Annotated in this window: 45 protein-coding genes and 1 pseudogene; 20 read left to right on the top strand and 26 right to left on the bottom strand. The window is 39.0% G+C overall.

Translation table 11 applies throughout. The features are described 5' to 3' along the window. The first annotated feature begins 65 nt into the window (after positions 1 to 65). The 3 genes from H5090_RS05785 to H5090_RS05775 all read left to right on the top strand — a co-directional run bounded on the left by H5090_RS05785 (position 66) and on the right by H5090_RS05775 (position 2,135). Complete coding sequence (locus H5090_RS05785) at positions 66 to 602, top strand: hypothetical protein (RefSeq protein ID WP_182695253.1); 537 nt, start codon at positions 66 to 68, stop codon at positions 600 to 602. 51 nt (positions 603 to 653) lie between these two features. Next, entirely contained in the window at positions 654 to 1,214 is a 561-nt protein-coding gene (locus H5090_RS05780; protein WP_182695252.1) for a hypothetical protein, read from the top strand. A 435-nt stretch (positions 1,215 to 1,649) separates the two neighbouring features. Next, the gene (locus H5090_RS05775; protein ID WP_182695251.1) at positions 1,650 to 2,135 is read left to right on the top strand and encodes a hypothetical protein; all 486 of its coding nucleotides are present in this window, start codon (positions 1,650 to 1,652) and stop codon (positions 2,133 to 2,135) included. A 117-nt stretch (positions 2,136 to 2,252) separates the two neighbouring features. Here H5090_RS05775 and H5090_RS05770 read toward each other — a convergent pair whose 3' ends face one another. The 6 genes from H5090_RS05770 to H5090_RS05745 all read right to left on the bottom strand — a co-directional run bounded on the left by H5090_RS05770 (position 2,253) and on the right by H5090_RS05745 (position 9,622). After that, on the bottom strand, positions 2,253 to 3,347 hold the full coding sequence (locus H5090_RS05770) for an OprO/OprP family phosphate-selective porin (RefSeq protein ID WP_182695250.1): 1,095 nt from the start codon (positions 3,345 to 3,347) through the stop codon (positions 2,253 to 2,255). Position 3,348: 1 nt separating this feature from the next. Next, a complete protein-coding gene (locus H5090_RS05765; protein ID WP_182695249.1) occupies positions 3,349 to 3,936 on the bottom strand; it encodes a DUF4956 domain-containing protein in 588 nt (195 codons plus the stop codon). 1 nt (position 3,937) lies between these two features. Next, positions 3,938 to 4,852 (bottom strand): polyphosphate polymerase domain-containing protein, encoded by a 915-nt coding sequence (locus H5090_RS05760; protein ID WP_182695248.1) that lies wholly within the window; start codon positions 4,850 to 4,852, stop codon positions 3,938 to 3,940. Positions 4,853 to 4,929: 77 nt separating this feature from the next. Continuing rightward, on the bottom strand, positions 4,930 to 7,488 hold the full coding sequence (locus H5090_RS05755) for a CotH kinase family protein (RefSeq protein ID WP_182695247.1): 2,559 nt from the start codon (positions 7,486 to 7,488) through the stop codon (positions 4,930 to 4,932). 223 nt (positions 7,489 to 7,711) lie between these two features. Further along, complete coding sequence (locus tag H5090_RS05750; RefSeq protein WP_007583457.1) at positions 7,712 to 8,839, bottom strand: zinc-binding dehydrogenase; 1,128 nt, start codon at positions 8,837 to 8,839, stop codon at positions 7,712 to 7,714. A 105-nt stretch (positions 8,840 to 8,944) separates the two neighbouring features. Then, complete coding sequence (locus H5090_RS05745; RefSeq protein ID WP_182695246.1) at positions 8,945 to 9,622, bottom strand: glutathione S-transferase family protein; 678 nt, start codon at positions 9,620 to 9,622, stop codon at positions 8,945 to 8,947. Between the two features lie 174 nt (positions 9,623 to 9,796). Between H5090_RS05745 and H5090_RS05740 the strand changes: the two genes are divergently transcribed. The 7 genes from H5090_RS05740 to H5090_RS05710 all read left to right on the top strand — a co-directional run bounded on the left by H5090_RS05740 (position 9,797) and on the right by H5090_RS05710 (position 16,730). Next, positions 9,797 to 10,696 carry a LysR family transcriptional regulator gene (locus H5090_RS05740; RefSeq protein WP_182695245.1) on the top strand — a complete coding sequence of 300 codons (900 nt, stop codon included), beginning with the start codon at positions 9,797 to 9,799 and terminating at the stop codon, positions 10,694 to 10,696. A gap of 166 nt (positions 10,697 to 10,862) precedes the next feature. Then, positions 10,863 to 11,249 (top strand): hypothetical protein, encoded by a 387-nt coding sequence (locus H5090_RS05735; RefSeq protein ID WP_033036383.1) that lies wholly within the window; start codon positions 10,863 to 10,865, stop codon positions 11,247 to 11,249. 69 nt (positions 11,250 to 11,318) lie between these two features. Next, a complete protein-coding gene (locus H5090_RS05730; RefSeq protein ID WP_024597799.1) occupies positions 11,319 to 11,792 on the top strand; it encodes a hypothetical protein in 474 nt (157 codons plus the stop codon). Between the two features lie 64 nt (positions 11,793 to 11,856). After that, the gene (locus H5090_RS05725; RefSeq protein WP_182695244.1) at positions 11,857 to 13,491 is read left to right on the top strand and encodes a DUF6892 domain-containing protein; all 1,635 of its coding nucleotides are present in this window, start codon (positions 11,857 to 11,859) and stop codon (positions 13,489 to 13,491) included. Between the two features lie 144 nt (positions 13,492 to 13,635). Further along, positions 13,636 to 15,600 (top strand): hypothetical protein, encoded by a 1,965-nt coding sequence (locus H5090_RS05720; protein WP_182695243.1) that lies wholly within the window; start codon positions 13,636 to 13,638, stop codon positions 15,598 to 15,600. Positions 15,601 to 15,671: 71 nt separating this feature from the next. Further along, positions 15,672 to 16,130: a thioredoxin family protein gene (locus H5090_RS05715; RefSeq protein ID WP_182695242.1), complete on the top strand. Its 459-nt coding sequence runs from the start codon at positions 15,672 to 15,674 to the stop codon at positions 16,128 to 16,130. A gap of 213 nt (positions 16,131 to 16,343) precedes the next feature. Continuing rightward, complete coding sequence (locus H5090_RS05710; protein ID WP_182695241.1) at positions 16,344 to 16,730, top strand: hypothetical protein; 387 nt, start codon at positions 16,344 to 16,346, stop codon at positions 16,728 to 16,730. A gap of 65 nt (positions 16,731 to 16,795) precedes the next feature. Here the strand turns inward: H5090_RS05710 and H5090_RS05705 are convergent, their stop codons facing one another. Then, positions 16,796 to 17,674 carry a LysR family transcriptional regulator gene (locus H5090_RS05705; RefSeq protein WP_182695240.1) on the bottom strand — a complete coding sequence of 293 codons (879 nt, stop codon included), beginning with the start codon at positions 17,672 to 17,674 and terminating at the stop codon, positions 16,796 to 16,798. Positions 17,675 to 17,795: 121 nt separating this feature from the next. Here H5090_RS05705 and H5090_RS05700 point away from each other — a divergent pair, with 121 nt between their 5' ends. Continuing rightward, positions 17,796 to 18,878 (top strand): YeiH family protein, encoded by a 1,083-nt coding sequence (locus H5090_RS05700; RefSeq protein ID WP_182695239.1) that lies wholly within the window; start codon positions 17,796 to 17,798, stop codon positions 18,876 to 18,878. A 29-nt stretch (positions 18,879 to 18,907) separates the two neighbouring features. On the opposite strand, the gene H5090_RS05695 is transcribed toward H5090_RS05700, so the two are convergent. Beyond that, positions 18,908 to 20,215, bottom strand: coding sequence for a DASH family cryptochrome (locus H5090_RS05695; protein WP_182695238.1), 1,308 nt, complete (start codon positions 20,213 to 20,215; stop codon positions 18,908 to 18,910). Between the two features lie 119 nt (positions 20,216 to 20,334). Continuing rightward, complete coding sequence (locus H5090_RS05690; RefSeq protein ID WP_182695237.1) at positions 20,335 to 22,062, bottom strand: DUF885 family protein; 1,728 nt, start codon at positions 22,060 to 22,062, stop codon at positions 20,335 to 20,337. A 226-nt stretch (positions 22,063 to 22,288) separates the two neighbouring features. On the opposite strand from H5090_RS05690, the gene H5090_RS05685 reads away from it, so the two are divergent. The 3 genes and pseudogenes from H5090_RS05685 to H5090_RS05675 form a co-directional block, all read left to right on the top strand. Continuing rightward, a complete protein-coding gene (locus H5090_RS05685; protein ID WP_182695236.1) occupies positions 22,289 to 22,876 on the top strand; it encodes a DUF4202 domain-containing protein in 588 nt (195 codons plus the stop codon). Positions 22,877 to 22,903: 27 nt separating this feature from the next. Continuing rightward, the gene (locus H5090_RS05680) at positions 22,904 to 23,194 is read left to right on the top strand and encodes a hypothetical protein (protein ID WP_404936424.1); all 291 of its coding nucleotides are present in this window, start codon (positions 22,904 to 22,906) and stop codon (positions 23,192 to 23,194) included. A gap of 197 nt (positions 23,195 to 23,391) precedes the next feature. Continuing rightward, positions 23,392 to 23,673: pseudogene (locus H5090_RS05675) on the top strand (zf-TFIIB domain-containing protein); the annotation flags it as partial. 60 nt (positions 23,674 to 23,733) lie between these two features. On the opposite strand, the gene der reads toward H5090_RS05675, so the two are convergent. The 10 genes from der to H5090_RS05625 form a co-directional block, all read right to left on the bottom strand. Continuing rightward, on the bottom strand, positions 23,734 to 25,200 hold the full coding sequence (der, locus tag H5090_RS05670; RefSeq protein WP_024597862.1) for a ribosome biogenesis GTPase Der: 1,467 nt from the start codon (positions 25,198 to 25,200) through the stop codon (positions 23,734 to 23,736). Between the two features lie 93 nt (positions 25,201 to 25,293). Next, complete coding sequence (gene bamB, locus H5090_RS05665; protein ID WP_002961301.1) at positions 25,294 to 26,472, bottom strand: outer membrane protein assembly factor BamB; 1,179 nt, start codon at positions 26,470 to 26,472, stop codon at positions 25,294 to 25,296. Between the two features lie 10 nt (positions 26,473 to 26,482). Then, the gene (locus H5090_RS05660; RefSeq protein ID WP_002961300.1) at positions 26,483 to 27,103 is read right to left on the bottom strand and encodes a tetratricopeptide repeat protein; all 621 of its coding nucleotides are present in this window, start codon (positions 27,101 to 27,103) and stop codon (positions 26,483 to 26,485) included. A 19-nt stretch (positions 27,104 to 27,122) separates the two neighbouring features. Beyond that, complete coding sequence (hisS, locus tag H5090_RS05655) at positions 27,123 to 28,403, bottom strand: histidine--tRNA ligase (RefSeq protein ID WP_008168943.1); 1,281 nt, start codon at positions 28,401 to 28,403, stop codon at positions 27,123 to 27,125. A gap of 136 nt (positions 28,404 to 28,539) precedes the next feature. Next, complete coding sequence (gene ispG / locus H5090_RS05650) at positions 28,540 to 29,658, bottom strand: flavodoxin-dependent (E)-4-hydroxy-3-methylbut-2-enyl-diphosphate synthase (protein ID WP_002961295.1); 1,119 nt, start codon at positions 29,656 to 29,658, stop codon at positions 28,540 to 28,542. A 5-nt stretch (positions 29,659 to 29,663) separates the two neighbouring features. Then, positions 29,664 to 30,530 carry a RodZ domain-containing protein gene (locus tag H5090_RS05645; RefSeq protein ID WP_182695235.1) on the bottom strand — a complete coding sequence of 289 codons (867 nt, stop codon included), beginning with the start codon at positions 30,528 to 30,530 and terminating at the stop codon, positions 29,664 to 29,666. Then, positions 30,527 to 32,365 (bottom strand): type IV pilus biogenesis/stability protein PilW, encoded by a 1,839-nt coding sequence (pilW, locus tag H5090_RS05640; RefSeq protein WP_182695234.1) that lies wholly within the window; start codon positions 32,363 to 32,365, stop codon positions 30,527 to 30,529. Before pilW ends, H5090_RS05645 begins: the two co-directional genes overlap by 4 nt. Before the next feature lie 126 nt (positions 32,366 to 32,491). Continuing rightward, a complete protein-coding gene (locus H5090_RS05635; protein WP_002961289.1) occupies positions 32,492 to 33,622 on the bottom strand; it encodes a bifunctional tRNA (adenosine(37)-C2)-methyltransferase TrmG/ribosomal RNA large subunit methyltransferase RlmN in 1,131 nt (376 codons plus the stop codon). 170 nt (positions 33,623 to 33,792) lie between these two features. Then, entirely contained in the window at positions 33,793 to 34,224 is a 432-nt protein-coding gene (gene ndk, locus H5090_RS05630) for a nucleoside-diphosphate kinase (protein ID WP_007377442.1), read from the bottom strand. A gap of 189 nt (positions 34,225 to 34,413) precedes the next feature. Next, a complete protein-coding gene (locus tag H5090_RS05625; RefSeq protein ID WP_101216260.1) occupies positions 34,414 to 35,088 on the bottom strand; it encodes a DUF4760 domain-containing protein in 675 nt (224 codons plus the stop codon). A gap of 400 nt (positions 35,089 to 35,488) precedes the next feature. Here H5090_RS05625 and yegQ point away from each other — a divergent pair, with 400 nt between their 5' ends. Both yegQ and H5090_RS05615 read left to right on the top strand, forming a co-directional pair. Next, on the top strand, positions 35,489 to 36,874 hold the full coding sequence (yegQ, locus tag H5090_RS05620) for a tRNA 5-hydroxyuridine modification protein YegQ (RefSeq protein ID WP_182695233.1): 1,386 nt from the start codon (positions 35,489 to 35,491) through the stop codon (positions 36,872 to 36,874). Between the two features lie 224 nt (positions 36,875 to 37,098). Further along, positions 37,099 to 37,971: a DMT family transporter gene (locus H5090_RS05615; RefSeq protein WP_182695232.1), complete on the top strand. Its 873-nt coding sequence runs from the start codon at positions 37,099 to 37,101 to the stop codon at positions 37,969 to 37,971. 34 nt (positions 37,972 to 38,005) lie between these two features. On the opposite strand, the gene H5090_RS05610 is transcribed toward H5090_RS05615, so the two are convergent. The 3 genes from H5090_RS05610 to H5090_RS05600 all read right to left on the bottom strand — a co-directional run bounded on the left by H5090_RS05610 (position 38,006) and on the right by H5090_RS05600 (position 43,074). After that, complete coding sequence (locus H5090_RS05610; protein WP_182695231.1) at positions 38,006 to 38,899, bottom strand: LysR family transcriptional regulator; 894 nt, start codon at positions 38,897 to 38,899, stop codon at positions 38,006 to 38,008. Between the two features lie 374 nt (positions 38,900 to 39,273). Next, positions 39,274 to 41,997 carry a TonB-dependent receptor gene (locus H5090_RS05605; protein ID WP_182695230.1) on the bottom strand — a complete coding sequence of 908 codons (2,724 nt, stop codon included), beginning with the start codon at positions 41,995 to 41,997 and terminating at the stop codon, positions 39,274 to 39,276. A gap of 21 nt (positions 41,998 to 42,018) precedes the next feature. Further along, entirely contained in the window at positions 42,019 to 43,074 is a 1,056-nt protein-coding gene (locus tag H5090_RS05600) for a Ca2+-dependent phosphoinositide-specific phospholipase C (protein ID WP_182695229.1), read from the bottom strand. 180 nt (positions 43,075 to 43,254) lie between these two features. Here H5090_RS05600 and H5090_RS05595 point away from each other — a divergent pair, with 180 nt between their 5' ends. Then, a complete protein-coding gene (locus H5090_RS05595; RefSeq protein WP_182695228.1) occupies positions 43,255 to 45,042 on the top strand; it encodes a metallophosphoesterase in 1,788 nt (595 codons plus the stop codon). Here the strand turns inward: H5090_RS05595 and H5090_RS05590 are convergent. The 3 genes from H5090_RS05590 to H5090_RS05580 all read right to left on the bottom strand — a co-directional run bounded on the left by H5090_RS05590 (position 45,039) and on the right by H5090_RS05580 (position 49,487). Beyond that, a complete protein-coding gene (locus H5090_RS05590; RefSeq protein ID WP_182695227.1) occupies positions 45,039 to 47,894 on the bottom strand; it encodes a TonB-dependent receptor in 2,856 nt (951 codons plus the stop codon). The genes H5090_RS05595 and H5090_RS05590 overlap by 4 nt on opposite strands. Before the next feature lie 24 nt (positions 47,895 to 47,918). Next, positions 47,919 to 48,896, bottom strand: coding sequence for a FecR family protein (locus H5090_RS05585; RefSeq protein WP_182692786.1), 978 nt, complete (start codon positions 48,894 to 48,896; stop codon positions 47,919 to 47,921). A gap of 63 nt (positions 48,897 to 48,959) precedes the next feature. Next, positions 48,960 to 49,487, bottom strand: a complete 528-nt coding sequence (locus H5090_RS05580) for an RNA polymerase sigma factor (RefSeq protein WP_182725241.1) — start codon at positions 49,485 to 49,487, stop codon at positions 48,960 to 48,962. Between the two features lie 595 nt (positions 49,488 to 50,082). Between H5090_RS05580 and H5090_RS05575 the strand changes: the two genes are divergently transcribed. Together H5090_RS05575 and H5090_RS05570 are read left to right on the top strand one after the other, a co-directional pair. Then, the gene (locus H5090_RS05575) at positions 50,083 to 50,331 is read left to right on the top strand and encodes a YfhL family 4Fe-4S dicluster ferredoxin (RefSeq protein WP_024595039.1); all 249 of its coding nucleotides are present in this window, start codon (positions 50,083 to 50,085) and stop codon (positions 50,329 to 50,331) included. 214 nt (positions 50,332 to 50,545) lie between these two features. Beyond that, positions 50,546 to 51,247: a metallophosphoesterase gene (locus tag H5090_RS05570; RefSeq protein ID WP_182695226.1), complete on the top strand. Its 702-nt coding sequence runs from the start codon at positions 50,546 to 50,548 to the stop codon at positions 51,245 to 51,247. A 311-nt stretch (positions 51,248 to 51,558) separates the two neighbouring features. Here H5090_RS05570 and H5090_RS05565 read toward each other — a convergent pair whose 3' ends face one another. Next, entirely contained in the window at positions 51,559 to 53,865 is a 2,307-nt protein-coding gene (locus H5090_RS05565) for a hypothetical protein (RefSeq protein ID WP_182695225.1), read from the bottom strand. Between the two features lie 529 nt (positions 53,866 to 54,394). Between H5090_RS05565 and H5090_RS05560 the strand changes: the two genes are divergently transcribed. Further along, a complete protein-coding gene (locus H5090_RS05560; RefSeq protein WP_182695224.1) occupies positions 54,395 to 57,322 on the top strand; it encodes a TonB-dependent receptor in 2,928 nt (975 codons plus the stop codon). Positions 57,323 to 57,671: the final 349 nt, after the last annotated feature.

Genomic DNA, 57,671 nt, shown 5'->3' with positions numbered 1-57,671 from the left:
ACTACTTAACGCGGCGTTATGTTGTTTTGCAAGTTAGTAGGAATTTTTAAAGGGATTTGAATTGAATGAAATTTTTCAAACTTACAGTGATAATATTATTTGCTTTAATTATTGGTGCAGCACTGTCATACCAGAAAATCATCTCAGACATATTGATACCACAGTATGTTGACTGGGCTTATGAAACTGAAAGAAAAGGCTCGGAGTCAGGAATTCCGCTAAATTCACGAGAATTAGCTTTGGCAGCTGATATAGGAATTCAAAAACCAGAGAAAGTCAGGATTGTACATGTTGAAGAAGTACCCTTTCCATTCGAAAACTTCGCTCTAAAAACACTAGGTGAAGCACTAGGTTTTATTGGTGAAGGTATTACCAATAACGCTCAGGCTTTCGGGTATTCTATTTATGTTCGTAATGGATATGAGCTCAATAGGCCAAAATTGGCTCATGAATTGGTTCATGTGCTACAAATCGAAAGATCTAGTCTTGACCAAGTGATAACTCAGCACTTCTCTGACATAGCTGAATTTGGTTATGACAAAGCACCTTTAGAAGTCGAGGCTTTAAAGCAAATAAACAGTATGCAGCTGATTGGTAATTAAACGTTGAAAAATCACATTAAGTCGGTCGCAAGCTCCCTGGGACAGTAATACGTGGACTCAGTCGCTTCGCTCCAAATTTTAGCCCACGTGTTATTGCCCCTAAGCGGGGTGTTAGTTGGCTTCAACCTAGTCAGCAGCACGGAACAAGTTTCGGAGTATTTAAAAGTGGACTTTGTTATAGGCTTAATTCCATTTTTATTGTTCTATGTTTTAGTGAATTATATCCAAAGCACTATTGGGTATTACCCTAAACTAGCTAGAGAATATAAAACGGATTTAAGCATTTCGGATTCATCTATTTTTAAATCACGCAGTATGTACCTGACAAATATTGCAGATATTTCTCGTGAGAAAAACAGTGAATATAGGACTTGGCTAAATATCAAATCATTTGAGCAAGGGGTATTTATAAGCCAAAAACGGATGCTGATTCTACTATTTCCCAAGAGTTTTTTTATACCATGGGAGCAAATTAGCTTAATAAAAGAGAAAACTAATTTTCTTAAAAATCAATATCTTTATAAAGTCGAATATAAAAAAGAACCTATTTATATCATTACGAAATTCGATTTGTTAAAAAGCTCAACTAACAAGAAAATCAATAAGGACTAAAAACAGTGGGCTTTTGCTCCTGCGTCGCCTATTTTAGCCAACAATTTTTGGGTCACAAGAGTCAAATTTTGACTTCATACATCAAGGTTTGCCAGTGCCTGCTGATGTCGCACTAGCGAAGTTTGCCAGAGTACGCCTATCAAATTAACTATATCGTTAAACCTTTAATGTACTTGAGTGGCTAGCAACGTACGGGTGATCCCTTCCAGCGTTAATTGAGAAATAAGCTCAATTCCAGCATTGAATGGGAAATATTCCAACTTCCTATTGGAAATTCACTTATCAAAGCCTCGCCTTATATAAAGCCCTGTTTCAAGCTTGAATGAGAAAGAATATAAGTGAGGTTGTTTTAGCTGTTTAGAGGTTATATTTAGAACCTCTCTTAGTGTTATGGTAATACTAAGCAAATAAATTTTAGAAATAAGGTATTTATAGGTGTTTTTTAATAGGGCAGTGTTTTTAGTTTTTACTTTATTATCGGGCTGTTCTATAGCTAAAAGCGTTGATTCGTTTTCTTTAAGTGAAATGAATGAAACACAATACTTGCTTGAAACAGCAACGCAGCCCACTATTAAAGTTATTGCTGATATGCAAGGAGCTGACGAGCTAGAATTAGTAAGGGTTTATGATTTAACGTGTAATGGTGTTAACTACCAAGTGCCTGCCGTTAAAGGAGATATCGAAAACGCAGAATCTATTGCTGAACACATAGAGTATTTTATATTTAAAAACGTAGGCGATAATTTATCAGCGATTAAAACAATCGGATCTATTGAGGTTAAAAGGCGAAGTGACGGTATTGTAGTGAATGAGCACACCATCGACCCATCACTGACCAGTTTTAATAAAAACCTGTGTAACAGTATTAACCGCAGCGGCGATATGGATTACCCAATACAATTTGCAGGCGCTGGTAATTAGTATTTAAAAACTAACTTAAATATTATTTACTAAGTAACTATAAAGCCCCTGTGTTAAACGTAACGTTTAACACAGGGGCTTTATAGTTTTAGGCTAAACGACTAAACACCAAGCGCATTAAAACGAATATTGCAGCCTTAATGAGATTGCATTGCCCGATGTGATAGTACCGCCCGCTTCAAAGTAGTCGGCTTTAATGTAGTCGGCCATAAATTTTATGTTTTTGTTTACGGTGTAGTTAACGCCAAGGGAGTAGGTTTTTGCGTCTTGGTTTTCTTGCTTGAGCTTAAGTAAGCTATAGCGGCCTGTAATTTCCCAGCCAGGCTCTGAGCTTGCGCCTAGTTTTGCGTTTTTATACTTACGGTATCCGCCCGACAGCTGATAACCAAATTGCAAATAGCCGCCTTCGTAATCATTGGTTGACTCTTCAATACTGGTTACTTGTGCTTGTTGCCACTCGGCCATCATGGTCAATCTGTCTTTAATCCATAACAGCTCTATACCTTGCTGCGAGAGGTTATCGGCATTAATTTTATCGCCTTCTATTAATGAGTCGGCGGTATAAACTTCAAGTGGCTCATTTACTCTAAATTCGTTACCGTCGTACTGCCTCTCACTAAATGCGACGCCTAAGTGTAATAGGTTGGTATCTTGCTGCCATGGCACCCAGGCTACCCGCCCTGTAATAGCTGATGTTGCTTCGTCTTCGTCGGGCTGATAATAACCAAGTTGCCAATTTACTGAGGCTACCTCTCCCGATAGGCTAATACCTAAACTTCGCCCTGGCGAAAACGCTTCGCTCATCATGCTGCGTTCAAGCATTAATAAATTACGAGAGCTGGTTAGTTTTTCTAGGCCAAAACCTTCTTTTTGCTGGCCTATGGTTAAATCAGCATATTTCCAGCCTGAGTATTCTAGGTAGGCGTCTTTTATTTCGGTTTCGCCATCGGCAAAGCCAAGCTGAAATTTACTTTTCCAGTCTTTGCTTATGTCTGATTTAAAACTTAGGCGAGCGCGGCGTATTTCTGAGGTACTTTCTGAGCTGTTGCTGTCGTATTGATCCTCTAATAATGAGGTATCAAACTTGTTGTAGTCGAGCATGATATAGCCGCTTAGGTCTATATCATCGTTAATTTTGGCAAAGCTTGCGTTACTAACAAAACAACAAAGTGTTGAAAGCGCCACGGTAGAAATAGTTAGTTTAGAGGTCATGTTAGGCTACCTTTGTTTTTTTTTCGGCTAAGTAGCTCACTTTTAGTTGGGCTACATCTTTTAAAAAGTCGATGTGCTCTATGTCTACAGCAACTACGTTTAGGCCTGTGCGCAGTTTTAAATCGTTGATGAGTGTGGCTTGGTTTTGCGGGGTTATGTTTTCTATGCGCTCGTAGCAAACGCTTTGTACTTCGTAGCGTTTTACAAATATGCTTGAGTCAATTACAAAGGCAATTAAGCAAATTATGCCGTTAAGAATACTTAGCTCAATTAAGCTCATTTGCCCTACAGAGGTAAGTAAAGCAATAGCAGTAACAAGGAATAAGTAAGTCATTTCTTTAATCGAAATAGACTCAGTGCGGTACCTTAGCATGGTAAATACGGCAAATAGACCAAATGCAAATTCCATTGACATATCAACGCCATGCAGCAAAAAGGTAATAATAAAAACGCCTACGCCAAATAAAATAAACGAGCCTGCCACCACTGCATTTTTACTTATGCGAAAGTAACAGCCATAGCAAAGTACAGCCAGCGATAGGATGTTTACTAAAAAACGGGAAAGAAAAATAAGATCTAATTTTGTCATTTTAATTATTCTCTAAAGGTAAAAGCGGGTTAGTGCGGTTAAGGTGTTTTAAACGGGCTAAAACGGGTTTAAAGCGGTTTACTTTTAAGCGCTCGGGGTAGAGCAAAGCACAGCCAATGCAGTATTTACTAAACGAGGCAGGGAATATGTGGTGTTTGCTCATCAGCTTATAAAATGGCGAGTGTTTTGTTTTTTTGCGTTGCTTAAGTTCGGCAATAAAAAAGCCCGGTAGGGTTATTTTGTTATCGCCTTTTGGGGTGTTGTACCACAGGTTAAAATCAAGCGTTAAGCGTTCGGCTTTTTCTTCGTTGGCTAAGGCTATTCGGTTATAGCCGCTTTGTTGGGTTACGTTTAAATGTGCAAAGCTGTTTTTCATTTGTTCTTTCATAAACGCAGTACAATGAGCTTGCTCGTTGTTTTTTTCGAGCTTGATACGTGTTTTAACCGTACGGCTTTGATTGTTTTTTAGTTTTACTTCTAGGTATTCGGTGGCGGTATCAACGTAGCGTCTTTGGCGCACTTTGTATCGATTAAGCTTACCGTTATGGTGGGCTTTGTATAAATCAAGCTCGGGCGTATCAAAGTACTGATTATAGTAAGAAAATAAACGCTTACCTTGTATATCAAGCACACGGTATTGGCCATGTAAGTGAGTTAGTAGCTCAGGTAAAAAAGACAGTGGCAGCATAAACTTGCTGTCTACACGGTTCATTAAGTTGGCGTTATTAAGATCTTTTAATCCGTAGCCTTCAAACGGGGTGAGTAGCTCGTTAATTAATGTTGATAATGGGCTATCAGCGGTTGGCTTTTCAGGTTGGGCCTGCTTATTTTTAGTGTTTATTGCAGTAATTGCTACAGGTGCAATTGAAGCGTCCTTTTCAAAAAATTCATCCTTTAAACGTGCTTGAATTGTCATAATTTTCTCAGATTATTAAATTGCAAAGTTACAGAGTGCAGTGCCAGCGTGCTGGCACTGCATGAAGGATGGGTTGTTTATCTAGAGCAAAAGCCGCTGCCGTCGCCGGCTGAAGGCAATGTGCCATCAAGCTGCGCGGTCATATTTGCTACGCGGTACTGCATAAACGACGTTAAACCGTAAAACTGCCCCGTAGTAGAGGTTAGGTTTTGCTCAAAGTAATCTGAGCCGTAAAAACTAGTGGGGTCGTTTTGTACGTGCTCACGGATTAAGTCGGCTATTTCATTTACGCGGGCACTAAATGTGTCGCTTGAAAGTGAACCATTAATAAGTTGCGTTAAGTAACTGTGGTACACATCAAGGTTGCTTTGCTCGGCAAATACATTAGCAATTAACGGGCGCTCATTTAATGCGCCGCTTACTGGCTCATCAATGTAGAGCTCTCTTACATCTACGCCATTACAATTCATGTTAAAGGTGCCAAATGACTCGTTAAAATCCCATGGCAAAATGCTAAATACGCCATCGTCATCGTAAATATAATAGTTATGAGCAAGCGTTCCGTGGTAGCTATCTAAATTAGAAAGCGAAGTGCTAACCGACATATAACGTAAAAGTGTATCTACCTCGATGGCGCTGGTTTCGCCGTCATCGAGCGATTCTACAAAGTTAATAAATGCGCCGTTATCGGTGCTCTCTTCGTTAGTTTGTAAGTTTATGTCGGTGTAGCTTTGTATGTCGTCACCTAGCCATAGTAAATCGCTGCCTGTGCCATCAGGCTTGTATAAATCGCCGTTACTGTTGGCAAAGTGTTTTTCTACAAACTCACCATCTATGGCTTCTACCATTAAGTACAAACCAAATAGTTCGCCGTTTACATAAAAGTTAACGTAAGCATGCTCAGGCGTTGGTACGCCCATTTCATCCATTAGGTCGTAGGCAATTACTTCACGCATGTACGACGGGTCGTTAAACGAGTTTTGCAGTGTGAATTTTTTTAGCCCAAAAAACTTTTGGCCCGACACGTATTCGTTAATGTCGACCTTAAAGCTGTATCGGTCACTGCTAGAGTTGGCAACACTGCTTAAGCTTGAGCCGCCTTTAGTGCGAATAGCCACACTATCGAGTGTTACTCCATTAAAGGTAATAGCAGTTTCGTGATATTCCTCATCAAGTGGGTTATCTAGAATGTCTTGCCAGTTTTCGTCGGTAATTGTAATAGAAAGCGTATTAACAGCTGTGGGTGTAAATGCGGTTGCAACGGTATTCTCACTACCTGGAGTAGGGGTTAAAAACGCATGAGTAAAGTCGGTGCTGTTACTTAGGCCGTAACTAAAGCCTGTGGCTACATCGCTTTCGTCCCAATCATTGTAGTCAATTACTTCATCGTTGAGTATTAAGCTTAACTCGTCTTCTTTACCTAGTTTAAAGGGTACGTAGTAAGTGCCTGGATCTTCATCGGTGGCATAAATAGTAATGTATTGGCCTGCGTATAAATCTATGTCGGGCAGGGTTACTGGGTCTATGTCGTCGCTTTCATCAATAACTTGGTAGTTGGCTAAGTTAATAGTATTTTCGCTGTTATTGTATAGCTCAAACCAGTCGTTGCCATCGTCTGCAGCGCTTGCCACCACTTCGTTAATAACGAGTGGTCCGTGAGTTGCTTTGCTGTTTTGGCTAAGCTCTGTTGGAGTTAATACCGCTGTTGCATCGCTGCCATCTGGGTAGCGGCCATAGCTGTAACCACTCAAGGCTTGGCCTTTTTTCCACGATAACTGCTCTATAATTACATTGTTACTGTAAAGGCTTACGGTATCGCTTGAGCCTAATTTAAACGCTACGCTTGGGAGGTCGCCTAAATCATCGGTGCTGGCGTAAATACGATAAAACTCACCGGGCGCTAAAGTAATGTCGGGTAGGGAAAATTGCTCGTTATTGTCATCACTTAGTGTGTAGTCAGCTAAATAAACATCGCTACTGCTTGTTACATAAAGCTCTATCCAGTCCTCGGAGCCGCTGCTGTCTTTTGCTACTACTTCGTTTATACGCAGTGGGGCATCTTCAGCAATTAGCGTGGTAACAAGTGTTGAGGTGTCGGCTGTTTGGTTAGCTGCGCCCTGTGTTGGTGTTAATGTTTGCGCGGTGCCGGTGCCGTCGGTGTATAAGCCGTAGCTAAAACCTTCAGCGGCTTCGCCTTCTTCCCAATCAAGTACAGACACCGCAGTGCTATTTTCATAAAGCGTAACAGCGTCGTCGCTACCTAGTTTAAAGGTAACGTAATAACCATTATCGGGCGGTGTGTCGGTTTCATCAATGGCTTGAATAACAATAAACTCTCCTTGCGAAAGCGCTACTGCGGGTAATGCTTGAGGCTCTCTGTCGGCGTTATCATCAACAAGTGAAAATACCGACAAATCGGCTATATCTTCAGTGGCATATAGCTCAATCCAATCGTAGGAGGTATCACTTGGACTTGCGACAATTTCATTTATAACTAAGCCAGTTGACGTGATTGTTGATGATGAATCAGTACTTTGCTCTGTGCTAGTGTCGGTAGTTTGCTCAGCACCGCCGCAGCCATACAATAATGTAGTAGAGGCAATAACTGAATAAAATATAAAAGGTTTTATATTCATGTAGGCACGCTTATTATTTTATTAAAGTGGATAAACTATAAGAATAAAAGGTGCAAACAATGTGTAAACATTCAGTAAATTACGTTTTTGTGATGGTTTTATGACAGGCTTTTAAGGACGCGTTAACTGCAAACCTAGCAATAGTAGAGTGCGTATATTTAAACGTAAAAAAGCAGATACCTAATTAGCATCTGCTTTTTAATTTTTAACGAAGAATATTTAATTAAGCTTGAGGTTTAATTAAGTACTTTTCGCCGGTGGCTTGTTTAGAATAAGCCGCGATTGACTGTAAATGTAATACCTCAGCTAATGACACTTCGTGCGTGTAGTTACTCGCAAATGTAGTGGTGATTTCATCAGCAACGCGTTTGCGCATTTTCATTACTGTATCTGTGCCTAATTTACCTAAAGCATTAAATAGCAAGAACCCGTTTACAGCCCAAGCAAAGCCAAAGTTACGGTTTAATGTAATAGGGCCGCGGTCTAGTGCGCCATAAATGTACACTTGTTTAAATGTATCAGAGCCATAAATTGTGTGCTCTTTCATATCGCGCGCAGCTGCAACTTCCATACAGTTAAGAATGTCACTTGTTAGTTGGCCGCCACCAATAGGGTCAAACGCTATAGTTGCACCGGTTTCGATTATTGCAGCTGTTAGGTCAGCAAGAAAAGTGTCACTGCTTGAGTTAACAATATATTTTGCACCCATATCGCGCAGTAATTTTTCTTGTTCTGGTTTGCGAACAATATTAATTAAATCAACGCCATCTGCAATGCAAATACGGTTTAGCATTTGGCCAAGGTTAGAGGCCGCTGCGGCGTGAATAATGGCTTTATGGCCTTCGGCGCGCATGGTTTCTACCATTGCTAGTGCGGTAAGTGGGTTAACAAAAGATGATGCACCTTCTTTAGCAGTAGTCCCTTCTTTTAGCTCTAGGCAACTTTGTACATTGGCACATATAAATTGACGATACGTACCGCCGCCAATTACTGCAACGGTTTTACCCATTAATGCTTGTGCAGCTGGTGATGACCCCGCAGCTACTACGGTGCCTGCGCCTTCATTACCTACAGGGGTTGCTTTTCCAACACGAGTTTTAAGTGATGGCATAAATTGAGCTGGAACATCGGCAGTAATTACTGGGTCTTCATCAGTACCCGATTGCTTTGCAGTAGACATATCAGCTGCGCTGAATAAAACGCCTAAGTCTGATGGGTTTAATGGTGCAGCTTCAATACGAATAACCACTTCATCGGCATTTGGCTTTGGCATCTCGATGTTTTTTAAGGCAAGTGTAAGTTTATTGTCTTCGCTGATAGTTGAAGTAAGTTGGATATTTTTATCTGTCATAGGTGTCTCCTGCAAAGAATTAAATTTGTTAAGCCAATAGCATTATTGTATTGGCGATCTGTCTTAGTAATTAAAAATTAGAATAGATACTTTTGTAGCTACGCGTTATTTAGCGTTGGCTGCTTGAATTTGCGCTTTCACTTTTTGCATAAATTCAGCCATATTTGATTGCCGATCGGCCTCTATGCTTTGGGTAATGGCTAATTGGCTCATTGATTCGTTCCACTCTTTCATGCCGGGTACTTGTGCAAGTACATCCCAATCAAGCTGGCTTGAGCCAAAGGCGTTAACAATGGTGTTTACGTAATAAACGTAAATGTCTGCCATTGTAAATTGCTCGCCTGCAATCCAAGGTGAAAACTTACACACGCTACTCAAAGCGGTTACACCACGCGTTAATACTTGGCGTACTTCGCCTTTAGTTGTGTCGGTTACTTCAGCGCCTGAAAATACATAAGGGATGAACCGTCTGCTTGGCAGTTCAAAATAAAGCTCTGCCATTTTCATAATTTGACGTACAACTGCGCGCTCACCTGCATCTTCAGGGTATAGCGGGGTTTGTGGGTACGACTCTTCTATAAAGTCGCAAATAACACTCGACTCAGAAATATTAAGGCCGTTAGCTGTTGTGATTGCAGGCACTTTGCCTGCAGGGCTGATTGCTAATAACTCTTCGCTACCGCCGTAAACAAGGTGTTCTTTAAATGGCAGTTGTTTGTGTAAAAGTACATGTTTAACTAGGTTGTAATAGTTGCTAGCAGCAAAACCGTGCAAAGTAATCATAAGTCAGCTTTCCATCATTAACGTGAAGATACTCATTGCCAAAAAATGCAATTTAAGTCCCTGTCTTTAGGTTGAGTACATTATTACTTGTTTTAATTTGCTTATATATAGGGGAAAATGCGAATCACTTTTGTCTTTAAGACAATAAAGCATTTTATTTAATGGAGAGGCAACTTGGATCAACTAAAAGCCATACGGTATTTTATTAAGGTGGTTGAAACGGGCAGTTTTACCAAAGCCGCCAAAGCTTTTGATGTGCCGCCTTCGTCGTTGTCGAGGCGAGTTGCTGATTTAGAAAAAAGCCTAGGGGCGACGCTTTTAAAGCGTTCGACCCGCATAGTTAAATTGACCGAAGTTGGGCAAATTTACTATAACGATGTTCAGCAAATATTAAATCAGCTAGAGCAAAGCCATGAAACTGTGCGCAGTTATCAAACAACACCAATGGGGCGATTATGTATAAGCTCAATGGTGAGTTTTGGTGACAAAATACTACTGCCTCTGCTTGATGAATTTAGCGCGCTATACCCCGAAATTATATTAGATGTTAGCTTAAGTGATGAGCTGTCGACACTTGGGCGCGACGATGTTGATATTGCGATTCGCGGTGGCTATGCGCCAAATGAGCGCGTGCTAGCAATAAAACTAATGGATAACGGCTTTATTCCTGTTGCGTCACCCTGCTATTTACAAAAATACGGTGTACCTACTAATGTTATGGAATTAAAGGGCCACAGTGGTCTTTATTTTAAAACGCCAGCGGGGCCAACGCCTTGGTTATGTAAAGTGGATGAGCAATGGCACGACGTTTCTGGGCCTGCGGTCGCTATTTCAAATAACGGATCGTGGCTAGCTAAAAAAGCATGTAATGGCGAGGGCATTTTAATGTCAACTCGATGGGCGCTCGACTCATACCTTGAGTCTGGCCAGTTGCAAGAGCTTAAGTTTGAGCATGAGTTAGCAATAACGCAAAACACCAATATGGCCGTTTATCTGTTGTACCAAAAGCAGCGCTATTTAGTGCCTAAGGTAAAAGCGGCGGTCGACTTTTTAGTACAAAGAATAAAAAGCTAGATAAATTTTATCTTTTTGTTCTCCAGTAATTGCTTTTAATATCATAGAAGAGGAGTTAAAAATTCCTAAATAGTATAAATTCAATGCTTAATAAATAAGCTCGTTTTGACTTTAAAGGAATATTTATATTCCCCTAGTTTAATTTCAAATGTATTTAGGGTGGGCTATGAAAATAAATTTTTCTTGGCGAATTCAGTTTGGTCGCATTGTACCAATATGCTCTTGTGAAAATGTAAACAGTAATGGTAAGAGTGTATTGTTAAGTCTTTTATTAGATGATGGTGGGTTACATTACAGTGAAACTATTTTTTGGATTGATGAAGGAATAAAGAGAATAAACTCTGTTTTAGCAAGTGAATGTAGCTTTCTTGACTGGAACCGCGAAAGATGGGGAACTGAATTCACGCTACACAATGCACAAGTATATTCTTTACTAGACGATAGCTATTTTCAAAATATATCTACGCAGCAGCTTAAAGAAGCTCTTGGCGCGTGGAAGTTATTCTTAGAGTCAACCCCTGATCTACAAAAAAACATTGAAATAAAATTATAAAAGACAAGTTTAATCAGTATGTTAAGCGGTATCAGCTGGCTTAATGTTTAGTTATTGGGAGAAGTACGTATGGTGCCATTTGGTTTAAGTTCAGAGCAGTTTAAAGCTAAGTTTTTAGTTTCATTAGAAAAGATATCACCTTGTTTTATTCGCGAGCTCAAGAAGTTGTTTACAGTTTCAATTCCTGAATCTGTTTTAGGTGCTGAGATTCAAATATTTCTAGGTGATGATTGTATGGAGACTCCTTCAGCTTGGATATATTACGAAGGAAAACAAAAAAAGATAAATAGCACTGATGCTTCAATATTTTCTGGTAAATCAGTGGAGTTACTTTCGGGTGATTATGCTATACCTCATTTTGATGAGAAATATTATATCAATGAAGAGTTCAACGCGGGTTACTTAATTGCTAATCTAACAAAACAATGGCTGGCTGAGAGCTGGTGGAAGGCTGGAGGCTGGGATTATCCTATTCCAGTATTAGTTATGGTTCATGATGATTATGGTGATGGTTCGTCGATTAAGTTGTCTGCAGTTTGCTAATAAATAAAAAGAATACCCTATAACCCCACAAAAATATCTTTCGAGTAAGGACTACCGAGTAAATATGTTGACTATACATTCTCAGATACAAAAAAATATAGATTTAATTCGTGACCCTAATTTTGGTGTTGTTCAAAAAGGTGTACCTAATAAAAAAAATAAAGCAACAGTAAGAAACATTCATGCGCAATGGAAAAAATTAATAGAAGAACAGCAAGCAACCATTAAAAGGCAATATGATCGAGGGCTCATTGATTGGCCAGAATGTCGTAGTTTAATGAGGGCTGATTTTAGCATTGAAGATGAAATATACAGCGCAATGATGAATTGGCTTTCAACCATAGATTTATCTGACACACTTGAGGTTGAGTACCTTGCTACGTTTATTGAGACTGTAAGTAGCTCAGATTATTCGCCAAATGCTTTGGTGTTATTAAAATATCACCAAACTATACTAACTAAAATAAAAGAACTTATTGAACACCAACGGGTACATCAGCAAAATACAAAAATTAACTTAGTTGTTTCAGGTTTAATAGAGCTATATTTTTATCTTTCAGTAGGCAGTTACACTCCAGATTTTATCAAGCGGTATGAACTCAATAAAGTTGATATAGCGCTATTGCTTCCTTCTTTTTATCGAGCATTTCCAGATGAAGATAGTAATTTGATAATGGGTATTTTTGAAGAGTTTCACCCAGATGTTATAAACGAGTTTACTCAGCTATTACATTCGAGCATTGTTAGGCATGCTAGAAATAGCAGTTACGGCTGGATGCATTCAGAACTACTAAGTATGCTTGCAAAGCCTGCAGATGTGTTTTATAAAAACGCACCTCTGATTTTTAAAAGCCTGATTAATGACTTTGATTTTTCTGATATTGAGATGGATTATTTAATTGAAAATTTAATACTATGCCCGCTTGGGATTGAAGGTAAAAAAACACAACAAGCACATATTCAAGAACACCTAAATCACATTAAAGCAAAGGGCGCAAAACAAAGTATAATTAACGATTATCAACAAAAATTAGATAATATAGATGCAGTTAGCCAAGAAAAATACAACAAAAATATTAAAACGGCTCTGCGTAGAATTACCGTTTCAGCCCCTACTCGAAAAAGCTTAGACATATTACTTAAAGCCACTACCGATAAAGCTAAAGTGACACACTTAAAATCGTTACTTTTAGAAGCTGATGCTTTAAAAAACACACCTAAATTGTTTAATATTAATAATAAACCAACCATTTTATTTCGTGATTTTAATTTTAAGTTACTCGTTATTGAAGAGCTGATGTATCGACAAGAGATCCTCTTACCAAAGTTTGATTTAGATTTATTTGCCAAAGAGTATATAAAACGCGAAATTGATCGAGAAGAAGATGGATATGAGTGCATTGCTGAAGTTAAAAAGTACTTTAAAAACGTAGAAATACCGATGACTTTACTCGAAAAAGTAACGCAGCTTTATCAAGACAGTGGTTTGGGTGGAGGGGCTGTATTTTTAGAACACATGCATCCATTTTGGGATCCCGGAATGGGAGATGAAGTACCCAAAGTAACGAACAAAGTAATTGATGATTTAGCTTTACTACCTAATCTTACTAAAATAATTGGTTTAGAAAATAGCGAGCCGAGTAAAAAATTATTAAATGCCTTAGCTGAGCGAAATATTGTGTTGGAAGAAGAGGGTTAATTTAGATTGCTCCCTAAAAGCAGACCATTATTATTTGAATTTAAGTATTAATTTTTTCTGCTTTTAGCTTAATTAACTGTAGCTAAAGCTTCTAGCCAAATGACCGATACATTACTTAATAGGGTTAAGCGGTTAAGGATAATCATGGTTAATAATACACTCGCCAGCCAGGCTAATTTGAGCACTTTGCTTTCCCAATCAGTTAATAATACGGATCATACCTCTTTGGCTGCGCTAGAAAATAGCGGCGACCTTCAAGCTATAAATGATTTACAAACTAACGCGCCAAAAATAACCGATGGGTTATTAAGCCAGTTAAATAATGAAACTCTTGATGAAGCACTAGCCAGTAATCAAAAGGTCGAGGACGTTTTAAAGCAGCAACTTACCTCGTTATTTACTATTTCAAGCACGCCCAGCATGCTTAACTATAAACTCTCCGATGAAGAACTCGCCCTGCGCACCGTAATAAGCTCTCAGCATGAGGGGTTATTAAAAAACGAAAACAGCACCCAATTAATTGAGCGATTAAATACGTCAGTTAAAAATATTCAGGGTGCTTATGCTAATACCAGCGATATTTTATCGAGTTTAGGTCAGCTTGGGCATGAGCAAAAAACGTTTTTAGCCTCAAGCCAGCAACGTGTTGAGCGCTCACTTAATCCATACATGGAAAGCCTTAATCGCGCAAAATACGAGGATGACGATAACTACCTGTTTGAGCTCTCGGTAAAAACTAAAGAAGGCGATGTTATAAACATTACCTTTAACTCATCGCAAGGTTATGACGAAGAAACAGGTGAAGCGATAGATGGCTTTGGCATAAGTTACGAAGTTAATGGTAATTTATCTGAGGCTGAACATGGCGCTTTAACGCAGGTTATGGCGGGTGTTGGTGAAATGGCCGATGAATTTTTTAAAGTGAGTGAAAATTCATTCAACCCTCTTATAGTCCCAAATCAAACAGACATGAGCTTAGATTTTTTAGCGGGCTTTAATAGTGAACAGTTAGCCGGTTTTAATGTGTCGTTTTCAACAACGCAAAATGATGCGCTTGATACTGCCCAGAACACGCTTGATTTGAGTTACTCCATTGATGAAGCATCAAACCAGCAAGCACTTGTGTTTACAGCCGCAGGTGGGCAAAACGACATTGATTTTGCACTCGATATGTCAACCATTGGCGCTGAAGACACGCAGCAAATGGATCAGTATTTAGCGTCGCTAGATCAAAGCCTAGAAGATAGCCGAGTAAACAGCACCAAAGACGATAAAGAGTTTGCATTTGGGCGCAAAGGCGATGAGGCAATTCAGCAAGGTTTTGCATTGTTTAAAGGTGCTTTTACGAGTATGTCGGCGGCGGCTGAGCGTTATAGCAATTTGGAGTCGCTTGCAGATCAGCACTTTAATGACGGGCGCGCCATGGTTGCCGATTTGGTTGATAACATGATTACAAACGATGCCCGTTACCAAGGGCTTGGTAATAAGGCGCCGAATACATTAGGAGCGGGGATTTCTAAGCTCGCTGATTTTGATGCCACGTTTTCTTATGTGCTTGATAACGGCGATTATCAGCCTAAAAGTACAATTGAGCTAAGCCAAGCGACTGAACAAAGCCAATTAGGGGAGCTTAGCGGTGTAACGCAAAGTAAAAATGTAAGTAGCCACTTTGATTATCAATACAGTCGCCCTGATTACTACAACAAAGAAGAGAGTTATAACGTAGGTACTGCGGTTAAAAATAAAGAACTTGTGGGGCTTGTTCAGTCTCACGAGGTTGATGTTGATACAAAAATGTTTGAGTTTAATCCGCAAACCAATCAATACGAGCTGCAAATGGCGATGCAAGAACAAACCATTAGCAAAAGCGACATTCGCTTAATTGACGATATTTGGCTTGAAGAAAACGAAAACAGCTACTCAATGCATAAAAAAGAGCGCGATGAGAGTGATGACAAGCAAGATGATTTTATAGAAACAAACCGTCACTCACACACCAAGCTTGTTACCTTAATTGGTGACTTAGATAAGCTAGCTGAGAATAAAAACGTTAGGCGAGAATATTTAACTCACTTATCGCAAGTTAACTTTTTTATGGATAAAAAGTAACGGTTTTGAGTTGTTCACTCCACACTCAATATTGGGTATAGTCGTTTAATACCTAAATTAAGAGCAACCTTATGTTTAAACAATTAATTTTACTGTGCGCTTTAAGTATGCCGCTTGTAAGCTGCGCTGCTACAGCGCCATTTTCGGGCGAGATAAGTACGCAAGCACTGCTAAGCGACTACGACAAGTTTAACGAGCAATACAAGGCGTATACACCAACAGCACAAGACATTTCATTAATGCAAAAGCTAGAAGGCAAGGAGCTAATTGTATTATTTGGAACGTGGTGCCACGACAGTGAGCGCGAAGTGCCAAAACTCATTAAGTTACTTGATGCATCGAAAGTACAACTTGCAAGCATTGACTATGTGGCCGTAGGTTACAACAAGCAAGACGATGCAGGCATTGCACAGGCTCACGACTTACAATACACGCCAACGTTTATTGTTAAACAAAATGGCAAAGAGTTGGTACGCGTAATTGAAAAGCCAACGGGTACGTTAGCGCAAGACTTAACTCAGGGTTTGTAAGGTCAGCTTGCTCGTATTTGGTTTACCGATTTAACTAATAGGTTTATGAGGTAGCTGCTGGACTCATATAACTAGTCTCCTGGTACTTTAATGTGTAAGGCCAAGTTTTACCCCTTTGGCTGAGCCAAAATAGGAATTCAGCTATGGTTTGTATATCAATTAAAACAAATAAAAAACGAATTAATCTACAAGCTCGTTGTGGTATGCCTTAATATGTCTAAGGAGCTACGTAAAAATTTGATTGCTGCGATTCTTAGTCCTTTAATTGCATTACCAGTCCTTGGTTTTTGTTATTTTTATGCGGGTATCGAAAACTATAATTCTGTGAGTTCATTAATTTCAGGTGTTGGTTTTGGTATATCAATAGGGGTGGGAAGTTTATTTTATTTTTATCCTTTAATGTTCATTTACGGATTACCTATTAGCTTATTACTCCAAAAGTTAAATTTATTTAAATTACCGGTAGTTTTAATCTTAAGCATACTTCCAGTTTTTTTACTCAGTCTATTTAGTGAATTTAATCGTGAAACATTGGTTCTTCATTTATTAGTACTTTCAATGGGTTTAACTAGTTGGCTTATATATAATAAATTAAGGTAACACCACAATAAGCGACTAATGTTACACAACCGTTTTCTTACTCGGCTTACAGCTCAGATCAAACATTATTCACTAAACAGGTTTTTTTCGAACGCTTGCGCAGCATGCGAAGACGGCCTGTCTTTATAATGCAGTTGATAAAGAGGCCGAGAGAGTTGCTCGTTATTTTTTTGGCTCAGGCGTGTTAATTTGCCTAACTGCACTAAATCTTCAGTGACTACATTTGGCAATAAAGCGACCCCCATACCTTGAGCGACGGCCCTTGCTATGGCTTCGTTGCTGCCTAATTGCATACTTTGCTCTGCTTGTACGTCATGTTGTGCTAATAGCTTTACCGACATTTCTAAAGTGCCAGAGCCTGGCTCACGTAATAACCAAAACTGTTTGTTTAACCAGACTTTTAAGTTTTTAGCGGGCTTAAAGTTACTGGGTATAACGACACTCATTAAATCGTTTTGCCAGTGCTTACTTATTATATGCGGCTCGGTAGGTGTGCCTTCAACCAGTGCTAAATCGATAGTGCATTCAAGTAGGGCGTGCTCAATTTGCGCTGTATTAGCCACTTGTACTTCTACCTTTATATCAGGGTACTGCGCGCAAAATTTAGCTAAGTAGGGCGGTAGCCAATAGCTGGCAATGGTTGTACTAGTGCCTATAACGAGCGTGCCACGCTTAAGCCCTGTGCGTGATTTAATATCTTCTATGGCGGCTTTTTCAATGGCAAAAATGCTACGTGCATGATCATACAAGGCTTGGCCGCCCTCGCTTAAGGTAAGTTTTTTGCCTTTAGATGCACGCTCTATAAGTTGAATATTTAATTGGTGCTCAAGCTCTTTTAGCGCTTTAGATACAGCCGGTTGGCTTATAAAAAGCGCTTCAGCTGCGCCTGAAAAACTACCAAGCTTTGCTACCGTATAAAACACCCGAAGTGCATGCAAGTTCATTGTGCCTCTCAAATTACATAACTTTAAGTTATCGAATCATGATTTTAATGTATTGGAGTTATATTTTGCGCTTTCTTAAAATGAAGTCAACAGTTTAACGTTGTTCAATTGAGGGAATATTATGCTTAGCGCTATTAAAAATGGGTTTCAGCCTTTGGGTATTAATACTAAGCAATATGGCGATACGCGCTGGTGGTTAGGTATGCTGCTGGTGGTGGTTTTGGCGGGGGCATCTGTTGCATTAAGTAAGTTACCCATAATGCAAAGTGCGCAATTTAGCTCTTTAACTATTGGTATAGTGCTTGGCATTATTGTGGGTAACAGTGTGTTTTCGCGTATTGCTACGCAAACCGATATAGGTGTTGATTACGCTAAAAGTATATTGCTTAAAGCGGGGGTTGTGTTGTTTGGGTTTAGAATTACCTTTGCGCAAGTAGCGGGCGTAGGCTGGGAAGGCTTATTAATCGATGTTGTAATGCTGTTAGGCACATTTATTTTGGCAGTGCAGCTAGGTAAGCGGGTATTTAAGCTTGATGAAAAAACAACCATATTAATTGGCGCGGGTAGTTCTATTTGTGGTGCCGCTGCGGTTATGGCAACTGAGCCAGTTATAAAAGCGCAGGCGCATAAAGTATCGGTAGCGGTGGCAACGGTGGTGGTGTTTGGCACGTTAAGCATGTTCGCCTACCCAATCATGTTTGATTACATGGGATTGAGCGAGCACGCTTACGGTATTTTTGTAGGCTCAACTATTCATGAAGTAGCGCAAGTGGTTGCAGCGGGCACAGCTGTAAGCGCCAATGCTGCAGATACCGCCGTTATAGAAAAAATGCTAAGGGTGATGATGCTTGCGCCATTTTTAGTGGGCTTATCGTTTTGGCAAAGTAAAAAGCATGCTAAAACAAACAATAACGTGCATGGCGGCGAGCAAAAAGCGGGTATTACAATCCCTTGGTTTGCGGTGTTATTTATTGTGGCAAGTGGTGTACATTCGCTATCAGTTATTCCTCAAGTCGCTACAAGCGCAGTTGTTTGGTTTGATAATATATTACTCACCATTGCGATGGTGGCTTTAGGTTTACGCACACATGTTGGCGCTATTCGCCAAGCGGGTATAAAACCGCTGTTATTAGCAGGCTGTTTATTTTTGTTTTTAACCTTGGGTGGTTACGCTATTAATGTGGGTATTGCTGAGCTGTTTTAAACGTTACTGTGTAAAAGTTGATTGGCGGCTTAAATTGGCCAATCAACTTCGTTTAAGGTATCCAGCTGCGTGCTGGTATTTTCATTGCCTTGCCATTTATTAGTGTAAACAGTGTGCGGGTCAAACTGTAACGTTTGTTTTTCAATATTAAAGTGCCTACCACCACGCGGATCTACGCCTACACCTGCTATATATTGCCAATTACCCCAATTAGCGGCTACATCGTAATCAATCAATTGTTGTTCAAAATATGCTGCGCCATAGCGCCAATCAAGGCCAAGCTCGTTCACTAAGCAGCTGGCTGCAATTTGCCTTGCTCTATTTGATATATAACCCGTAGCGTTAAGCTCATTCATAATGGCATTGACTAATGGGTAGGGTGTTGAGCCATTACACCACGTAGCAAAGCGGTTTGGCATAAATGTAGTAAGGGGTTTTGTTTGCTTTTGGCCTTTAAAGCTAAACAGGCTTTTACCTGCCTTAAGTGCATGCCATTTAAAATACTCTCGCCATAGCAATTCAAATTTAATCCAGTAGGTAGACTCGTTTGTTATTTGGTTATGTTCGTACGCCTCAACTGCTTTATAAACTTGCCGCGCACTTACACAACCAAAAGCAAGCCAGGTACTAAATTTTGTGGTGTTATTAAAGCCATCAAGCTCGTTTCGAGTTATTTTATAAGTACTTGGTAGTAAACCTGAAAAGTATTGTTTTAAATGTGTTTGCGCACTTTTAAACCCGCCATGCATTACGCCATTATTTGCTATACGCTCTAAAGGTTTTTTAGCGCACAAGGTTATTGGCTGAGGGAGCAAACCGTTTGGTAATGTTGAAAGTGAAATGGGGCTAGTGGCGGCCCCTACCTTTTTACGAAACGGGGTAAAGTGTTTAGGTAATTCGTTTAAATCAAAGGGGAGGTCACTTTGCTTAAAGAGCGTGTCATGCTGCGACCCTGTAAATTTAGTATTAGGGCAATGTGCTTTGAGTAAGTTTATTTGGCGTTGCTCGTACAGGCCAAATTGCTCGCTGTATACAACTTTATCTATATTTTGCTCATTAATACGCGCTTTCAAAAGCGATACAGGTTCGCCTTCAAGCACATGCAGGGTTTGCCCGTGCTCAATAAGTGCTTGTTGTAGTTCGTACAAGCATTGCATTAAAAACTGCTGTTTGTGCACGCCATATGGCTTTTGTTGATAGTTATTATTTTTAAACCAGTGCGGGTTTATAACAAATACAATATCAAGCGCGCATTGCTCAGTAGCAAGTTCGCTTAAAATAGGGTTGTCGTCTATTCGTAAATCGTTTTGTAGCCAATATAAAATACGTTTGCTCATAGGTTTGCTCAGGTTTTTAAACTCTAGAGCTTTACGAAGCAAAAGCGGGTAGGGATTAGTTTTGAGGTGTTTAAGAGGGTTTTAAAAAGAGGCGGCAAATAATACCGCCTCCTTTAATGTTAAATAGCCGATTTTTGTTTTTCTATCCAATCGTTTATTACGTCTTCTAATACTTCCATAGGCAGCGAGCCTTGGCCTATAACGGTGTCGTGAAAGCTGCGAATATCAAACTTAGCACCTAGTTCTTTTTCGGCTTTTGCACGCAGTTCGCGTATTTTTATTTCGCCCATTTTGTACGAAAGCGCTTGGCCTGGCCATGATATATAACGATCTATTTGATCCTCCACCGCGCTTTGTGGCAAAGCAGTGTGATCTGCCAAGTAGTCAATAGCCTTTTGGCGGCTCCAACCAAAGGCATGAATACCGGTATCAACAACAAGTCTTACTGCACGCCACATTTCGTAGCCTAAACGACCAAAGTCGCTGTACGGGCTTTGATAAAAGCCGGCTTCTTTACCTAAGCGCTCTGTGTATAGTGCCCAACCTTCGCCAAATGCAGAGTGGCTAAGTGTGCGTCTAAATTCGGGTACATTTAACTCCATAGCAATAGCGTTTTGTAAATGATGCCCTGGTATTGCCTCATGTAAGCTAAGTGCTTCTAAATTATATAAAGGCTGTAGTTTAGGTGTTGAGGCTAAAAAATAAGTGCCGGGGGAACGGTTATCAGCAGGTGGCATATAAAACGCGCCGCGACTCGCTGAGCCTTTAATAGTAAAGGTATTACGCGGTAAATGATTAAAGTAGGTTGGTAACTTGCCATACATTTTTTGCGTAATAAAAGCGGTTTTTTCTAGCAGGTCTTGCGCGTCTGTTGCGTAAAATTGCTTATCGGTCGCTAAAAATTCTAAAAAATCGCTGTATGTGCCATCAAAACCTACTTCATCAATAATGTTTTGCATTTGCGTTTTTATACGCGCGACTTCTTTTAAGCCTAGTTCGTGTATTTGCTTTGGCGTGGCGTCTGTTGTGGTGTAGTAATTAACTGCATATTTGTAATACTCAAGCCCGCCTTTAACGCTTGAAATACCCGGCTGCGCTCTACAGTTAGGCATGTAATCGTTCTCAAAAAAGTCGTAAAAATGCTGATAAGCAGGTACTACTTTTGAGCTGATTAAGGCCTTAGCTTTGTTTTGGTATGTAGATTTTTGCTCTGCTGTAAACGTGTTTGGTATACGTGTAAAGGGCTCGTAAAGGGCACTGTTTTCAGGTTGCTTAACAATATGCGCGCTAATGCTTTGGCTGTAATTTTCAAAGGTTTTGCAGTAATGAGTAAAGCCTGTTTTTATACCCTCTTTCATTAAATCAATATTTTGCTGATTAAAGCGAGGGTAGTCGGCAAGGCTGATTAAAAATGCGTTGTAATCGTCGGGTGTTAAAAATGCCATGTTAGCGGGGGCTTCGGCAAAATAAGTATGCCAGCCACTTAAAAAATTAACCGGAAAATACTTATCTTGAAAAAGGTAACTTTGCTGCTCGGTTTTTCGCTCATATTTAAATAAGCGGTAGTTCATTAGCTGCTCGTTGTTGAGCGTTTTTGGGTCAATGCTGGCTAAGCTTTTTAGTACGCTGTTGTTATAAGCTTGGCGCTTTGCAATGGCTTGCTCGCTCCAATTTGGCAATGTACCGTTTGGCTTCCAGCCGTCTGGGTCGGTACGAAAAAATATTTTTTCAGCTTTGGCGTTTTGCCAGTGGTTATCAATAATGGTTTTTAAATCAGTGTTAGTGTCGGCTAAGCTTGGTAGCGATGCAACCGCTAAGCATATAGCTAGAATACTTTTTTTAAACATAGTCATCCGTTATTGGCGAGTTAGTTATTATTTATCGCGCTTTTTATTTTAATTTGTGCTCAATATAGTACCAAGTTAACTTAATCAATGCGCTTACTTTTATAACCTGTAACTCTTGGTTTTACTTTTTGATTGAACAAATTTCACTGCGTAACTGATTGGCGTACTAGTTTATTGTTTTATCAGCGTTTAGAATGACTAAAACTTATTATAAAAAATGATCGTCATGTTTAATAAAGTAATTACCTTAATTGATGAAGCAAACGACCAAGACCCTAATACTGAGCAGCACAATGGACAAAGCTTTCCAAAAGAAAGTTTATACGCCTTGCGCATGAGCGAAATGTTAACTCGTTTTAAACCAGATGCAGATGAACTCATGCAAATTGCAGTGCGTGCACAGCATATTCAGCGTTGGAAGTCGCCACGTAGTGATTTTGAAATGAACAAACAGGGCTATCATCAGTGGCGCAGTGCACTTTATATATTTCATGCTAGCAGCGTGGTTGCGCTCATGAAGCAAGCTGATTACGGTGAAGCTGAGCAAAACCGAGTGTACGATGCGGTCGCTAAAAAAAATATTAAACGTAACCCAGACAGCCAATTAGTAGAAGATGTAGCAAGCCTTGTATTTATTGAACATTATATGCTTGGGTTTGCCAATGCAAAACCAGATTACAATGAAGAAAAATGGATTGGTATTATTCGCCGTACATGGCAAAAAATGTCAGATGACGCGCATGAGTTTGTACTTGCAGGTAATATTACATTGCCCGGCCCGCTTGTTGGGCTTATTCATAAAGCACTTGAGTAAAAGAAAATAAATAAAAAGGAATTTTAAATGTATTGTCCTCGTAGTAATACGCCACTTGAACCTTTACTTGTTGGCGGGATTACTGTTTTTACGTCAGCGCAAGGCGGCGTATTTTTTGATAACAGCCAAATTTTTAAATTTAGCTCGCCGGAGTTAAAGCATGGTCAGGTTTTACTTAAGTATTTGAGTAATTATACCGAAGGTGAGGGCGAAGTCTCATCGCGAGTAAATTGCCCTAAATGCTTAGGGTCTGTTGAACTTTTCGGATTAAAATTTGTTCAAACTAGGGGCTATTTAATCACGGCGCGAGGTTTGTAACCTAGTGGACTAAGTAAAAGCCGAGCAACAAAGAGTAAATAGTCCCTAGGAAGAACCCTTTGGGTAGCGCCTGTTTGGCATTAATGCTACGTTATCGCCTATTTATGGGGAATAACCACACTACATAGGCTCTGCCTTGCCTAAATACCAAACAGGCTGCTGCAAATTTAACCTTGAAAGATCAACAGACCCTAGATATTGTGATGATGCGCCGGTATTTTTCGCCGCTCAAAGTGGTTGAGATAGACGAATGCCCTGGTTGTGCAGGCATATGGCTTGATAGCGGCGAGCTGGCAAAAATACACGAAAACCATTTAACCCCCCGAGAGCGTAAGCTGTTAGCCCACGAAATGGCGACCAATCATGGGTTTATAACTATTAAGCCGCCAAAATCAAAGTATTACCCCAAAGCGCCTAAAAATGTTCAAGACACGACAGTTGAACGGCTGGTGCAATTAGCATTACTTAATTTTCAGTAATAAAAAACGGCGTACTAAAAAGTACGCCGTTTTTCTGTAATAGATTAACGCTTATGCAGTTTATTTATTACGGTTTTCTTTTGCAAACGCACGTATTTTACGTTTTTGCGAAAGCGTTACTTTATTAGTACGCCCTGCAAATGGGTTATCACCTTCTCTAAATTCAATTTTGATTGGGGTGCCCATAATTTTAAGTGCTTTACGGTAGTAGTTCATAAGGTAGCGTTTGTAGCTATCTGGTAAATCGTGAACTTGGTTACCATGAATTACAATACGTGGCGGGTTATAACCACCGGCATGCGCATATTTAAGCTTAACACGACGACCACGAACAAGTGGCGGCTGGTGATCGGCTTGAGCCATGTCCATAATACGGCGAAGCATTGCAGTGCTAATACGCTTAGTTGCTGACTCGTACGCTTCATCAACCGATTCAAATAAATGACCAACACCTGTACCGTGAAGTGCAGATATAAAGTGTAAGCGTGCAAAGTCAATAAAGCCTAAACGGCGATCAAGCTCTGTTTTAATACGATCTTTAACGTAGTCGTCAAGGCCATCCCATTTATTAACGGCAATAACCAGCGAACGACCTGAGTTAAGCGCAAAACCTAATAAGCTTAAGTCTTGATCAGAAATACCATCGCGCGCATCCACAACAAGTAAAACCACGTTACAATCTTCGATTGCTTGTAATGTTTTAATTACTGAGAACTTTTCAACTACGTCACTTACTTTTTTACGCTTACGAACACCGGCTGTGTCAATTAACACATACTCTTTGTCGTTACGCGTCATTGGAATATAAATAGAATCGCGCGTTGTACCTGGCATATCATATACAATTACACGATCTTCACCCAATATACGGTTTGTAAGTGTTGACTTACCAACGTTAGGGCGACCAATAATAGCAAGCTTTACAGGTTTGTCTGCAAACGCTTGATGATCGGTATCATCACCTTCGCCTTCTTCGTAAAGATCGATTAATTCTTCGTCATCGCCTGTTACTTCTTCATCTTGAGCAGCTAGTTCAGCAATAAGCGGCTGAAGTGTTTGTTCAAGTAATAGGGTAATACCACGGCCATGTGCAGCTGCAATGTGATGTATTTCACCTAATGATAATTGGTAAAATTCAGCACAGTTTGAATCTGCATCAATGCCGTCGGTTTTATTGGCAACAACAAAGCACTTTTTCTCTTGTTTACGCAAGTGATTAGCAATGGCTTGGTCAGCTACGGTCATACCTACACGAGCATCTACTAAAAACAGAACAATGTCGGCTTCTTCAATGGCTAGCAGAGATTGATCTGCCATTTCGATTTCGATGCCTTCTTCTGAGCCATCAATACCGCCCGTGTCTACCACGATAAATTCATAGCCATCGTAACTAGCTTGGCCATATTTTCTATCTCGTGTTAAACCTGGAAAATCGGCTACGAGTGCATCACGAGTACGTGTTAAACGGTTAAATAATGTGGACTTGCCCACATTGGGTCGCCCAACTAGAGCGATCACGGGAAGCATAAACTACCTCTTTAAAAAACAACAAAAGGCTTCGCAGTGCGAAGCCTTACAAAAAACAATTAACTATTAGCAGGTTATACTAATAGCAGTCAGTTAGTTTGGTATTTTTACCATACTAACTTCACCATCACGGGTGTATAAAATTAGCTTATCGTCGGCAACAACTGGCTCAACAAAAAAGCCTGAGCTGTCAAAGTCTTCTCGAGATACTAGCTCGCCAGTTTCTTTATTTAGCCAATGTAGGTTACCTTCTTGGTCGCCTAAAGCTAAGTGGCTACCTGCAACTGCAGGGCCTGTTAGGTACCAACCACGTAGAGCGGGTTGGCTCCAACGTTCAATACCTGAATTTTTATCTAATGCGTAAATAACACCATCGCTATCTACTAAATAAATTGTTTGTGCATCCATCGCAATTTCGCGGTAGCTGCTGTACTCACGTTTCCACACTACGTTGCCAGAGCGAATATCTACAGCAGCTAAGTTGCCGTTGTAAGCTATAGCGTAAGCGTATGGACCGCTAATAAGCGGTTGAGTGTCTACGTCAACTAGGCGTTCAAATTCTGATGCGCCTTTAGCAACCGCAATTTCTGCGCTCCATGCTGAGTAACCACTGTCTGAAATTAAAACGCTTAGCTTGCCTGTTTCAAGGCCTACTAATACACCACCGTTAGCAACAGTTGGCGAGCTTTGTCCGCGTAATGTTAGTGGTGGAACTTCTTGTTCAAAACTCCAACGCTCTTCGCCCGTATCTGGGTGAAGGGCTAACAATTTACCAGAGCCTAAATTTACAAATATTAAGCCATCGCCTGCTGTCGGTTTAGACAGTGATTCGCCTGGTACATTTTTACGCCAAACTTCTTCACCGGTTTCGCGATCAAGAGCAATAATAAAGCCGTGTTCAGAACCTATATAAATTTTACCATAGGCTTGCAAAATACCACCTGATAATTTTGCATTACCGTTGTCAGCCCATGGCCAAAACGATAAATCTTGGCGTACATCGGTTTCCCACTTGGTATCGCCGTTAGTAAGCGAAAGCGCTTCTACTTGGCCTTCGCGGCTAGCAACATATACAGTATCTTTGTAAACAGCTGGTGTTAAACGAGAAAAGTAATGCTCTACTCCATCACCTACAGACTCTTGCCAAACAACGTCAGTTTCAAATTGGTTTACAATTTCAGGAAGTACTAGTTCATCTTCATCATCACTTGATGAACAACCCATCAGTGTTGCCATACATAGGGCAAGGGCTGCTGTTGTAAATTTTTTCATGCCTAAAACCTTATGCCGCTGGGCTAGTTACTGCTAGGTCATCTAACTTAATTTGTAATAGTGGGTTACTTGTTAATCCACCCGCATCTATTGCTGCTTGGTATGCAGTACGTGCTTGATCTTTGTTACCTTGCTGTGTGTAAATGTCGCCTTTAAGCTCGGCAACGTTTGCATTGAATGCTTCAGGTAATGGTGCATTTAATGTAGTTAATGCATCGTCATAGTTAGTTTGTGCAATTTGAATTCGCGCTAAACGTGTAATCGCAATTGCTTTTAATTCTGTATTTTCAGTATTAGACACTATCCAGCTTAGCTTTTCGCTTGCTACATCTAATTTTTTTGCTTCTACAGCGTCTTTTGCAGCAACAAATGCAGCAAGTGTTGCGTAGTTTGTATCTTTATTTTCGCTAATAAACGCATCAGCTGAAGATAATACATCATCACTTTCAACAAGCGCTGTATATGAATCTGATGCTTTTTCAGCGGTAGTAATTTGGTTTTGGTTATATGCTTTCCAGCCATATAAGCCACCAAGGCCAACAAGTATGCCTAGTGCAAGTGAAATGCCGTTTTCACGGAAAAAGCGTTTAATGGCTTCTGCTTGTTGTTCTTCTGTTGAATAAATATCCATTCTTACCTCTAATGTTCGCTTAGCCGTTAATAAGCTCAGCTAATAGCGCTTTAGCTTGTTCTAATTCTAATGTGACTTGTTCTTTACGCTCGCGTAAATACTTGATGGTCACAACGCCTTTTTCTAATTCATCTTCACCAATAATCACTGCAACAAGTGCATCGCTTTTATCAGCACGTTTTAATTGTTTTTTAAAGTTGCCGCCGCCCGCATGCACCATAACGCGTAAACCTGGTACGTCTTTACGTAGTTGCGCTGCAATTGCAGGAGCTTGAATGCTTGCTTTGTCGCCCATTGCTGCTAAATATACATCAGCATTACGACGAATGTCACCTACACACTCAAGCGCTTGTAGTAATAACACTAATCGCTCTAGACCCATTGCAAAACCAACTGCTGGCGTTGCTTTGCCGCCAAGCTGTTCAACTAAGCCGTCGTAACGACCACCAGCACATACTGTGCCTTGTGCGCCTAAGCTGTCGGTTACCCATTCAAATACGGTACGGTTGTAGTAGTCTAAACCACGTACTAACTTTTCATTAACCGTATATGAGACGCCAGCAGCGTCTAAACGTTCACATAAATTTTCAAAATGTTCTTTTGATTCAGCGTCTAAGTTTTCAGACAATTTAGGCGCATCAGTTAAAATTGCTTGTACGTCTGGGTTTTTGCTATCAAGTACGCGTAATGGGTTTGAATACATACGACGTTTTGAGTCTTCATCAAGCACATCAATGTGTTGCTCAAGGTAGGCTACTAACGCATCACGGTAATCTGCACGCGCTTCGTTAGAGCCTAAAGAATTTAGCTCTAAACGAACGTGGTCAGTAATACCAAAGGCTTCCCATAGTTGCGCTGTTAATAAAATAACTTCTGCGTCTATGTCGGCTGTGGCAATACCAAATGTTTCTAAACCAAATTGGTGAAACTGACGGTAACGACCTTTTTGCGGACGCTCGTGACGAAACATTGGACCCATGTACCAAAGGCGTTGTTCTTGGTTATATAGTAAGCCATTTTGGTTGCCAGCACGTACGCATACTGCGGTGCCTTCTGGGCGAAGTGTTAATAAGTCGCCATTGCGATCGGCAAAGGTGTACATTTCTTTTTCTACTATATCGGTAACTTCACCAATAGAGCGTTTAAATAAGTCGGTTGATTCTACAATAGGAAAACGAATTTCTTGATAACCGAACGATGCTACTGTCTCGCGTAAAATGCTTTCTACTTTCTGCCAAACTTGTGTATCGCCCGGCAGACAATCGTTCATACCGCGAACTGCCTGAATTTGTTTTGCCACTGATAAATCCTAAATGCTGTTTATGTGTAATAAAAAATGCTTACACAACAAGAATGCTAAAAATTGACCCGCTATTATAGCGTTCTGGTCATAAAGGTAAACGCCAAACACCGCTGTTTGGCGCTTTATACGGTATTTATTCGACTATTTTAATATCGATAGGTGTTTGCTGCTCTTTTTGAGCAATAAAGTCGCGCACGTAGCCTTCGAGCTGGTCAACAATATTGTTGTTGTCAATACGTGCTTTTTGGCGCTCACCATTAATGTATAAACCTGAGCGACGGTTTGCACCGGCAAGGCCTATATCACTAACGAGTGCTTCACCTGGGCCGTTTACAACACAGCCAATTACCGAAACCGATACAGGCTCAATAATATCTTCAAGGCGCTCTTCTAGCTGGTTCATGGTGCTTACTACATCAAATTCTTGACGAGAACAGCTAGGGCATGCAATAAAGTTAATACCGCGCGAACGTATGCGCAGCGATTTTAAAATATCAAAACCTACTTTAATTTCTTGAACAGGGTCAGCTGCAAGCGACACTCGCAGTGTATCGCCAATACCTTCAGCAAGTAGCATACCTAAACCTACGGCTGATTTAACCGAGCCAGATCGCATGCCGCCCGCTTCGGTAATACCTAAATGCAGTGGTTGGTCTATTTCTTTAGCGAGTAAGCGATAGGCGCCTACCGCTAAAAATACGTCTGATGCTTTTACCGATATTTTAAATTGGTCAAAATCAAGGCGGCGTAATATATCTACATGGCGCATTGCTGATTCTAATAAGGCTTCAGGTGTAGGCTCGCCATATTTTTCTTGTAAGTCGCGCTCAAGCGAGCCGCCATTTACACCAATACGAATAGGAATGTTATGCTCGCGAGCAGAATCGACCACAGCTCTTATACGCTCTTCGCTACCTATATTACCTGGGTTTATGCGCAGACAATCTACGCCGTACTTTGCCACTTTTAAGGCTATACGGTAATCAAAGTGAATATCGGCTACTAGCGGAATAGTCACTTGTTCTTTAATACTTTTAAACGCTTCAGCTGCGTCCATAGTCGGTACTGATACACGCACTATGTCGGCACCTGCATCTTGTATTGCCTGAATTTGTGCAACGGTTGCATCAACATCCATGGTGTCGGTATTGGTCATTGATTGCACAGCAATAGGGGCGCCGTCACCAATAGGGACGTTACCTACATTGATACGGGTGGATTTTCTGCGTTTAATTGGGGATTCTGAAAACATAGCGACTACTCTGCTAGTGGTAATGTAAATTTGGCTAAACGGTTTTTAGGAAATGCAGAAACATCTACAGGTTCGCCGTTTAAAGTAATGTCTACAGCGTCATGCTTACCAAGCACAACTGAAAAAGGAGGCGTTCCGCTTACGGTCATAATGTAGCCTGCTTTTTTAACGCCGAATGCTATTTTTTCGCCTTCGCCATCGTAAATTTCAACCCAACTTTCGCCGTTAAAGTTCATAACAATTGTACTGCTAGCATCTTCTTGGCTTTCGTTGTTAGATGTAATAGGAGCCGTTTCTGTAACGGCTTCTGAGCTTGTTGATGTTTCAAGCGTATCTTTTGATTCTAATAGTGATTCGTCGTTAATTTCGGCTTGTTGCTGTTGCTGTAAAATACTGGGTTGAGCTGCTTGTCGTTCACTCATTATTGAGTTGGCAACGTTTATTTTACTGGTTTGCTCTTCAATGGGGGTGGCGTTTTGCCAAAACCATAAAGCAGATGAGCCAATAACAATCGCTAAAATTAAATAACTAAAAAACATTAAACGGCTGTCGCTTGCTTCTTTTTCTGTTCGGCGCGAAAAGCTTTGCATATTAGCGGGCTTGGTCGGCTCTGGTGGGGCCGGCATCATTGCTAATATAGGTGCGCTATCGACTTTTAATTCACGGCAATAATTTTTTATATAGCCTTTAACAAAAGTGATAGGGCCTAGTAACGCAAATTCATCATTTTCAAGGCGTTTAATTTGAAGTTCAGACAGCTTTAACGGTGCAGCGATAGTTGCGATGCTAACGTTTGCTTGCTCTCTATGATTTTTTAGTATTTGGCCTACAGTTGGCTGTTCTCTCTGTGTTTGCGTATTTTCTTCATTCATAATGTGTATGAGTCTGGATCCACTAGTAAAAGTCTGTGCCCTGGTTTTAATGCTATATCAGGACTTAATTTATTCCATCGCATTAATTCATCAATTAATACATGCCGCTGGGTAGCTATATCGTAAAGGGAATCACCAGCTTTAATTTCGTAATAAATATTAGGATCGTTTAGGTATATTTTACTTCCATTCATTACCCGATCCGACTCTTTTAAACCATTCCATTGCAGGAGTTTTTGTAGTTTAACATTGTATCGCACCGAAATGCTAAATAGGTTTTCGCCAACAGCAATTACATGAAATGGCACGCGTAAAGGCGATACTTTTGGATTAAGCATTGGAAGCTCAGTTTTTTGCACTGCTTCGTAGCTTTTAAATTCAATATCAGCATTATTTTGATAGTTACTGTTTTCAAAAACGGTTGTGTTTTTAGTCGCTTCGTAGAATACCACGTCGCTACTGTTTTTTTGATTTGTAACTGCAGGTGCAGAATTACTGTAGTTACTAGTTTGCTGCGAATTAAACTGGCCTGTTTTAGGTGCGCCAAACGAGATTATTGTTACCTCGTCATCGGCTTTAACCGGTTGTTTTGTTGCTATAACTTCTTTTTGAGGTTCTAAAACGGGCTGTGCTTTTTCAGGCGCTGCTACTATAGAATCTGCAGAGTCGTGCTCAGTAGTAAGTGCAATCATAACAGCCGATGTATCGGTAGGATTGCTTGGCGCGACGACTTTAGGAGCCTCTTCTTTTTGGGTCGTTACTTGTTTTGCTATTACGGTTGCTTCGTCGGCTTGCGTACTGAGCGTATTTGGCAATGCTTGAGCTTGCTCTTCTCTTGCTATAACTGGATTTACATCTTGGTTATTTGCTGTTGCGAGCTTTTTATCTGTTTTTTGCTCGTTGTTTGTTACCAAGCTTGTTGAACCGTCCTCTGGCGAACGTTTCTTTCTAATAACTTTTATTTTTGGTTTTGAACTAACGTGCGCGCCGCTTGCGTCATTTTTTAGTTCTTTTAACTGCGCTTTACGGTATTTTTCTCGCAGTATTTCAAACTCATTAAAACGTGTTCTTTTCTCTTTTAACGCATAGGCTTCGTTGCTGGTAGAGTAAGTTTGCAAAATAGTGTTGGAAATTTTTTCAGCTTCTTCAATTCTGCCCATTCGGTTTTTTACAAGATAGCTAAGCATTAATGCGCGAGAAGATACTTGACCCGTACTTTCATAGCGTTTTAAAAGTTCACTGGCTTTGTACAAGTCACTTTTAGCGTAATACAGTGCGGCTAAGCTAATTAATGTAGATGTTCGCTGAGAGCTGTGATTAAGTGCCTGTTGAAAGTAGCTTTCTGCATTTTCAAAGTCATCAAATTCAATAGCACACAGGGCTAAATTTTCGTAGCTTTCGGCAACGCGAATATAACTTGGTACTTCAATGGCTTTTAAAAATTGATCAGTTGCACGATCGTATTCATCAATACCACATAAAAACACACCGTAGTTATTGAGGGTGTTAGGATCGTCTGGCTTGATTTCAAGTGCTTTTTGGTAGGCTTTATCAGCTAGCGGGTTTTCGCCCACTTGTTGGTAGTAATAAGCAAGAGAGTAATGTACTTCAGGTAGGTCAGGAGCAAATGCTGCTGCACGTTCTAAATTGTATTTGGCTTGAGAATTATTACCCGTTTTTAAATACTGTAGGGCTAAAGCAATTCGTGTTCGTGCTGCGCCAGTATTATTAACTTTATTTTCGACGACGGGTTTATTACTGCCGTTATAACTACTTTCGCTCACACAGCCACTTAGGGCAAGTGTTGATAGTGTTATAGCAAGTATAGATCGCATTACCTTATCTCTTTATTTTTAGTCCATGTCGCCTATCTTACCTAAAAGCTTTACTCTTGCATCATTTATTTAAAAATAAACAACTTAACAGCCTTATATGGTTTATTCATATAAGGCTGTTACAGATTATGCTTGGTGGATATTAACGGCAATCGCGTTATCGTCGCGGATTTTCTTTTTAGCTAAACGTTTAGTACGGTCAACTACGTCACCGACTAACTGACCGCAAGCTGCGTCAATATCATCACCGCGAGTACGGCGCACAATACAGGTTACACCTGCAGCTTGTAGTACTTTTGAAAAGCGGTCGATACGGCTATTACTTGAGCGTGTGTACTCGTTACCCGGGAACGGGTTAAACGGAATAAGGTTTACCTTAGACGGTGTGCCTTTTAACGTTTGTACTAATGCATGCGCTTGATCAGTGCTGTCGTTAATGCCATTAAGCATAACGTATTCAACAGTTACGTCTTTATTAGCTTTTGAACCGTCGATATAACGACGACACGCCGCTAAAAACTCTTCAATAGGGTACTTTTTATTAACAGGCACTAAAATATCACGCAGTGCGTTATCTGGTGCGTGAAGTGATATAGCCAGTGCTACGTCAATTTTTTCTTTTAGTAAATCAAGAGCAGGTACAACGCCTGAAGTACTTAATGTTACGCGGCGCTTAGATAAACCAAAGCCCCAATCGTCCATCATTAGTTCCATTGCTGGCACTACGTTTTTAAGATTAAGTAAAGGCTCGCCCATACCCATCATCACAACATTAGTCACTGGGCGCTTTTCGCTATGACCATCAAGGCCTATATCTTTAGCTACACGCCAAACTTGGCCAATAATTTCAGATACTTTTAAGTTACGGTTAAAGCCTTGTTGAGCAGTAGAACAAAAAGTACATTCAAGCGCACAACCCACTTGTGATGATACACATAACGTAGCGCGCTCTTTTTCAGGGATCCAAACGGCTTCTACTTCTTGGCCGCCTTCAAGAATAAGCGCGTACTTAATAGTACCGTCGCTTGCTTGTTGGCGAACTGTTATTTCTGGCGCTACAATTTCGCACTCAGCTTTAAGCTTTTCTTTAAGCTTTTTATTTACGTTAGTCATTTCGTCGAAGTTATCTACGCCAAAATGATAAATCCATTTCATCACCTGGTCACTACGAAACGGCTTTTCACCGAACGATGCAAATAGCTCGCGCATTGCATCTCGGTTTAAATCTAATAAGTTAATCTTTTTTTGCTCGGTCATGAAACAACCTCAATCGGTGACGGTGGAGATAAAAATTTACGAGGACGAATTGTACACAATTCACTCACTTTAATCATTAAGTAAAATATCAAAAAATGCACTTATGAATACTTTGCGTAATGACTAAAAAAGGGCCCGAAAGCCCTTTTCATTTTGTTAACGAATTCGAATTAACGAGTACGTGAACAAAGCTCTTCGTCAGCGAAGAAGTACGCGATTTCGCGAGCAGCAGATTCAACAGCATCAGAACCGTGAACAGCGTTTTCGTCGATGCTATCAGCGTAGTCTGCACGTAAAGTGCCAGCTAGTGCTTCAGCAGGGTTAGTAGCACCCATGATTTCACGGTTTTTAAGAACAGCGTTTTCGCCTTCAAGAACTGTAACCATTACTGGACCAGATGTCATGAAAGATACTAAAGCGCCAAAGAAAGGACGTTCGCTATGTTCTGCGTAGAAACCTTCAGCTTTCTCTTGTGAAAGGTGAACCATTTTAGCTGCAACGATTTTAAGGCCAGCAGATTCGAAACGGTTGTAGATAGCGCCAATGTGGTTTTTAGCAACTGCATCAGGTTTTACGATTGAAAAAGTACGTTCTAAAGCCATCTTTATGCTCCAATAATTTTAAGTAAAAGTGTGAATATTAACGGGCGCGAATTATACGCGTTTTAAGTGAAAAATCCTAATTTTATTAAAAACCAGTTTGGTTGCCGTTTTGTGATGTAGGTACATGCCGGTTTTAAATAAAGCTTTGTAAGACACCAATTAAGAATCCTAAAGCGGGCATTTAGAACTTTAATTCAAAGTCTTAATTGTTTTAATTAGTTCTTGTTCTCTTTTTTGTAGCTCTTTTATGGCTTGTTTCTTACAGGGATTGTAAGGATAGTTTTTATTTAATGTCAGGTTCAAGTTTGTAGCTGCAGTGTGTAGTTCTTTTAAACTTGAGTGCAATAAGTTTGATTGAATTGCCTTTTCTTTTAACCTCCTAACTTTCCATTTTATGGCCAATCTAGTAAACATAATAAAGTATTTTGGATTTTCTTGTTGCGAATATATTATGTAAGGTTGAAATGAGTCATACATGTTTATGATGGTTGAACCGTATGCTCGGTATAAGAGTTTTTCATCAAAAGTTTTGGCTAAAATACCATTTGCTACACTTTCCCACTCGTTTAGTAATAAGTCTAGATTGTCTGAAAGTTGAATGTATTTGCTTATAGGTAGCTTTTTTGCTGTTCTCAGCTCCTTGGTGGCACGGAAAGCTTTGACTATTTTTTTATTGTGCTTATAAGATGCCTCAAAATCCAAAGAGTTCTTCTCTCTTGAGATATGTTTTTGAAGCGTGAAGCCTAATATAGCAACTATTGAGGCGATTATAGAAGCTATAATCGGAGCGGGTATTGTGAATATATATGTTAGTAGAATTAAGGAAGCTAGGGCAAATGAAAATATATAAAAAGGCCTGACCATCAGCTACAGTTGCTCCGTTTAAGGCAAAATAAGAGGCTAAGCCTCTTATTTTTAATCGCTATGTGGGATTTAAGTCCACTTCTCTTCTTCAGGGTTATGTTTTGAAATTAACATTTTAACTCTCCTATAGTTACCGAATACTGTTGTCTACAGTTGGTAATAAGCGCAAGTATGGCTAATAAATTAGTTGAAATCAACCATTACTAGAAAAGACCGGCAGGTATTTTTAAGAAGGTCTAACGATTAGTTCAGTAGGCAACCTATCCTTTTTTCTATCTTGAAAAAATGGACAATATTGACTTTGATCAAAATAGTTAATAAAAAGCCTCTTATAATGCCGCGCTTGTAAATTAATTAATCATGCAACCGACTTATACTCGGTTCGATGTATGGAGCGCACATGCCAACTGTTTCTTCTTTAACTTCTTTTATACCTGAACTGTTATGCCCGGCAGGCAGTTTAAAAAACATGCGCTACGCGTTTGCTTATGGCGCAGATGCGGTTTATGCGGGGCAGCCTCGTTATAGTTTGCGTGTGCGTAATAATGAGTTTGACCTAGACACTCTGCAAGTCGGCATTAGTGAAGCCCATGCGCAAAATAAAAAGTTTTATGTGGTGTCTAATATTGCGCCGCATAATGCCAAAGTTAAATCGTATTTACGTGATATAGAACCTGTTATTGCGATGCAGCCCGATGCGCTGATTATGTCAGACCCTGGTTTGATTATGCTTGTTCGTGAAAAGTGGCCTGCCATGCCAATTCACTTATCGGTACAAGCAAATGCGGTAAATTACGCGAGTGTACAATTTTGGGCAAAGCAGGGAATTGAACGCGTTATTTTATCGCGGGAGCTGTCGCTCGAAGAAATAACTGAAATACGCACACTCTGCCCAGACACCCAACTTGAAGTGTTTGTACATGGCGCACTGTGTATGGCGTATTCGGGGCGTTGTTTACTCTCTGGTTATATAAACAAGCGCGATCCAAATCAAGGCACATGTACTAATGCATGTCGCTGGGATTACGATGTAAAGCCTGGTGTTGAGAACGAAACTGGCGAAATGGTGCATAAAATTGACCCCAAACAGGTGATTCCTACTCTGGGGGAAGGCGCGCCAAGCAACGATGTATTTATTCTAGAGGAACAAGGTCGCCCTGGTGAGTATATGCCTGCGTTTGAGGATGAACACGGCACGTATATTATGAATTCCAAAGATTTACGCGCTGTGCAATACGTAGAGCAGTTAACAAAAATGGGTGTACATAGTTTAAAAATAGAAGGGCGTACTAAGTCATTTTATTATGTGGCGCGCACTGCACAAGTTTATCGTAAAGCAATAGACGATGCGGCTTCGGGTAAACCATTTGATACTAGCTTATTTAAAACATTAGAAAACTTGGCGCATCGTGGTTATACCGAAGGCTTTTTAAAACGCCATGCCCACCAAGATTATCAAAACTATGAATACGGTCACTCTGTATCAACTAAGCAGCGATTTGTGGGTGAAGTACTTGGGCGCTGCGAAAGTGGATTAGTTGAAATAGACGTTAAAAATAAATTTTGTACTGGTCACTCTTTAGAGCTTATGACACCACAAGGTAACATTACTTTTACGCTTGAATATATGGAAAACAAAAGAGGCAAAAGTATTAGCGATGCTAAAGGCTCTGGTCATATTGTAAAAATCCAGCTAGATGAGGGCATTAACTTAGATCACGCTATTTTAATGCGTAATCTAGACGCGCACCAAGATACCCGTAATCCGTTCAAAAAGGTCAGTTAGGATCCACTCTAATAACTGCTCAAAGCTATTTTATTAAATAGAGTGACGCTGAGCAGTTATATCTTCATCTGCTATTTTTTAAATACCATTTATGGAATTTATCTTATCATTAATGCTTATTTATAAAATTTTAAAAGCGAATATAATGGATATTCGTACTTAACACGTGTTGTTAAATCGCTCCTCACTGTTACCCCATTACTTTTTAAAGGAATCATTTTTGTATGTGGATAATTTTTGCATTACTCGCAACCGTTTTTTTTGGTGCCCGAGGAGTGTTGTATCAATGGACGTCGCAGAAAAAGATTAACCGTAACTTATTATTATTCGGTGTATTTTTTGTAGGATTTGTTATTAGTGCGCTAGGTACTGTGGTATTTGAACATACATGGTATGGCTGGGCAGACATTACGGTTGGGCTAGCGTTAGGTTTTGGCTCTTTTGCTGCTAATGGTTTGTTGCATAAGGGGTTTTCGGTTGGTAAAGCGTCTTTAATTAGTATTTTATCAGGATTGACGCCTTTGTTTGTCCTTTTATTTGCTTTTTTATTGTGGCAGGAGACCTTAACAACAATTCAATTAATTGGCTTTTTCATTATTTTTGGTGGCCTTTATATCATTCGTTATTCAAGCGATATTTCGTTGAACAACCTACAAGGTGCGCAATGGGGATTACTCGCTGCTCTGTCCTTTGCATTTAATGATTTAATGGGTAAGCAATCAACACTTCTTGAGGCCGATACGTTTGCCACTTTAACGTCGATGTTCGGGTTTGGTAGTTTTCTCTTTGCTATTAGTTGGTTAGTAAAGCGCAAAAAAATGTTAGCAGAGCAAGGCGCTTCTCAAGCGTATTGGTCTGCCGGTAAAACATTTTCGTGCGGGTTACTTATTGGTTTAACTAATGTGGCTGGCATGGTTGCAATAATATCGGCTTTTGCTATTGGTAATACAGGGCTAGTTTCAGCGATTTCAGGTATGAATATTTTAATTATTTTGTTGTACTCACGCATCATCCTAAAAGAGTCTTTTACACGCCAAGAAGTTATAGGATTAGCAACAGCATTTTTAGGTGTAATTGTACTTAGGCTTAGTTTTTAAACGTTTAAAGCTTTCTTTTTAAAAGCATACATTGCTACTTTTCGTTGAAGTGTTGCAATGTATGCTCTATTAATAGTCGTACCCGATAAGGTACTTGTTTTCTGTCGCGATAAAGCATAGAAAATGGCTGCCCTTCACTTTGCCAGTCAGGAAGAATACGTTTAAGCTTTCCGGCTTTAATAAGAGGCAATGCTATATAATCAGGAATGTAGCTAATGCCTACACCAGACTCAACGGCTTGTTTCATCATTTGAATTTCATCAACTTCTAATCGGACATGCGAGTTTGGATTAAAGCTGTATTCTTCGCTCGTTTGCAGATTTTTTAACTGCCACGGGACTAGCCCAAGGCACGTAACTTTTGGGTGTTCTTCTAATTGCTCCGGATGAGTGATGGGATGATGAGCATAATTTTGGTGAGCACAAAGCAGGTTATGAGTAAGCTTAAGTTCTCTAATAACCCAATTATCGATGGCTGGGTTTCTTACTCTAAACGCGATATCAATCCCTTCTTTTTCAATATCAATAAGATTATTTGAAAAGCGTAAATCTAATTGAATATCGGGATATTGCAGTAAAAATTCACAAAAAATAGCACTTAAAAAGTGTTTACCCATGTAAATGGGTGCTGAGACCCTAATTTTCCCTTTAGGTTGGTCTTTCTCATCACAAAGTGCTTGCTCAATACACTCTACTTCGTCAAATAACTTGCGGTAGCGGTCGTAATATAATTCGCCAGTATGCGTAAGTGTTACCCGATGAGCATCTCGATTTAGTAACGTTAATTGAAGGGCTTGCTCTAATAAACGTATTCTACGGCTTAAAGTTGATAGTGACATACCAAGGTTTATGGATGCTTTTTTAAAGCTACCTAGTTTTACTATGGTGCAAAAGTAACGTAAATCATCGAGAGAATAATTAGCTGCCATCAAAACCACTTATCATATTAAGACTTAATTATTGATTATGTTGTTTAATACTAACAGCGGCGCCTTAATATTTCATTAGAGATTAAAGGGGGGAGAACTGAAATTAGGCAATCAAATTTTATATAACTTTGATTTCATGACCTTAAAATAAAAGCACTGGTAAATAACGTAACTTAATCTGTTCAGCAAATTAATTAAAAGTAGTTTTAAGTCATATTTGCTAAAGCGATTGAAAATAGACTTAAAATAGTGATTTACATCGAGTGCTTTATATAAATTCGCTTAATTAAGTGAATTAATAAGTCGTCTTTTTAGGTGAATACCTAAAGAATAATAAAAGGCTCTACACAAAAGTAGAGCCTCATTTTTATAATTTAGAAACGATAACTGGCACCTAAATAAACAGTACGGCCATTAACCGTCGTATTGTATAAACGATCATTGGAGTCTGAATACTGCTCTTCTCGTTCATTAGTTAAATTACTGGCTTCTATAGTGAGCTTTAGCTTTTCATTAACCTGATAAAATGCTGATGCATCTATGTATGTACTGGCATGAAAACCATTTTCGTCTTCGTCGCCGTTACCGGCTTGTACCGATGCAATATAGTCACTTCTATAAGCTGCTGCAACGCGTGCGCCCCATGAATCAGAATCGTAATATACTGTAAAGTTACCAGAGTGTTCTGAAAGTCCTGGGAATGATTTATATTGATCAATACCCGAATTACCTACGTTACGGTACAGCGCTTCACCATCAGCAAATGTATAATTAGCAATAACACCTAAGTTATTAAACGGAGCTGGCAAAAAGTCGAGATCTCGTTGAAAGGCGAGCTCCCAGCCACTAATATCACTTTCATCTAAGTTTTGTGGTTGAATAACGGTGAAAACAGTATTTGCTGTTTGCGGATTACCGTTTTCGTCTACGTCGCCTAAAAAGCTAAGAGGATATCCGGTTTGACTGTACGGGATATCATATGTTTCGGTGATAATGAAGTTATCGATAGACTTATGGAAGTAACTTACGGCCGCATACCCAATGTTTTCAAAATAGTACTCGACTGAAAAGTCGAAGTTAACAGATTCGTAAGGTTTAAGGTTTGGGTTTCCTGAACTGATACTAAGGCCATTGGTTGATGTGGCATCATTTTGTACAACGCCTGTTGGCACTAATGCACCGAGCGAAGGGCGGGTGAGATTTTCGCCATAGCTTGCACGAAGTACTAAACTGTTATTACTATCCCAAACTAAATTTATAGCAGGCAAAAGTCCTGAGTAGGTGTTTTCAACATCAACTACTTCTCCATTTATTAAACCTACGGCGTTGGTCTTAGTATCGTAATGGCGTACACCAGCATTACCCATTAAATAACCTGAGCCCAATTCCCATTCAGCTTCGTATTGCAAATAAGCCCCAAAGGTTTTTTCTTGTACGTTATCGGTAAAATCAGGATTATCTAAATTAGGATCGATATTCATACTTGCTAGGGTGCCTAGTACATCGACACTTACCCATTGCTGTTTATTGTGCGCGGTATTTGTAAATGTCAGGCTTGGATCTACCGTGTCATCCAGTACGCCATTTTCCCAATCGCTGCGGTTAACGTTATCAGATTTAGTTTCACCGTTTTCACTTTCAAACTTTTTATTAGATACACCGAATTTTATATTTGAAGTATTGTTAAGCGTGTAATTAAAATCTAATTTTATAGAGTCAAATGTATTGGTGATTTCTTCTTTAGATATATCAATTTCGTGATAGCGGAATAAACTACTGTCAGTAGGATCAAACCCGTATGTATTTTCCCCATAATAAGCATCCTTGCGATAATCAATAGTTTCATCGCCAAATGTTTCTAGGTAAACTTTAACACTGCCTGTATTGAACTTGGTTTCTGAACGCCCTACTAAGGCGGTCATATTTAAATCTTCTGTAATTTGCCAATCGCTATTTAATACAAACTGACTTATTTTAGTGTCTGCATATTGGCTGCGGCTTTCTGAGTGTATTGCGGCATCTTCGTATACTGAATAAATAGCGTCGTTATTTTCATTTATTTCAAGAGTTGTGAGCTTTGAGCATATTTGCTCGTTGTTATAAGCTGGTCCAGTACAACCAATAGCTGTTGAGCTAGAACCTCTGTTTTGTAAGTGGTATTCACTGCGGTCATTATTCAGTTCACCATATAGAGCGTCAAAACCGAATTCAAGGTTATTACTCGGGCGATACTGCAGGGCAAGTGTTGTCCCTAAGCGTTCTTGATCATTCTCAAATAACGAATAGCGACTACCGCGTGAAAAGCTCACTTCTTCGTTATTTATTTTGTCTTGTAGTTCACCTGAAAGATTTGAGATATCAGAGCCTGAAGCATTTTTTTTGCGCCAGCGATACGTATTGTAACCTTGCTCATTTACATCACGTTTGCTGTATGCAATTGAAAATAATGCGCCAAATTTATCATCCCAAGTATCTGAGATCAGAGCTGCAAAACGTGGACTAACATCATCGGTTTGTGAGTTGTCGCCAAGTTGACCTGATATTGCAGTATTAAAACCATCAAAATCAAATGGTTTTGCTGTATGAAGCCCAACAGTTCCACCTATACCACCTTCATCCATTTCGGCTGAGAAGGATTTTTTCACATCAACGCGCTGAAATAACTCAGAAGCAAATATGTTAAAATCAAAAGCGCGTGATCTGCTTACTGAGCCTCGGCTATCCATTGCTGAAGACGATGTACCTAAAGCTTCCATACCGTTGAGTTGTACTTGTGTAAAGTTTGGACCCAAGCCTCGTAACGAAATTTGTCGGCCTTCGCCGCCCTCTCGAGTTATGGCAATGCCAGGTACACGTTGTAGTGAGTCTGCTAGATTTAGATCGGGAAAATCTGCAATATCTTCAGCCACAATAGAATCTTGTGCGCCCACAGCATTTCGTTTTAAATCTTTTGCTTTTAACAAACTGTTGCGATAACCCTGTACAACAATTTCTTCCACTTCTGTTTGCGCAGATTGTTCTGCATACACATAATTAGACGCGCCTAATGAACTCATTATAGCCGTTGCTAAAAGCGTACGAGATGGTTTGTTCAACATGATGCTTCCTTGGTTTTTAATTTAAAGTTGATTATTAATAAAAGGGTTTGTGCGCACTAAATGACCTTCGTCAAATTGCACCACATAGTTAAAGCGCGCCTGCTGTGGCGAGCCGGGTATAAAATCGGTTGAAATTACTTGTGCGCCGCTATTTTTTGCAGCATTAAACTGCATTGTTCGTTGCGAATTAGTGGCACTTAAATTTGCATCTGCGCGGGTACGCACCATGAAGCCTTTTAATACAAGTTGCTGAATTTTATAAAAGTCGCGTATAGGGTTGTTCACAATCATAAAAGCAGCTTCGGGGTGGTTTTCATCATAATGGGCAAACATGCTAGCCCCTTTTAACGAAGGCCTATTTTGTTTATAAAGTGCGGATTGTTGTGTATTGCCATCAAATAAGAATATGAACTTACCTGCTAAGGCACGTGTACTTGGCCACCCAAACTTAACGACTGTTTGGTTTAAAGATAATGGCGTTTTGCGTAAATCATCTGGCGTGAATAATAAGTTAGGTAACGATTTTTGAATTACTTCATCGAGTAAATAATAATCTTTCGGTGTAAATTTAAGTGGATTATTCCCCAGAACTAAATCAGATCGTGTTTCTTTTACATTGAGCATTACAACAATTGGAAAGTGCTGCGGATTTGCCTCTGACCATGCTTTCAATGTATTCAAACAGCCACTAAACAACACACAATGGCTTTGCACATCAATGTCGGGAATGTGCATTACTTTAAATCCAGGAGTAGCTAATTGCTTTTTTTCTAACTCATTAAACAAAGGTGTTGTTGCAAAAGTATTAGCCCAAGGTTTTATGTATAAACCCCCATTAGGGTCTTTTAAAACGTCAATTTCTAAATGGCGAACACCGCTATTTAACTGTTTAATAATAGATGAATGACCGTAATCAATACGGGCCATTAGCTTGGGGCTTAAATCATTTAATTTATGTTTAACGCTTACGTTTAATGTTTTTTTATAGCTGTTATGTGAGCCAATCATTTGCAGGGTGTTTAATGGCTTAGCGCTAACACTGCTTACATAACCTGCAAAAAAAATAAAAAATGGCATAGCACGTCTCAATTGTTGAGTTTGCTATCTAAGAGCGAGCATTTATAAATTAGGGGACACAAAAATATGCATTTAATAAAAGTTTCATAATAGAAAAGCATGTTTATAAAATTTTATGTCCCCTTTTATCCATTACCTCGCTCTAAATAATGAGTGAAATAAAAACGGGATAAAGCCATCATGATTAGAGTCAAAGTACTATGGTTAGCACTATGGATTGGGTTATGTATTACATGCAAAGTAAGTGCTATTGAGTACTTTGAGGTTAAAAGTGCGTCGCAGATGGAGACGGTTAAAGTGGCATTTTTAGCTGATATTCATCTACATGATATTTTTGCTAATTTACATGACGTAGATAATATAGAACTACCAAAGGATGTTACCTCAAAGCAACCATTACTAGTGCGTAGTATGCTTGCCCAGCTTCATTCAACACGTCTTTTTAATGAAAATTATTTTGTTTTTTTACATGTATTAGATGAATTAGCCGAAAAAAAAATAAAACTAGTCGCCTTACCTGGCGATTTTACTGATGATGGTCAACCTATTAATGTGCGGGCACTGGCGCGTATTTTAGGTCATTATAAAAAGAAATATGGAATGCGTTTCTTTGCCATACCGGGTAATCACGATCCCGTAAAACCATATACAACACCGGCAGGTAAAGCGGACTTTTTAATGGCGCAAGGTAAAGAGTTTGGTGTTTATAGTTATCAACATGAAAAGTGTATGGCTAAGCAATCTGTATGTGATGATGGTTTAAAAAACTGGGGATACGCTGAAATACTAAGCACACTCAATGACTTTGGGTTTAGTAAACATAAAGGTGATGTGCTATATGAAACGCCTTATAAAAACCGAGAGTTTATATGGTGTAACCCCAATAACAAAAAACACTGTATCACCATGCCCGATGCGAGTTATTTAGTTGAGCCTATAAAAGGGGTTTGGTTAATGGCAATTGATGCCAATGTTTATGCACCGCAATGGCAAAACTCACCGCTCACTTTTAAAGGGTCGTCTGGTGCTGGCTATAATGCTTTAATTGATGCAAAGCCTTTATTGTTAAAGTGGATAAAAACGGTTGTAAAAAGAGCCAAAACGCAAAATAAAACACTGGTTGCATTTAGTCACTTTCCAATGGGGGAGTTTTACGACAATGCAAATGACGAATTACATAAAGTGTTTAGCCGTGGTCATTTTTCTCTACCAAGAGTGCCAACACCACGTACAGCAAAAATACTGGCAGATACAGGGTTAACGCTCCATTTTGCAGGGCATATGCATTTAAATGATACGGCGCTGATAACCAGTAATCAGCACTCCCAGTTAGTTAATGTGCAAGTGCCAAGTTTAGCGGCTTACAAAGCGGCCTATAAAGTTGTAGAGCTAAATTTAGCTAAGCAAACCGCGCTTATTAGTACTCATACATTAGACGATGTGCCGGGTTTTAATAACTTATTTAGTTTATATGAAAAGGAATGGCAGTATCGTAACTTGCATAATCTTAGTAATTTTGACCGCACTATTTTGAACTCAAAGAGTTATGGTGATTTTACCAAGCAACATTTATTTGGGCTGATTAAACAGCGTTTTTTAAAACGCGATTGGCCTAAAAATTTAGTGGCATGGTTAAATGACAATCATCATTTAGCCGATTGGTTTACAAATATGCAATGTTTAAATGAAGCACCGCCTAATTTGCTCTCTCAGCTTGAAGCTGTATCGACAAAAGAATGGCTTCAAGATTTTTATTTATTAAGAAATGGTGATGTAACAGCAGATATAACACCTCAAAAGCGTCTTACTTATCAACAACTAAATACTTTTTTAGCACAATCGACATGTAAAACAGATACGCAAATACAGCAATACTTAGCCCTGTTAATAAAAGTAATGGCAAAATTTAGTCAACATACCCAGGGGGAGAATTTCCGCGTTGATTTAAAAACAGGAAAAATCATTTAATACTGATAACTCAACCCTAAGTAAAAGGTACGTCCACTTGTGGTTGAGTTGTAAGCTCTGAGGGTTGAATTACTGTATTGTTGCTCTTGTTCATTACTGAGATTAAATGCGCTAAATTTAAGTTTCCAATAATTAGAAAAATAATAATTTACACTTGCATCCCAATAGATGGTCGGCATAAATCCGGTTTCGTTTTCATCGAGTAAAAGGCTGCCAGCACGCACTAAATATTTATCTCTAAAAATAGCGCCGAGTTTAAAATTGAATTTAGGGTGGTCGTAAAAAATCATACTTGATGCGGTAATTTTAGATAAAAAAGGCAGGTTTTTTTTAAATAAAGCAGTGCCACTATTTGAGTCATAATAGGTGACTTTACCTTTATTATAAGCCGCTTGTATATTAATGCCCCAATCAGAATTATGTATTAAGTAGTTTAAACTTACCTCGGCTCCCCACTGATAGCCCGTTTCTGCATTACTTAGCCAAAGTAATTGACTATCGGAGGTTGTAGGCGGCGAATCTTCAAATAAAGGCGCTTGTGTTGTGACTATGTAATCCTCTAGATCTTTATAAAAAAGTGATATGTTAAACGAACTGCGACTACTAAAATCAGCCTCTAAGGAAATATCGCTATTATAAGATAAGTAAGGTTTTAGATTTGAGTTAAATATGTATTTTGTACTATTGGGGGTATCGTTTGAGCCATCAAAATTGAGTGAATTTAGTAATGGTTTTGAATAGTTTTTAGAAAGTCCTGCACGAAATCGCCAATTATCGTTAATAAAATATGACCCATTAAAAGTTGGAAGCCATAGACTATACAAAATCGGAGAGTAAGGCGCTTGAGTGTAAGATGTTATAGATTCTGATTGGTAACGTACACCTATATGAGCCTCCCATTTTTCTTGCTCTGTACTTAATAGAGTATAAGCACCTCTGCTATATTCCTTTATGTGTTCAGCTTTAGTCGTGATTAAAAAATTATTGGCTTGTACATTAAATGGGTCAATGCCATAAAGCTTAAGTGCCTCATTAGTGTTTATTTTTAACCACTGCTGTTTTTTATGTGCATTTTGCGATGAAACATACGATGCAGGAAGGTCAATTAATTGTTGTGGTGTATCGGATATTTCATTAAAAAAAATATCGTTTTGCTGTGCGTTATTCATTTTATTTTCAAACAGAGTCCAGTCAGCCCCAAATTGAAGGGTTATTAAACTATTAACGTCATATTGAAAATCTAATTTTGCGAAGGTGTACTCACTATTTGAATTGTATTGCTCTATATCACCATGATGCATTTGCCACATCGTCGGATTTTTCAAGTTTTCGCTGTACTTAATATCTGCATAAAATGGCGTTTTACGATAATCAATTGTAACGTCACTTATACCTTGGGTATAAATTTTATTGCTGTAAGGAATGTCATACTTTGAGCGCTCGTTTCCTAATATGGCGTTTATTTTCCAATTTTTATCTAGTTGCTGGGAAAATGACAGCACGCCTTGCTGATATGCCGTATTTATTTTTTGAGTTCGGCTTTCGGTTGCCACGCGTGCATTTTCATAACGTGCATACTCAAGCTCATTATTTTCATTAGCTTGAATGTCTTTAATTGTTGTTAGCCCTTTAATTATAGGCGTTGACTGATCCCCTCTAGGGTATAAATGATATTCATGCCGCTCTCCTTTTAAAAAACCTGAGAGCATATCAAAATCAAAATGCGTGGTTTCGTTTTTATACTCTACAGATAGGTTTGCCCCAAATCGCTGCTGGGTTGCTTGCCATACCGAGTAGCGATTACCGCGAGGGATTATATAATCGCCTTGAGTTAAATGCTGAGCTTGTGATTGAGTTAACGCCGAGAGATCAGCGCCTTCTATGGCAATATTTCGCCAGCGAAATGTATTAGCGCCTTGCTCTAACGATTCTCTGTTTGTGTACGCAACGCTTGCAAGTACCCCCCAATTATTCCACGTGTTAGAAATTAAGCTTGAATAGCGTTTTGCGCCTGTACCCACATAGTCGTTGTAGCCGACTTCTGGTGTAATAATAAATTTAAATCCTTCATTATCTAAGGGGTTTATAGTTTGCAGTGCCATAGTGCCAGATATTCCACCTGCAATTTTGTCGGCAGAATAGGCTTTAATTACATGAATTTGTTTAAATAGTTCGGCAGGTAAAATATTGAAGTCGAAAGAACGATCGCGCTGTTTTTGCACTCGACTATCCATTGGTGAATCATTATTTGCCAATACAGGCATACCGTTGAGTGTTACCAAACTAAAATCAGGATAACTGCCACGTATTGATACTTGGCGACCTTCGCCTGCTTCGCGAGTAATGGCTACACCCGGAATATACTGTAAGGCTTCAGCCAAGTTAGTATTGGGAATGTCGGTAATATCTTGTGCAGAAATGGCTTCGCTAATCGTTTTATTATTGTGTTTTAAGTTTCGTGAGCGAGCCAACGAATAGCGGATACCCTTTACTGTTATTTCTTCAAGTGTTTCTTTATTGGTCGTTATTTTTTGTTGAAAAATAACAAAACCCTTGTCTTGAATTTTATATGTTAACTCGCTGCCTATTAATAAAAAATCTAGTGCTTGAGCAAGTGTATGATCGCCAATTAAGGTGGATGTAGTTTTGTCGTCGATAAGGGAAGGGTTACTACTAAAAGAGACTGCATATGCATTTGCTACTTCTCTTAAGCTGTCACTGAGAGAACCGGCAGGTATATAAACAAACGTATGTATGTTTTTTGCGGCACTTGGCATTGCTGTTAAGCAACTAACAGCAATAAAAAAGTACACTAAAATACGTTTATCTAATGTACATACATGTTTTAGCATAAGAGTTTAATCAACATACTTCATTTAAGGTCGCGTTAAATGAAGTTCGTTGCTCTTTTTTTCTACATTCCAGTTGTAAGTAGATGCTATTAGCATAAGGCTTTGTTGCGGCGTTTCGAGATTAAATCGTCCGCTAATTAAAGTATTATTTAGTGCGTTATCTACTTTAATTACCATAGGGCTATAACGCTGCAATTGCTTAATAACAGTGGTTAGAGGTTCTTTTTTTGCATCAATCCAACCCATTCGCCAAGCAGGGAGTTGTGTCAACTGCTGGCTATAATCTACAGCTATATGTCCATTTTTTATAACAGCTTGTTGAGAGGGAGTTAATATCACTTTATCTAAGGCCGAGACTTCTACCCTGCCTTCGTACACTGTTACCACTACTTCATCCTTATTGCGCTCTACATCAAAAGAAGTACCTAGTACTTTAATGCTTGCTTGTCCGGAATTTATTATAAATGGCCGTGTTTTATCTTTGGCTACATCAAAAAAAACCTGTCCTTTTTTTAATTCGATTTGCCTAGAGTGTGGTAGTAAGTGCGCAGTCAACTCACTATCTGCATTTAAGTGTAAATATGAACCGTCATCTAATAACTTAGATACACGTTTGCCTAAACGTGCTTCTAAAAGCTGAGGTAGGTTAGTTTCAACTGCTGTTTTTGCAATAGGTGTTGGTGTAAACGCTTGTTGAGATATAGAAAGCCAGTACACTGCAAAAGCAATAGCGCTAAAACTAGCTGCTAAGGCGAGCATAGGGAAAGCCCTAGAACGTTTAGCATTAGGCGTAATTATTGGAGTCGGTAAACTATATTGTTTAGTGTAAATGTGTAGAGCCTGTTTAACAGCAGGATCGCCAAATACATTGGCTATTTTCTCAAATGCAGCCTTATTTTCTGTGCATTTTAACCAAAGCGATAGTTCTTTACGGTCATGATCATTTAAATCATTAATCCGATCTACCCAATCTGCTGCCTGTTCTAAGCGTTGTTCGTTCATTAAAAAACCTAACCTGCGTTGATTAAATATAAAGAGCGTAAAAGTGTAATAAAGGGGACATTTTTATTGATTTTTTTCTATGTGAAGCGTTATTTGTATCATTGCGCGCGTAATATGTTTTTTTACAGATTCTTGGCTCATATTTAACTGCAGACTAATTTCTTCGCGACTTAATCCGTTAATACGTCGGAGCTTAAATACTTTTCTTCTTAAAGGTGGCAACTCTTCCAACGCACTTTTAACAAGCTCGAGCTTTTGCTCTGTAATTGACTGCGCCTCTGGATCGCTATTATCATCTGTAAAAAGCTCAATATCTTCTGCTTTATTTGGTTGGCTTTTATTTTTTTGCCAATCACTATACATAACAGACTTTGCGACTTGATTTATGTACGCCTGAAAGTTTTCAATTTCTAATGTGTCATTTCTATTTAAAGTTCTCAGCAAAGCTTCTTGGACTAGGTCGTCTACGTCATCGGTATTATTTGTTCGACGACTAACAAACTTACGAATATGGCTGATAACGTTTTTTACATCGCTTTGTTCAGAAGAAATATTTAAATTCGATGGCAGGGGGCTTTTAAAAGTCTTCATTACTCAGTCTAGAATTTTATTTTAAATAAATACTAAGTGAATAATATGACCAATTGATTACAGGTACGGTTGGGCGATTAAGTAAATTAAAGTAATGATACGAAGAATAAATTATCATTTAGAGCATCTTAACGCTTTAGATAGGGTTTAATTTTAGGCATAGAGTATTTGAGCAAATAACGCTTTGAGAAAGACTAAATTTTTGGAGGTACTATATTCCCTTGTTATCACTTATTTGAATGTTCTTTTGGCGAGATTAGCGTATGACTAGAGGGCTTAAGCGCTTTTCGGCAGATCAGCTAGTTTTATATTAGCTTAAAAAATGACATAGAAAAGTTAAAATAATAGTATCAAGCTTAGTAAAAGTGCAGCTATTTTTATTGATTAGGATCAACAAAGCAACAGAGAAAAATAGGCATAATTTATGGCTGAAATTTACACCTAAAAATAAAATGGTGTGTTACGAATGTGTGCTACGATTAAATAAAAAATAAAGGTTTTTTATTGAACTGGACTTGTATCAAAAGTAGTCAAAAATATTTAGTTTAACTCTATCTTTATGTTTTTTAATGATTTTAATTGGAAAGGCTAAAAAGTGGCACTACTAATAAATAGTAAATGCATTAACTGCGATATGTGTGACCCAGAATGCCCTAATGAGGCTATTTATATGGGCGCTAAAATATACCAAATAGATGCAAACAAATGTACAGAGTGTGTAGGGCATTATGATAAACCTACTTGCGTAAGTGTTTGCCCTATTGACTGCATAAAGCCCGATCCGAATAAGCGTGAAACTTTGGACGAACTAGCAGAAAAATTTGTGCGGGTAACTGGCAAATAACTCGTCAGGTATTTTGCTAAGCAGCTTTTAATTTAGGCTAAAAACACTACTTACATTAATTATTTAGGTTGTAGCTAAGGTCCTCTGTCATGCATTTTTAGTTTCAATCAAATCTTATTACCTTCATTAATTATCAACTATATTGTGTTACCTTAAGGCTTTATAAACTCAAGTATTAATCTAAGTTTTAGATTGCATTCTATAGGAGTCTATTTTGGATATAGGTATTAACGTTATTCAGGCTGTATCTTCAAAACAAGCCATATTTATTAATGATGAGTGCCGAGTATTTGTAATTGGCGATCTTGATGGTGATTTACCGGCCTTAAAAAACGCACTTAATAACGTAAATTTTAATCCTGAAAGAGATACTTTGTTTTGCCTAGGCGATTTTGTTGATCGCGGGGATAAAACATATGACTTATTTACATACTTACAAGCCATTAGGGCATGTATGATATTAGGTAATCATGAGCATTTAATGTTGGAATCATTATTAAGTAATGATAAAGCGGCTTTTAAATTATGGACTGACAATGGTGGCAATTGGCACAAGTCGGTATCAAGTGAAAAGCTCAGTGTTATGTGCGATGAGTTACTAACTAAGCCGCTTTCAATAGTACTTGAGTATCGTGGTTGTAAAATTGGGTTGTCTCATACATTTGCACAATCATGGGATTGGGAAAATTACCCTGATGATAAATCGCTAATTGTGCAATCTCTATTGTGGGATCGCGAAGTAGTTAAACAAGATCAGGTAGTTAAAAGTCATGGAGTCGACTTTTCAATACATGGACATAACTCAACTAAAGCGCCTTTTTGGGTGGGTAATAGCTATCACATAGATACCAATTATTATGGTGGAAAGCCTACACTCTTAGAACTCTCTGATGTTATTAATAAATTAGAGAAGTAGTATAAAGTTCGTAGGTTGTTGACCTCATATAAGTTAATTTTCAGTAAAGTACTTTTTTTTGCACAATACTAAAGATGCCAAGCGTGGATATGTGCATTAAACAAATGATCAGAAAATTATAACTATTTAAATACCTAATAGCTGCGGTACAAGCTTTTTTGGGGTGGTTTTTACTTTTTACAAAGATTAAATTATCCCCAGTTTGAAAAATTTAACCAGTAAAGAATGGTAGTTCTTTAATGGTTAAATTTTACTGAAGGGGCTATTTATTTTGTGTTAGTAAATATACAAGCTCCGTTGTAACCCATACGTCATTTATATTGTTCTGCTATAACTACTTTCTCTGTCCAAGCTTCTGGCATGTTAAGTGCGCCAACCGCTTTTACCATACAGCGAATTTCTTTCCCAGACTCTTCACTGGTAATATCGTAAGTATTAGTTGCTGTGTATGTTAACGGATAACCATCAGCAAACCAATAATAACGAATATCTGTAATATCTTGTAAATTAGCTTGGCAAGTTATTGTTTCACCAACAGCTTTTTCCCCTGTAATAATTGGTTTACTGAAAAAGGGTTTTGGGATTTTTATTATGTCTGATGTTTTTTGTAGTACTTCAATAGAGTCTATGGTGAAGCTTTCTTGATCGCTCGTCGGATTGCCATCGTAAGACCTAAGCGCATAGTCAAGTTGCAAATCAAGCCTTTCAAGATAAGTTGGTGCGGTTGGCACACGACCAACTTCAACCCACTTATCATTCCCAGCTTCATCTTTAATAGTCACATTTATATAAGTCATGTCATTATCAATAACAAATTCCCAGGTATGGTATTGTCCATCCCAAAATTCAAGACCACCTTCAATTTTACTTTTTTGCTCCGTCAGTTCTCCCCAATATGCTTTGTAACTTTTATAACTAGAGTCATCTTTTGCAAATATGTTTGGTACGTGAGCATAGTGGTAATGAGAAGAAAGTCCGTTTAACCAAGCTCCATTTTTTCCATCGAATTCAAACCAATCTACTTCGATGCGGTTTGCTGTTCGCCAAAACAAAAAATCAGGATTATAAGACCAAAATGCTGGAAATAACCCCCCAGGCAAATCATTTTTGTCTATTTTAGGAAGCATACTACGAATTCGAAAAATTTTTGGCCCAGTCCAAGTATAGCCATGCCCAAGATCATTCACGCTATAAAAAGCACTCGCTTTCCATCTTTCGTTTTGTTTTCGTAGTAAAAGAGATTGCTTTTTTTCATCTTTATTGTGGGGATAAACATTAAATGTTTCACTAGGAGGCATCAGCTGAGCGCTCGCGCCAACTGCCGGATTAAACCCAGGGGCAGACCAAAGGTCAGATTCACCACTAAAACTCGCTTTTACTCGGTTATTACGAAAGTCATCATAAAATACTCTTTCAAAGTCGTCTGTAGGTACACGTTCTCCACCACCATTAATGCGCACTTCAGCTCTATCAATAGAGCTCCCCCAAGCTGTCCATTCTTTTTCATTATGAATATAGCGATAAGGGAAGTCTTCAGCATCCATTGTAGGTCTAATATTTTTATATGGGTGTTCGTTTGGCAGATCAATTGAAGATATTCCGTTACTAAATAACGATTGATTCGTACTTAGACGATAAGCCGCCCAGCCAGTCATTTTTTGAACCATTGCTTCTGATGGTTCTGTCAAACCAAAGACTAGTGAATCATATGCCCAAGCCATATTACCAATATCCTTATCGCCAATGTATGAGGAAGTATTGCTAATCCATTCGCCTGAAAAGCGATCAGGTTGGATTGCTTCGCTAGAGATTGGTGTTCCATTTACTGAGGCAAACATTTGACCATAGCGGATCCCAGCAACAATAACATTCCATGTTTTACCATCTGCAATCACGTCATTTTTAGTTGTCATAATCCGTTTATCAAGACCATTATTATTAAGACCGACATACTGAATACTTAGACCGTTTGTTTTGTTATACCAGATTTTAGGAGATGACTTATTTGAACCTTCTCCATGGTTAATATCTAATAAAATCGTTTCAGCATTATCACCTGTATTAGCATCGATCCTAAACGTAAAAAGCATCCATCTGTAATTCCACCTAGCATCGCGCTGACCTGGCATTATTAAATATTGCCCAGAGTTCTCCGCAAATTCAACACCATTATTTTTTCTTGTTTTGGATGGTTGAAGGGAGAGCTTTGCTTGTGTTGCATTCGCTGTAATTGTCCCGCGCGAAGAATGATTTATTACATTACCTATTTCAGTGTCTTCTTGAAAATAAGCAGACATAAGCCACTCAGGAAAAAGGTTTAAAGCCCACGTAACTTTGATTGTGCTATCAATTGCGCGTTTCGGAATACGCAGCGATAGTGGGAGTCGACCAGTGGTTTGCTCTAGCACCGTGACTTTGCCATCATTATTAGTGTCGTAATCAGCTTTGATTTCAGGGTACTGGTTTCCGAGAAAATCAAGCAGTAAATTGCGTTCAAAGTCATCATATAAACCATTGCCGTCTAGATCAAAGTTAGACTTTGCATTGTTGGCGTTACTATCACCAATAAACCAAATGAAAAAACACGCAGTGATGATCAGTTTAATATTACTTTTCATAAATAGGCTCCTATTAAAGTTTTTAGGGATATTTATTCAAATAGTTGAGTATTGGAAACAAAGCATTGAATAAATAGCGATACAAAAAAGAGCTATCTTTAGTGATTTTTTTAGTATATAGCCGAATGTTGGTAATAATTAAAGCTAACCATTTAGAGGTTGGATATCTGATATTTTTACAGTAAAACTTTTAATTAACCTTAGTCTATGTTTTTTAGAAGAGCCACTTAACTTTAAAAAAATAGATCCTCACAGCATATCTTCATGTAACTGTATTTATTTAAATAACTAGATAGTTCAGTCGGTTAGTGCTTAAAATTGATTTACTATTCTGAATTTAAGTTAATTATAAACAAGTAATCATTTATCAAAGCGATTAATTTAATTTTAAGCTCCCGTTAATAAAAGATTAAGTTTGGTTGTATAAAATTGGCAAAAAATTTTATATTTTCGTCAATTTATTGCAGCAAAATGATTAATTAACTTGCTTGAATCAATATAAGCAGTTTTCAATGGAATAGAACTCTTCATGACAGCACTTAACTACAATAATAACTCACTACACGCTTCACCCAAACTATTCAAATCAACACTCTGTATTTCTATTTTATCGGCAATAGGCTTCAGCAATAAAGCTTACGCAGATATAACTAATAATAAAGAAGATATGGAAGTAATAGAAGTACGTGGTATCCGTTCAAGTATGGCCGAAAACTTAGATGTAAAACGTATGTCGGGATCTGTAGTTGATGCCATTACCGCGGAAGACGTTGGAAAGTTCCCTGATAAAAACGTTGCAGACTCACTTCAGCGTGTACCCGGTGTGGTAATTGAGCGTGACGGCGGGGAAGGTTCATCGGTTAGTATTCGTGGTTTATCGTCAGAACTTACCTTTACACAACTTAATGGTAATTTTATTGCGTCTTCCCCGGGGGAGCCTTCGCGTTCGTTTGATTATGCTTTGTTACCGTCTTCAATGATTGAAAGCGTAGAGGTTTATAAATCGCCAGAAGCACGCTTAGATGAAGGTGGGGTTGGTGGTACTGTATTAATGCATAGCCGAAAACCTCTGAGTATGGATGCAAACTCAGGTGTATTTAATGTAGAGAGTACTTACGCTGATGTTACAAAAGAGTACGAACCGCAGTTTACGGGTTTATATTCATGGAAAAATGACAACGAAAACTTTGGTGTATTAGTTGGCTATACCTATCAGGAACGGACAAACAGAACGCTTTCGGGCGGTACTGATGCTAATGTATGGCGCTATACTGGCACTGGGCAAGCAACAGATATACATGGTAATACAGTTGATAACAATAACGGTTGGGATACTATTAATGATGCAAACGGCAACAGTTACGATGGCGTTTGGTTTCCGCAAGTTGTTCGAGGTTCTGTTCTTAACGAAAAACGTGAGCGCGAAGGGATTCAATTTAGTTCCCAGTGGCGACCAACAAATCGTTTAGAGCTTGGCTTTAATTATTTTGGTTTTACACTTGGGCAAGACAGAACAGAATCTGTGATTGATATACCAGAGTGGTCTTTAAGTCCTGATTTTTTGACGGATGTAAATCTTGATGAGTCGGGCACTATTGTTACTGGTATGCAATACGATGCAATGGCAAGTGGTGTCGAAAATGATATGCAATTTCCGTGGATGCGTGGCAGCTACGTACGTGAGGAATCTACCTCCCATACCTTTGATTTTAATTTAACCTATGAAGGTGATAATTTTAAAGCGCGCTTTGTAATTGGTAATACACAATCAGAGGGCGGCCCAGAAGAAAGCTGGGAAGCGGCGTATAAAAGTTCTAACGCGGGCGAAAACGCAGCCACTATTCAAAACGCAGCTCAAACGGCTGGCTGGTCGCTCAATCAAAATAATGTGTCACTTAATATCGACCCTAATACATTAGTTAATTTACAAAATGGAGTTGGAGGCGGTCGTGATGCGGGCTCTTCAAACTCAAGCTTTGTACGCAGTGAGCTAGAAGAAGATTACTACCAAGCTGATGTGGATTTTTATGTAGATTGGGGCTTTTTAAAAACAATTAGAACCGGTGTTAAGTACCGCAACTCAATTCTTCACCGTGAAACCGGCAACACCTTCTTTTTAGATCCAAATTTTGATATTGCTGCAGGGGAAGCAAGTGAACAAGGTATTACCCGTTTTGATAGCTACCAATGGAATGGTGGAATGCCATTAGCTCAAAATGTATTTACTAGTGAGAATAATATTGCAGGTGGTTTTGATATAAACCAAATGCCAAGTATCGACTGGAATAAATACCGCGATATTGTCACTGCTAGTTATGTACCTTATACGCGCATTGAAGATAATTTTGTTTACGATATAGAAGAAAAAATATCGGCTTTTTATATACAAGGTGATTTTGAATTTAGTGAAGTCAGAGGTAATTTGGGTGTGCGTGTTGTGCAAACAAAAACACTTACTTCATCTACTGACTTATATACCTACCAATTAGATCACACAAATGATGAAACAGGTGAGCCAGTAACAGGTGACGCTCGTTTTGTAGAAGACTATCAATTAGTCACTCAGCAAAACAAAGACACTCAAGTTTTGCCAAGCTTTAATATAGCGTGGGATGCAACCGACGATTTAGTTATTCGTGGGGCAATAGCTAAAGTAATATCTCGTTCTGACTATAGTGATTTAGGTGCGCAGCAGCGCATTACCTATGTATCAGGTGAATGGGCAGAAGATAGAGCTGCATTTAACGAGCTTCCTGGTTTTAGCGGTAGTGGCGGAAATAAAAACTTGAAACCATTTGAATCAGTTCAAGCTGATTTATCTATTGAGTATTATTATGGCGAAGGTTCTGCTGTTGGGTTGGCACTTTTTCATAAAAAAGTAGATAACTTTGTTGTGCCACTGGTGATCGACGTAGAGCAAAACTTTGCTGGTAAAAATAATATAGTGGATGCAGGGACTATTAATATAGCCCCTTACAGCACTGTAGGTAATGGCACCGATGCAGTATCAAAAGGCGCGGAAGTATTTATTCAGCATGCCTTTGATAATGGTTTTGGCTTTTACGCAAATTACACTTATAACAAAACCAATAAAGCAGATGTAACAATTAATGGTAAAGAATTTGGTCAGTCGGCCTTAATAGGTAGTGCAAAGTATCAGTACAACACCTCTGTTTATTATGAAGGAGATTATTTTAATGTACGTGCTTCTTATAATAAGCGCGGCGAAACAGTACTCGGTTTAAATAGCGGATTAAATGTATACCAAGACCCTTACGAGCAACTCGATGTAAATGCATCCGTAAATTTATACGACGGGCTTAGCTTTACCGCAGCGGTTATTAATTTAACTAAATCTGAATCAGTAACGCGTTTAGGAAATGACACCGATGCGCGATTACTCAATACTAGCTACTCAGGTCGTCGTTTTTACGCGGGCTTTAACTATAGCTTTTAGCTAAATGACTTAATAGCAGGTCTGTAGACAGTTTTTTTTTGATAGCGCAGGCCATAACAAACACTTTAATAAGCGTTAAATGTTAATAAAATGCTGGTTATGTTGTGTTTTTAATGCGTTTAGCTTAAATTCTCAGCGAACAGTGCTTTATTTAAAGTTTTGTCAATAAAACGCTTGCGTAAAAATCTGTTCTCCCTATAATGCGACCCCACTGAGACGGGAAACGCCAACGCATAGCGAGGCACGAACTACTCAGAGAGTTAAATAAAACTTCGGTTTTAAATCTTCTAAAAAGAAAGTTTAAAACAAAGTGTTGACTCGAAAAATAAAGGGTGTATTATTCGCATCC

Origin of the sequence: Pseudoalteromonas sp. SR43-5, from assembly GCF_014163835.1 — a bacterium.
GTDB lineage: Bacteria > Pseudomonadota > Gammaproteobacteria > Enterobacterales > Alteromonadaceae > Pseudoalteromonas > Pseudoalteromonas distincta.
The sequence above is the reverse complement of the archived record's forward strand: the minus strand, read 5'-3'. Positions and strand labels throughout refer to the sequence as shown.

What these genes read in the sequence shown, in the direction of transcription:
- H5090_RS05785 (WP_182695253.1), top strand. Translation starts at nt 66, where the DNA reads ATGAAATTTTTCAAACTTACAGTGATAATATTATTTGCTTTAATTATT.
- H5090_RS05770 (WP_182695250.1), bottom strand. Translation starts at nt 3,347, where the DNA reads ATGACCTCTAAACTAACTATTTCTACCGTGGCGCTTTCAACACTTTGT.
- H5090_RS05765 (WP_182695249.1), bottom strand. Translation starts at nt 3,936, where the DNA reads ATGACAAAATTAGATCTTATTTTTCTTTCCCGTTTTTTAGTAAACATC.
- H5090_RS05760 (WP_182695248.1), bottom strand. Translation starts at nt 4,852, where the DNA reads ATGACAATTCAAGCACGTTTAAAGGATGAATTTTTTGAAAAGGACGCT.
- H5090_RS05755 (WP_182695247.1), bottom strand. Translation starts at nt 7,488, where the DNA reads ATGAATATAAAACCTTTTATATTTTATTCAGTTATTGCCTCTACTACA.
- H5090_RS05750 (WP_007583457.1), bottom strand. Translation starts at nt 8,839, where the DNA reads ATGACAGATAAAAATATCCAACTTACTTCAACTATCAGCGAAGACAAT.
- H5090_RS05745 (WP_182695246.1), bottom strand. Translation starts at nt 9,622, where the DNA reads ATGATTACTTTGCACGGTTTTGCTGCTAGCAACTATTACAACCTAGTT.
- H5090_RS05735 (WP_033036383.1), top strand. Translation starts at nt 10,863, where the DNA reads ATGAAAATAAATTTTTCTTGGCGAATTCAGTTTGGTCGCATTGTACCA.
- H5090_RS05730 (WP_024597799.1), top strand. Translation starts at nt 11,319, where the DNA reads ATGGTGCCATTTGGTTTAAGTTCAGAGCAGTTTAAAGCTAAGTTTTTA.
- H5090_RS05725 (WP_182695244.1), top strand. Translation starts at nt 11,857, where the DNA reads ATGTTGACTATACATTCTCAGATACAAAAAAATATAGATTTAATTCGT.
- H5090_RS05720 (WP_182695243.1), top strand. Translation starts at nt 13,636, where the DNA reads ATGGTTAATAATACACTCGCCAGCCAGGCTAATTTGAGCACTTTGCTT.
- H5090_RS05715 (WP_182695242.1), top strand. Translation starts at nt 15,672, where the DNA reads ATGTTTAAACAATTAATTTTACTGTGCGCTTTAAGTATGCCGCTTGTA.
- H5090_RS05710 (WP_182695241.1), top strand. Translation starts at nt 16,344, where the DNA reads ATGTCTAAGGAGCTACGTAAAAATTTGATTGCTGCGATTCTTAGTCCT.
- H5090_RS05705 (WP_182695240.1), bottom strand. Translation starts at nt 17,674, where the DNA reads ATGAACTTGCATGCACTTCGGGTGTTTTATACGGTAGCAAAGCTTGGT.
- H5090_RS05700 (WP_182695239.1), top strand. Translation starts at nt 17,796, where the DNA reads ATGCTTAGCGCTATTAAAAATGGGTTTCAGCCTTTGGGTATTAATACT.
- H5090_RS05695 (WP_182695238.1), bottom strand. Translation starts at nt 20,215, where the DNA reads ATGAGCAAACGTATTTTATATTGGCTACAAAACGATTTACGAATAGAC.
- H5090_RS05690 (WP_182695237.1), bottom strand. Translation starts at nt 22,062, where the DNA reads ATGTTTAAAAAAAGTATTCTAGCTATATGCTTAGCGGTTGCATCGCTA.
- H5090_RS05685 (WP_182695236.1), top strand. Translation starts at nt 22,289, where the DNA reads ATGTTTAATAAAGTAATTACCTTAATTGATGAAGCAAACGACCAAGAC.
- H5090_RS05680 (WP_404936424.1), top strand. Translation starts at nt 22,904, where the DNA reads ATGTATTGTCCTCGTAGTAATACGCCACTTGAACCTTTACTTGTTGGC.
- der (WP_024597862.1), bottom strand. Translation starts at nt 25,200, where the DNA reads ATGCTTCCCGTGATCGCTCTAGTTGGGCGACCCAATGTGGGCAAGTCC.
- bamB (WP_002961301.1), bottom strand. Translation starts at nt 26,472, where the DNA reads ATGAAAAAATTTACAACAGCAGCCCTTGCCCTATGTATGGCAACACTG.
- H5090_RS05660 (WP_002961300.1), bottom strand. Translation starts at nt 27,103, where the DNA reads ATGGATATTTATTCAACAGAAGAACAACAAGCAGAAGCCATTAAACGC.
- ispG (WP_002961295.1), bottom strand. Translation starts at nt 29,658, where the DNA reads ATGTTTTCAGAATCCCCAATTAAACGCAGAAAATCCACCCGTATCAAT.
- H5090_RS05645 (WP_182695235.1), bottom strand. Translation starts at nt 30,530, where the DNA reads ATGAATGAAGAAAATACGCAAACACAGAGAGAACAGCCAACTGTAGGC.
- pilW (WP_182695234.1), bottom strand. Translation starts at nt 32,365, where the DNA reads ATGCGATCTATACTTGCTATAACACTATCAACACTTGCCCTAAGTGGC.
- H5090_RS05635 (WP_002961289.1), bottom strand. Translation starts at nt 33,622, where the DNA reads ATGACCGAGCAAAAAAAGATTAACTTATTAGATTTAAACCGAGATGCA.
- ndk (WP_007377442.1), bottom strand. Translation starts at nt 34,224, where the DNA reads ATGGCTTTAGAACGTACTTTTTCAATCGTAAAACCTGATGCAGTTGCT.
- H5090_RS05625 (WP_101216260.1), bottom strand. Translation starts at nt 35,088, where the DNA reads ATGGTCAGGCCTTTTTATATATTTTCATTTGCCCTAGCTTCCTTAATT.
- yegQ (WP_182695233.1), top strand. Translation starts at nt 35,489, where the DNA reads ATGCCAACTGTTTCTTCTTTAACTTCTTTTATACCTGAACTGTTATGC.
- H5090_RS05615 (WP_182695232.1), top strand. Translation starts at nt 37,099, where the DNA reads ATGTGGATAATTTTTGCATTACTCGCAACCGTTTTTTTTGGTGCCCGA.
- H5090_RS05610 (WP_182695231.1), bottom strand. Translation starts at nt 38,899, where the DNA reads ATGGCAGCTAATTATTCTCTCGATGATTTACGTTACTTTTGCACCATA.
- H5090_RS05605 (WP_182695230.1), bottom strand. Translation starts at nt 41,997, where the DNA reads ATGTTGAACAAACCATCTCGTACGCTTTTAGCAACGGCTATAATGAGT.
- H5090_RS05600 (WP_182695229.1), bottom strand. Translation starts at nt 43,074, where the DNA reads ATGCCATTTTTTATTTTTTTTGCAGGTTATGTAAGCAGTGTTAGCGCT.
- H5090_RS05595 (WP_182695228.1), top strand. Translation starts at nt 43,255, where the DNA reads ATGATTAGAGTCAAAGTACTATGGTTAGCACTATGGATTGGGTTATGT.
- H5090_RS05590 (WP_182695227.1), bottom strand. Translation starts at nt 47,894, where the DNA reads ATGCTAAAACATGTATGTACATTAGATAAACGTATTTTAGTGTACTTT.
- H5090_RS05585 (WP_182692786.1), bottom strand. Translation starts at nt 48,896, where the DNA reads ATGAACGAACAACGCTTAGAACAGGCAGCAGATTGGGTAGATCGGATT.
- H5090_RS05580 (WP_182725241.1), bottom strand. Translation starts at nt 49,487, where the DNA reads ATGAAGACTTTTAAAAGCCCCCTGCCATCGAATTTAAATATTTCTTCT.
- H5090_RS05565 (WP_182695225.1), bottom strand. Translation starts at nt 53,865, where the DNA reads ATGAAAAGTAATATTAAACTGATCATCACTGCGTGTTTTTTCATTTGG.
- H5090_RS05560 (WP_182695224.1), top strand. Translation starts at nt 54,395, where the DNA reads ATGACAGCACTTAACTACAATAATAACTCACTACACGCTTCACCCAAA.